This window comes from Bordetella tumulicola (genome assembly GCF_054779135.1).
This window is the reverse complement of the sequence record NZ_BAAGYU010000006.1, coordinates 226,674-282,637: the sequence shown is the minus strand read 5'-3', so window position 1 is coordinate 282,637 and position 55,964 is coordinate 226,674. Positions and strand designations below refer to the sequence as shown.

The window sequence follows — 55,964 nt, the reverse complement described above, 5'->3', positions numbered from 1 at the left end:
GGCGGCTTCTGGGCGCCGGTGGAAATCTGGCACCGCGACGCCGAGCACTGGAAGGACCTGTACCAGAAAGGCATGCGCGTGCTGGTCGTCGGCCGCATGGAGCGCGAACCCTGGACGGATAACGAGGATCAGCCGCGCGAGACCTGGCAGATCAACGCGCGCAGCGTCGGCATCCTGCCGTACCGCATCGAATCCGTGACCCTCAGCCCGAAGCCGCAAGAGGCAGAGCCCAAGCCCCAGGCCGCGCAGGAACCGGCTGCGCCGAAAGAATCCAAGCGCAGGAAGTGAACCGGCATGGAGGGCGGTCGCACGTCTTCGCCGCCCTCCATGCGCTCGCGAGCTATCCCCAGGGGATAGCTCCACCAACGTCCACCGACTTTCACGCGCTCCCTCATATCGCGGCTCCCGGTCCGCACACCTGCGGCCACGCGCCACCCCCGCACAAGCCATTCCATCCCGTGAAAGCGGTCACCGCCGCATGCGGCTTGTTTGCTGCTGCCCCAGGTGGCGCTCGGCATCCTCGATTCCAGCAACTCCATGAACAACGGGAATCGGGATGGACGGACATGCGGCTGTTCTTGTGCGAGAAGCCCTCCCAGGGCAAAGACATTGGCCGGATTCTCGGTGCCACGCAGCGCGCTGAAGGCTGCCTCAACGGTTCCGGCGTCACCGTCACCTGGTGCATCGGCCATCTCGTAGAAGCCGCAGCGCCCGAAGCCTACGACGAGCAGTTGAAGCGCTGGTCCATCGAGCAGTTGCCCATCATTCCTCAGCACTGGCGGGTCGAGGTCAAACCGAAGACCGCCACGCAGTTCAAGGTCGTCAAGGCGCTTCTGGCTAAGGCGACCCAGCTTGTCATCGCCACAGATGCCGACCGCGAGGGCGAGTTGATCGCCCGCGAGATCATCGACCTGTGCGGCTACCGCGGCCCCATCGAACGGCTGTGGTTGTCGGCGCTCAACGATGCTTCCATCCGCGCGGCACTCGGCAAGCTCCGGCCATCGGCCGAGACGTTGCCGATGTACTACTCGGCGCTGGCACGCTCTCGGGCGGACTGGCTCGTCGGCATGAACCTCAGCCGCTTGTTCACGGTGCTGGGACGACAGGCTGGCTACGACGGCGTGCTGTCGGTCGGCCGCGTCCAGACCCCCACGCTCAAACTGGTCGTGGACCGCGACCGCGAGATCGCCGCCTTCGTGTCCGTGCCGTACTGGGCCATCGACGTGTCCCTGTCCGCTGGTGGCCAGGCTTTCACCGCGCAGTGGGTTCCCCCGAACACATGCACCGACGACGCCGGCCGCTGCCTGCAGCAGCCCATCGCGCAGCACGCCGCGCAGCAGATCCGCGCCGCGGACAGCGCCCAGGTGGTGGCGGTCGAAACCGAGCGCGTGCGGGAAGGCCCGCCGCTGCCGTTCGACCTGGGGACCTTGCAGGAGGTGTGTTCCAGGCAGCTTGGGCTCGATGTGCAGGAGACCTTAGACATTGCTCAGGCCCTATACGAGACGCACAAGGCCACGACGTACCCGCGCTCCGATTCGGGCTACCTGCCCGAAAGCATGTTCGCCGAGGTGCCAACGGTCCTCGACAGCCTGGTCAAGACCGATCCCTTGCTGCGACCGATCATGGACCAGCTCGACCGCACTCAACGCTCACGCGCCTGGAACGACGCGAAGGTGTCTGCTCACCACGGCATCATCCCGACGCTCGAACCGGCGAACCTCTCGACCATGAGTGAGAAAGAACTGGCAGTGTATCGGCTGATCCGGGCGCATTACCTGGCGCAATTCCTTCCTCACCACGAGTTCGACCGCACTGTGGCGAACCTCTCCTGCGGCCAGCAGACGCTGGCGGCCACCGGCAAGCAGGTCGTCGTCAAGGGTTGGCACCTGGTGCTGGCCGAACCGCAATCCGAGGAGGATGGCGACCCTGCGGCGCGCAGCCAGGTACTGCCCGCGCTGCGCGAGGGCCTGGCATGTCAGGTGGCCGACGTCGATCTGAAGGCGCTCAAGACGCTGCCCCCTCGACCCTATACGCAGGGCGAGTTGGTCAAGTCCATGAAGGGCGTCGCCAAACTGGTCTCGGACCCGCGCCTGAAACAGAAGCTCAAGGATACGGTCGGCATCGGCACCGAAGCGACGCGGGCCAACATCATCAGTGGCCTGCTGACGCGGGGCTACCTCGTGAAGAAGGGCCGCGCCATCCGTGCCTCGGATGCGGCCTTCACCCTGATCGACGCGGTGCCCACAGCGATTGCCGACCCAGGGACAACCGCCGTCTGGGAACAGGCGCTGGACATGATCGAAGCTGGACAGCTCACGCTGGACGTATTCATCGGCAAGCAGGCTGCATGGATCTCACAGTTGATCGCGCAGTACGGCAGCACGTCCCTGTCCATCAAGGTTCCCCACGGACCGCCTTGCCCACAGTGCGGCGCACCGACGCGCCAGCGCACCGGCAAGAGCGGCCCATTCTGGTCGTGCAGTCGCTACCCCGACTGCAAAGGCACGCTGCCGGTCGAATCCGGCACGTCCAGGCGTGGTGCCTCGCGCCCGCGCCGCAGCGGCCGCAAAGGCTCCTGACCGACCCCGTTCCCCGTGAGCCGTGCCCGCCATCGGCGGCGCGGCCTGTGTTCCGCACGCCCTGCGGGACGCCCAGCGCGCAACGCCTTCTTGTCCGTGTGCGCGTCCCGCCTGGCCGTCCCCGGCCGCGGGACCTGAAGGTAGCTTCTCCGCGAACCGCCTCCTGCGCGTTCTGCTGATCTGCATTTCTCCCGCCTCTGCGAAGGGTCCCCCGGTGGCTTGCCAAGCTGCGCGAGCCACCCGGAGACCCTTCGTGGTCAGCGGTATTCGGTGCCGGTGCCCGCCGGCGCAAAAACGGGCTCCCTTTGTGCGCGGATGTGCGCCAGACGATGCCGGCGCGAACCACGACATGCGCCGGGTGTGATTGCTGATGAGCAGACGGTTCTAGCGACGACCGGGCCTGCACCAGCCCACGGGTGGTTCTGTCCTCCCGAGCCGAAGGCCGCAGGGCCTTCGGCGCCTTTCTCCTGCCTATCAACGTCCCGGCCCGCCCCGGGCCACACGAACAGGAGACCCGACATGAACCCGCAACCTTGCACCCTTCGCGGTGCGCCCCAGGCCGCGCCACTGCTGTACGGCAGCGTGTGCAGCGGCATCGAGGCCGTGAGCCTCGCATGGCAACCCCTCGGCCTCAAAGCCGCGTGGTTCGCCGAGATCGAGCCGTTCCCGAGCGCCGTGCTCGCCCACCGTTACCCCCATGTGCCCAACCTGGGCGACATGACCGCGATCGCCCGTCAGGTGCGCGCCGGCATCGTGCCGGCGCCCGACATCCTGGTCGGCGGCACGCCGTGCCAGTCGTTCAGCGTTGCCGGCGCGCGCCAGGGGCTGAACGACCCGCGCGGCGCCTTGACCCTTGCCTATGTGGAGCTTGCAAATGCCATCGACCAAACCCGCCACCAAGACCGCCGCCCGCCGGCAACGCTCGTCTGGGAAAACGTCCCCGGCGTCCTCAACGACCGCAGCAATGCCTTCGGGCATTTCCTGGGAGCACTGGCCGGAGAAAGCCGTGCGCTCCAGCCGCCAGGGGAAAAATGGGCGCACGCTGGTTGTGTGTCTGGACCCCGCCGCCGCATCGCCTGGCGCGTGCTCGACGCTCAATATTTCGGTGTCGCCCAACGCCGCAAGCGCGTGTTTCTTGTGGCATGTGGTGGTGATGACCTCGATCCCTCCGAAGTACTTTTTGAGCGCACAGGCCTGCGCGGGGATTCTTCTGCGGGCCGCGCGCCGTGGCAAGAAGCTGCCCGCGCTGCTGGATCGGGTGCTGCTGCAGCAGGCGGATACGCAGGATTCGCTGGACTGAACCAGCCCTACGGCAAGGTCACGACGACGTTCGGATTCAGCGGCGGCATCGGCCCCGTCGATGTTGCGGCATGCCTGATGGCCGCGGGTCCCAAGCACGACATCCGCACCGAGACGTTCATGGTGCAGTCCATCGCCGGCAGCATCGCCCACACCCTCGACACCGCCAACAACGGCAAGGGCAGCAGCGAGGACGGTACGGGAAAGGGCGTGCCGATCATCGCCTTCACCGCCCAGGGCAGCGGCGCGGACGCCACGATCGACCTGACGCCGACGCTGCGTGCCGGCGGGCATCGCAACAGCCATGCGAACGCAGGCGTCGTACCCGCCATCGCCTTCGCGCAGAACAACCGCGGCGAAGTGCGCTTCGAGTCGGGGCATGGACAGGTGTCTTGCACCGTCCTGTCCAACGGCAAGCCGGGCTACGGTGTGCCGATGGTGGCCTGCGTTGCCCTGCGGGGACGGACGCAGGGTCTTGCCGCCGAACTGGGCGGAAGCGTTGCAGCGGCGTTGCGTACCAGCGGCGGCGGCGCAGACAAGCCCCATGTCCTGGCCCCCGACTTCGAGGCACATTTCCGCTACGACTGGAATGAATCCGGTGCAGCGGACTGGTCGCAATGGCGGGTGCGGCGGCTGATGCCCATGGAGTGCGAGCGGCTGCAGGGCATGCCCGACGACTACACGCTGATCCCGTATCGCGGCAAGCCTGCCGCAGACGCTCCGCGCTACAAGGCGATTGGCAACTCCATGGCCGTCCCGTGCATGGCTTGGCTGGGCAACCGGCTGGTGCAGTGCCTGCACAAGACGGACTTGACCGATTCGGATTGATCGACGACGCAGCCTGCCGGCCGCGCCATTCTCTCCCTGCATTGCCGATGTATCGGCAGCAGCCCGCAGCCAGGGTGTCAAGGCTGCCGTGGGTTCCGCCCACGCCACCCACCAGTTCGCTTCGGCATCTCACCGGCGAACGCTGCCCACCGGGGCATCGATGCCTCCTTTCTCCAACCCACGGGATGGTCGCCACGTCCCGTTAGGGGCATGTCGCCACCCGGTCGATTTCAGGATCTCCCATGGAAACCATCACCAAGCAAGACCGCATCACGCTGAAGAACCTCAAGGTGGCCGACTTCGCCAGCGAGGAAACGCTGTGCTTCACCGCGACCATCGTGTTCGACGGCATTCCCATCGCCGAGGCCCGCAACGACGGCCACGGCGGCTCGACGTTCCTCCACGCACTCAACGGCAAGGCGGCGCTGCTGGCGCAGGCCGAAGCCTTCGCCAAGGGCCTGCCGCCTGCGCCGCTCGACCTGGGCCACGAGGGTGAAGACCCTCATTACATCGCCATGACGCTCGACTTCCTGGTCGATGAGCTGGCCGATGCCATGCACGCGGAACGCAAGGTGCGAGCCGCGTTCAACCGCGACATCGGCAACAAGGTGCTGTTCATCAAGGACCGCAAACTGCTGTTCATCAAGGGCATCAAGCTCAAGGCCATCGCCGACCGCAAGTCGTACTTCGCTTCGCTGCGCGCCCGGCAGGCCCAGCCCATCGTCATCCTCGCCGAGCTGCCGCCCGAGCAGGCATTCGACCTGTGGAAGCAGCATGTCCTGGGCGACAAGCCCGACTGACCCAGCACCACCGCACCCTCCTGACAGCCCCGCACTCGACGCGGGGCTTTTCTTTTCTCTGAGCCCATCAATCGGGGCTGTGCCGGATGCGGTTTTCCAACTGACGCAGCACGGCCCTCGCAAGAAGCTGCCCGCATGTTCGCTGATTCGTCAGCACATGCCAGCAGCCAGGGTTCCAGGCTGCCGCGGGTCTCTCCCGCGTCACCCACCAGTCCGCATCGCATCAATTCTGCGGATGAGCGTCCCCGTGACGCTGATGCTTTTTATCAACCGCGTGCGGGAGCTGCCATCCCGTGAGGGACAAGGCCCCGCTTTTCCAAGGAGCCCGTCCATGTCCCAGCAAGCCTCTTTCGGCCAGTTGGCCCTGACCTACTGCGGCAAGTTCCTGCCGCTCGAAGTCTTGCAAAGCGCCGCCGGCCACTACATCGGCACGCGCGATACCGAAGGTCCCGTTTCGCGGGAATCCCGCGAGTACTTCCGCAGCTATGCCGCGGCTCAACGCGCCCTCGAAAGAGGCGGCTGGTCCCAGCTCGCCATTCCCTGATCCAACTGGAGAAATCACATCATGAACCAGCTACTGCCGCGGGAAGTCGTCGATCAGATCATGCGGGAAGAGCAGCATTTCGCTGCCGCGCCCCAAGCCTTCTTCGAGGCCTGGAAGCGCGGTGTCGAGATTGCTGGTCCCGAGTGGTTCGGCGACGGCACCCGTGAAGGCCTGAACCGGGCCAACACCAAGTGGGATTTGCGTCCCGACATGCTGCGGCTCAACGATGCCCTCGGCGTCCTGAGCAGCGGCGAACGCATGTTCCTGTCCGCCATGGTCAGCTTCTACAACGCGCGCGAGGGCGGTGCCATGCTCAAGCGCTGCCACTTCCACGGGCTGTCGGACTTCGACGGTCTCGATCTGGAACGCCGCAAGGTCATCGCCGACCTGCTGGTGAACTACAGCGGTTGGTGAGTCGGTCTCCGGCACGCCACTGTCTTCTCGATCCTCCCGTGAGGGACATGCGCTCATAAGGCCATGTCCCTCAATTTTTCTTCCCCATCGCCCGGCGCCAACGGCCCTGGGCTATTCCCTGCGGATGCCATCGTCCGCAGGGGCTGGCTCCGCTCTTCTCGAAAGGAGCCAGCATGGCAAACAACTACTACGAAGGCACGGGCGTTCTCGTGCTCGACCGCGTTACTCCCGTCATCAAGGCACTGTTCGATGCCTTCGCGCTCGACGAAAACCATCCCGGCAATGGGCAGGCCTACATCGCCCAGATCGCCGAGACCAATGATCCACGCTGGACAGATGTGCTGGACGGTCTGGAAAACCTGGCCACACAACTCGGAATCCCCATGCCCGACGACGAAGAGTTGTCGATTCCGCCTCTGCTTGAACGGCTGGCCGCGCACTTCGGTGCTGACCAGGACGGGGAGCTGGAGAACCTGATAGAGCACCACCACTTCGAGGACAGCGCGGACCTGGAAGCCCTGCTTCTGATCGCTACCCGCTTCGATGATGGCCATAACCTGACCGCCATACAGTTTGAGGGCTGCTGGTATTGCAGCAAGCCAAGGCTATTCGAGTTCGGCGGCAACGGCTGCTACCTGAGCCGCGAGGTCCAGGTCTTCAGAACGTCCTCGCAGGCGCTTCAACTCGGCGATCAACTGCGCAACACCATCCTGGCCGCCGACATCGAAGAGGCCTCAGCGTTGATCGCGCTGGAGGCCGCCAACCTGCTTGCCGGCATCACCGATGAGCAATTTCGCCTAAATGTGCGCCATCGCATCGCCGAACGGCTGGCTCAGACGTCAACGATCAGCGCCGACTGACGCATTTTCCACTTTCAACCCACCGGGTCCAATTCCCGGTGGCGGGGATTGGCTCCATTATTCAAATCTGGAGAGTTCCCATGTCCCTGAAACCCAATCCCTTTCTCCGCGGATACTGGAATCTGAAAATCGTCCGCACGCTGTGCATCAGCTACGAGGATGGAAGCCCGCATGTCTGGCGAATCATCCACCCGAGCCAAAAGCACCTTTCCGACGAGGAAATGATTTCATCCTCGTGCATCGTCACCAGCGATTTCGCCGTAGTCAGGAATGGTCCCGAACCCGTGAGTGCCGAGGTACTGGCCGAATGCGATGCCGGAGAAGGTGTCAGCGGCGAAGGCGTAATCGGCGCCGTGGTCTATGCCATCCATGGCGATGACTTCGACGGCCGCCCCATCCACGTCGGCGACGCCTATTCGGCAGAGGCAGCGCGGGAGGTCGTACAGCGCCTGAGTTTCGAGACCGGCTATTACAGCCGGTGCTGGGAAATCAGCAGCGCGCACATAAGCGAGGAAACCAGCCAATACCTCGCCAACCTGGCAGACCTCGCCACGCCGGAGGCCTTCCTGTTCATCGCGTTCCGGGTTCCGTACAGCCCGGCGATCGGCATCAAGCTGATCTCCACCCCCTGGACGGACAAGAACCTGGACCACGCCGAGGGCATCAGTGCGGAGCAGCTTCGCCAGGAGCACCGAAGCAAGGGTATGCCGGATGACCTGGCGAACGTCATTGAACTGGCTGGCCAGGCCGATGTGCGCATCCTGATTCTCGACGCCGACGCACCCGTGCTGTTGGGCCTGCCGTTGGCCGAATCCTAGCAGCCGCTCGACGCAACATCCTTCCTCTTTGTTCTCCCCCATACCGGCCCGTCTCCCTCCCGGAACCGGGCTGATCCATTTTCATAGGAGCAACCTCATGTTCCCCGACCTCATCTCGCGCACGCCAGACTTCGAGCACCAGCTCGGCGCCTGCGTCAATGCCATGGGCCAGGACGACGCCATCGGCCAGATCCTGGTATTCGAGCGCATGAGCGGCACGCTGCACATGCGCCATATCGCCAGCGCCGACCTGGTGGACACCGACATTGACGACTACGAAATGGTCGTCTTCGACGGTGGCAACACCAGCGGCGATACATGGAAGCATGTCTTCTTCCCACGTCAGCGCGAGCACTACTTCGTGTACGAAGCCTGACCCAACCAAGCCCCTTTCGAGGGGCTTTTTCTTGTCCGCAGCGCAGGAAAGCGGGTGCGACGCTGTGCGATTTCTTGCGGGCAGGCCGCCCATTCCAGAGCCATCCTTGCTCCATGTTCGTCGGCGTTGCCGACACATGCCCTGGCAGCCGAGACCTTCAAGGCTGCAAGTGCGGGAAACCGTGCTGGTCGTTTCTTCCTATGGACGTACCCCGTCCGTTCACGCCACCCACAAGGGACCTCTCCCTTGCGGGCGGGGAATCCCTTGTTCTTCCTCAAGGAGATTCCCATGGACCGTTCCCTCATCAAATCCATGATGCCTTCGCTTGTCGCGGGCCATATGCCTCGCAACGTGCGTTCGTTCAAATACCGCGTATTCGATGATCAGCCGCAGTCCTCGACGTTGGGCTTCGCCATCGACCCTCAGCCCTTCAACGGCAAGGTGGTCTCCGCGACCGACGATGCCATCGTCGTCAAGCTCAAGCCTTCCGAGTTCGCCGTGCTCGATCCCAACCTGGTGACCACCGTTCCCAGCGAGGGCGCCAAGGTCCATGTCCAACCCTACGCCCGGCGACGTTTCGACGGGCTGCGCGCGGACACCCCGGAAGTCGTCACCGAGAAGACTTCGGATGGCACGCCTTACACCATCACGAGGCATATCCTTGGCAAAGCACCCGCCAAGCTGCCAATTCCCGAGCCGCAGTGCATGGAGCTGGGCCAACTCATCGAGCAGTTGGAGGAGATGCCCGCGCCCGACGGGTTCCGGTGCATCACCCACATGCTGGTCGATGCAGGTGCCCGCGACTTCGCCTGGGTCGATCCCAAGCCCTCCAAGATCATCGAGACCCCGCCGGCGATCAGCTTCACGGTCTCAACCACCAAGTTCGAGGGTCAGGTGACGATCCTCTACGACCGTGGCGGCGACACCTACGTGGTGGAGCTGCACCGCGACGGTGAGTTGATCGATAGGCACGACGAGGTGTATTTCGACATGCTCGGTGAAGTGCTGGAGCGGCTCATCGACGACGGGCGCTGGCGCCTGATCGGCGTGAGCGTGATCGACGCCAAAGCCTCTCGTCAACGTCAGGCGGTTCCAGCCTGACGCGCCAGACAGGAAGCCTAGCGGCACGACTGATCAGTCCACAGCCTACCGGCGACTGCCCCACAAGCCTTCCATCCGTTTCGGTGGAGGGCTTTTTTCTTCATCCATACAGGAGATTTCAACCATGTCACTGCGATTCAGAGGCTCCGACCTGCGCCCCGTGCTTGCCGAGGCCATCGCCAACCAATGCCGCGTCGCCCTGGCCAAGGACCAGGGCGTGTACTTCCTCGCCGAGCGCGGAGAGCGCCGCCCCGATGGCCGCGTGAAGCTGCTGGCCTATGCCGTCGGCTGCAACCCGGATACCGACCCGTTCGATGACTGGTGGGAACTGGCACGCGCCGAGCTTGGCGGCGACGATTTCGGCGAGTTCTTCGACCCGAAAGACAGCGTTTTCACTCGCATTCTGCAAAGCTCAGATGATCTGGAGCTGTCCGCCACCGCTACGTATCTGTCACTGGCGGCGGTGGAATCGGCGTAGTCCAAAAATGTCCGCATACCCCTTGAAGCCCCCATTTCGGGGGCTTTCTTTTGGGCGGAACTGGGCAGCCTGGAAAAAATGGGAAGCGCCCGGATGCCGATTGATTGCTGTCGCGCGCGCGAGGCCCGGCCATGCTGACCCCATGCCTGCTGACGTTGTCAGCGACATGCCAGGCAACCATCGGTCTTCGAGGTTGCGTCGCAGTTCCCACTGCGTGACCGAGCCAGCTCGCACCGCATCCATCCGCGAGCGGCCACCAGTCTCTGGTGGCGGATGCTTTCGCCTTATCGACCCACCGCGGGGTTACGCACCTTTCCCCGCATGCGTGGGGCTGGTGTGTCTCCGCTTCTTCCCTATGGAGATTCACCATGAACACCACGTCCAACGAGAAATCGTATTTCGACCTCCACACCTCGGGCATCGGCTACATCCAGCGTGTCCGTGAAGTGCCTGTCCGGGGCGGCCGCCGTGCGCAGCCTTTCCTGGCATGCACCGTTGCCGCGCTGGTCGGCCCCGCCAGGGACCCCAGCTACCGCTACTTCGACGTCAAGGTCTCGGGTGCCGAGGCCAAGAACCTCGTCCAGCGCTACATCGGCGTTGACGATCCCAAGCAGCGCCCGCTGGTGCGCTTCCGCCTCGGCGACCTGTGGGGCGATGCGTACATCCGCGACAAGGGCGAGCGCAAGGGTGAAGCCGCCGCGTCCCTCAAGGCGCGACTGCTCAAGGCCGAGCCGCTTGACCGGGCCGAACTGGCTTCCATCAAGCAGCACGAGCTGATCACCCGCGGCATCGGCTACCTCAGCCGTCCGAAGGACGTCACCCCCAAGGATGGCGATCCGTTCCTGTCGTGCTGCGTCGCGGCTCTGGCCGGGCCTGTCGGTGAACCGGACTATCGGTACTTCGACACCATCGTCGCCACCCCTGAAGCCGAGCACCTGGTTCGCCGGTGCGTGCAGGCCATCGAAGGGGACCGCAAGGTGCTGATCGCCTTCAAGTTGAACGACATGAAGATCGATCCGTACATCCGCACCAAGGGTGAGCGCGCCGGGGAGCCGGGAGCGAGCCTGGAATCGACGCTGATCCACATCGGTCTGATCAAGATCGACGGCACCCAGGTCTATCCGACGAGCCAGGCGCAAGCCGAGGCGCCGCAGGCCGAGGACGCACCCGCGCCCGAAGCCGAGGATGCCGCCGACACCGCTGCCGACCAGCCTATCGAGTCCGCCGAGCGCGAGCCCGCAGGTGAAGTCGAAGAGCAGGAGCCGGCATTGGCTGCTTCGTTCTGATCCGGCATGGCCCCTCACGGGGCCTTGCCTTTTTCCTATTCCTCAAGGAGAAGCATCATGGCAGTCACATCGGCACCCGAGAAATCGGCCACGCCCATCATCGTCCCGGGCCAGCTCGCGCTGCGCACCATTCACGGCCGCAACGGAAAGTTCAACGTTGGCAAGCTCGAATGCCAACTCGGCAAGTTCACGATTAAAGACGCGGAGTTGGAGCAATACCCCGAGGGCAAGTACCAAGGGGAATTCGTTCTTCGCTACATCTTCCTCAAAGGCTATCCGATCAGCGACGGCAGCATGCGTTTCGAGATGCGCGCCAACCTGGACGGTATGACACTTTTCGGCATCGACAAGCTGAGCAAGGCCGAAGCACATAGCTTTGCTCCGCAGGAAGTCGATCCGCTCGATGAAGAGCAAGGGACACAGCCTGCGACAACGCCGGCCAAGCCCGCCAAGGCATCCAGGTCCGCCAAACCTGCACCCGTGCAGACGTCCGCGGACCCGCTGGTCGATACCACGCCCTTCGGCGTGGACGCGCCGCCTGCTGCGGCTGCTGCCCCCGGCAGCACCGAGGATGGCGACGCCGCGCTGTTCGGCCTGTTGTGGCCGCTGGGCGAGTCTGTGAAGCTGGATTCGACCATCGACCGCCGCACCCTGCGCGCGCAGATCGCCCGCCTGGGCGAACTGGGCTACGCGCTGGACTTCAAGACGCAGGAGTGGAGCCGCCAGGCCGAACTGCAACCTGCGTGATTGCAGACACCGCATCCGCGGTGTTCTTCATCCACCCGCCGGGGTTCCTTCCCCATGCGGGGGTGGCCTCGGCTTTCTTCTGGAGGTCTCCATCATGTCCATCATCACTTGCGATACACCCCGTTCCGCGCTGGACGAAACCGCGTGGCGCGCCGTTTGCAAGACGGCCGCCGAGCATGCCCAACGTGGTTGCGGCCTGTCCTGGGATCACTGGGTCACGCTTTTCAGCTCGGAGATCGACGCGCAAGCCAGTCGATTGCCGGAAAGCCAGCGCGTTCATGCGCTGGAAATCGCGACCCAGGAATGGGACTACGCAACACCCGCCGAACGGCAGGAAACCCAGGACTGGCTCGCTGAAAACGGCTGCTGTTCGCATGGGATCACGCTGGGTTGCTGCCCGGCCGGTTGCGGTTCCTAGCCCGCACTGCATTCCATCGCCGCACACGCGGCATTCCATCACCCGCTGGGGGTTCTTCCCCACGGGGAGGCCTCTGGCTCTACATTCTTCAGGAGGCCTCTCATGGGCTGGTATTTCTCTCCCCAATCGCGGTCTGAACTGATCGCGGAACTGATCGCACCGCAGGAGACCGAGCGCGCCAGCGTGAAGGTCATCGCCCACACGCTGCGCGGCAACGTCCTCTGGTCCGTCGCGGAAGTGACGGCCAGGGCCGAAGGCGTGCATCGTGATCTCGCACCGGGCCAGTCCCTGCGCTACATCCGCTGCGATCTTCTGGAGCGCAGCGGCAGCCAATGGGGCTACAAGCCCTTGGACGAGTCCATGCACCCGTACTACTACTCGTGCCCGTTGAGCTACCTCGACATGACGCCGGAGCAGTCCGCCGACTGGCGTGCAGGCGTTCGCGCCTACCACGCGCGGCGGCGCACCCCCACGGCATCCACGGCACCCGCCGCGGCGCTGTTGGCCTGAGTCAGGAGGAACCGACATGGACCCGATCCTGGCTGCGCTCCCCGCCTCACTGTTGAAACTCGTTGAAGGCAGTTTGTCCAACGACGAAGTGTCTTCCGACGAGGAAATGCAGGAGTACTTCATCAGCAACGGCCTTACCGAGGAACAGGCGCGGCAGGCGCTGACCTACCGCGACCAGTACCTCAACAACATCTACCTGGACGGCTTCACGCCGATCACCGCGGTGGACGAGGCGCTTCACTTCAACCCGCACACCCGGCAGTTCGAGCCGGACTGAGCGATTTTCTTCCACCCCCTGGGGCAGTACTTGCCCCGGCGGGCGGTGCTGTTCCCGTTCATCCGAGGACACCACCATGCCCGCAAACACTTCTTCCACGCTGTACCGCATCGACGAATGCCCGGACGTGATGGCCGACGCCTGCGTCGGCGATGACCAGGGCAACCTGATCTTCCTGTCCATCTGGGCGCGCGACACCGCCGTCCAGCAGTTCCTCGCTCGCCTGACCCTCGGGCGCGACGAGCAAGGACTGGACCAGTTCCACGTCATCACCGACCAGGGCGGCAGCGTCCCGGTGTTCGTCGGCAACGTCGATCGCCTGGAAAAGCGCATGACCCGCGCCTACCGGCGAACGCTGTTCGGTTCGCTGTCCAACGTGTGGCTGTTCGACCGGCGTTGCGTGAAGCCCGACAAGGCCAACGCCAGCGCGCTGGCATTGCTGCCACGCGACAGCTCCCACCGGCTTGACCGCCTGTGGATGCTGGTGCGGGACACCTGCCCGTTGCCGCTGCTCGACCACTGGCGCGAGACCGTGCTGGAACTGCTGCAAACCCGCGAGATGCTGGCCCGCCTTCCGTTCGCCCTCGGGCCGTTGGAAGGCCATCGGCTCGCCATCGACGTGCCGGCGCTGACCCTGGCGCTGGGTTCCCTGATCCGAAGTGACGTACTCACCGCCTATCCGTATCCGGCCAAGATTTGGACGCCGGAAGCGGTAGCGGCTTGACCCACCTGCGGAGGCACGCCTTGGCGTGCTTCCGCCATTCCTCCCCGCCAACCAGGAGACTTCCATGGCCCTCATGTTCCCGCGGCTTGCCCGCAATTTCGCCAAGAACGGTTACTACCCGACCGACGAACCCACGCTCGAAAGAGCCCTCAACGCACTGATGCCCAGCGACGGGCCGATGTGCATCCTCGATCCCTGCGCCGGCGAAGGCGTGGCGATCGCCGAAGCCGCCCATGCCCTCGGGCGCGAGCAGGCCAAGGCGTTCGCCGTCGAGTTCGACCCGGAGCGGGCACGTCATGCCCGCGGCCTGGTCGATCACTGCCTGCACGCGGACCTGATGGACACGATGGTCTCCAAGCAATCCTTCGGGTTGCTCTGGCTCAACCCGCCGTATGGCGACCTGTCCAAGGACGTCAACGGCAACATCGGCTACCAAGGCCAGGGCCGTGCCCGCCTCGAAAAGCTGTTCTATCAGCGTTCGCTGTCGCTGTTGCAGTACGGCGGCGTGCTGGTCTTCATCGTCCCCGGCTACGTGCTCGACGCGGAGTTGGTCGGTTGGCTGACACGCCACTACACGGACCTGCGCATCTACCGAGCGGTGGAAACGCAATTCAAGCAGGTGGTGATCTTCGGCCGAAGGGTGCGACAGCGTGAACAGGCTCCCGATGGCGTCAAGGCCGTGCGCAATCTGCTGCTGCAGGTTGGGCTTGGCGAAGTCGAAGCCGAGGAGCTGCCGAGCGATTGGCCGTTCCTGCCGTACATCGTCCCCGCCAGTCCGGCCGAGCCGGAGCATTTCTTCCGCGTGACGATGGAGCCCGAGCAGTTCGCCGACGAGGTTGGCAGGCTGCAAGGCCTCTGGCCGTCGCTGGACACGCACCTGGGGGCCGCGCAGCAGTCGCTGCGTCCACCGGCGCGGGCTTTGTCCCACTGGCATCTCGCCCTGGCTCTGGCCGCGGGCGCGATCTCGGGGGTTGTGCGCTCCAAGACCGGGCGCGTGCTCGTCGTCAAAGGTGACACCCACAAGGACAAGACGCTCCAGCGTGAATTCACCGAACGCGAAGACGGCTCGATCGCCGAGACCCGCATCCTCACCGACAAGTTTGTGCCCGTCATCCGCGCGTGGGACATGACGCCTGGCTCCGCGACACGGGGCGAGGTGTTGACCATCCGCTGACTCACCGGACGCGCTGCCGTCCTGCTATTCCCACATCGAAGGAGAAACACCATGTTCGCAAACCCGTTCAAGCGGCCCGCGCCGCAGAAGCAACCGTTGTTCGCACCGGGTACGCTGAAGTTGAGCGAGAAGGTGCATTGGTTGGCACGCAAAGGCCTGATCGACCCCTTGGCCTATGTCCAGCGCCACGTGCGCGGTGACTGGGGCGAGATCGACGAGGCCACCCGCCAAGCCAACAACGTCGCAATCCAACAGGACAACCTAATGATCTCGCAGTTCAGGATCACGCCGGACCTGGCACTGATCGTCAAGACCAGCGAGGACCATGAAACCACGGTGGTCCAGCTATCCGAGGAGCAAGATCTGATTTGACGGCCCCACATCGTCATTCTCATCCACCTGACGGAGCCACTTCACTCCGCCAGGGGTGTCGTGGCTCAATAACCTTTCAAGGAGGAGCCCATGGCATCACATCGCATCGAAACCTACTGCCAGAGGCTGGCGTTCCCCATCGGGGCGCTTATCTTCAGCAAAGGCATTGACCGCCTGGTCCGCTCGGGTCGCCTCGACCCGATCCCGTACTTCAGGCGCCACACCCGTGGTGACTGGGGCGACGTCAACGTCCAGCAATGGCAGGCCAACAGCACCGCGCTTCAATCAGGTGCTTCGCTGGCATCGCACTACGTGATCCACCCGGGGCTGGCCATTCGCATCGTTACCGACGCGGAGCGCCGCGCCACCGTCATCGTTCTGCCGTCCGAGGACTGAGCACGGTTCACCCGCTGGCCATCCAGGCCAGCACCTTCAACCACCTTCGGCCACGCGCCGATTTACTTCCCACCACGGGGCATGCCACTGCCCCACTGGGGGTGGTGCATGCCCCATTTTCTTTGGAGCATCACCATGTCCCTCGATCTCGAAACCAATGCCGCTGAAGCCGCGCCCGTACAGGGCGAACTGCTCGATGCGGAATCTTCCCCTCTGACCCTGAGCCTTCAGGATTTCGTCGGCGAGTTCGGCGACGAACTGCTCGACGCCCTCAACAGCGCTAATCCGCCGGTCTATACCGGCCAACCGCAGGCACATCGCCAGCTCATCGTCGCCAGCCTCAAGCGCAAGCTGTTCCAGGCCCAGGCCGAAGTCGTCCATGCCGCCGCCGAGCTGCTGATTGACCGTGGCGAACATGCCGCGATCGTCAATGGCGAAATGGGCTGCGGCAAGACGACCGTCGGCATCGCCACGGCCGCCGTGCTCAACGCCGAAGGCTACCGCCGCACCTTGGTTCTTTCGCCGCCGCACCTTGTTTACAAGTGGCGGCGCGAGATCCAGGAGACGGTAGCAGGCGCCAAGGTGTGGGTGCTCAACGGCCCCGATACCTTGGTCAAGCTCATCAAGCTACGCGAGCAGTTGGGCGTGCAGCCCACGGGCCAGGAGTTCTTTGTCCTGGGGCGCGTCAGGATGCGGATGGGGTTCCACTGGAAGCCTGTCTTCACTCAGCGGCGTACCCGCCACGGCAACGTGGCAGCGTGCCCGGACTGCGGCACGGTCATCACCGATCTCGACGGCGAGCCGGTCAACCCGGTCGAACTCGAAGCCGAGGAATCCCGCAGGAAGTGCAGCCACTGCGCCGCCCCCCTGTGGACGCTGATCCGCCCGAGAAGCCTGTCCGGCAGCGATCAGTCCTCGGCCGTCCTCAAAGCCTTGAAGCGCATCCCGACCATCGGGGAAGTCACCGCGCAGAAGCTGATGCAGAAGTTCGGCGACGGCTTCCTGGCCTCGATGCTCGGCGACAACATCCATGAGTTCATCAACCTCATGGACGGCAACGGCGAACTGGTGTTCTCCGACCGTCAGGCCACGCGCATGGAACGCGCGATGGCCAACATGGAGTTCGGGTTTGGCGAGGGCGGCTATCAGCCGTCCGAGTTCATCAAGAGATACCTGCCGCAAGGCACGTTCGACCTGCTCATCGCCGACGAGGCACACGAGTACAAGAACGGCGGCAGTGCCCAGGGCCAAGCCATGGGCGTGCTGGCGGCGAAGGCTCGCAAAACCTTGCTGCTGACCGGCACGTTGATGGGCGGCTACGGGGACGACCTGTTCTACCTGCTGTTCCGAGCCCTTCCCGGGCGGATGATCGAAGACGGCTACCGCCCGACCACGAGCGGCAGCATGACCTCGGCCGCGATGGCGTTCATGCGCGATCACGGGGTCTTGAAGGACATCTACTCCGAGAGCGCCGGCACGGCGCACAAGACGGCCAAGGGCACCAAGGTATCGGTGCGCACGGTCAAAGCCCCGGGCTTCGGCCCCAAGGGCGTCTTGCGCTGCATCCTGCCGTTCACGATCTTCCTCAAGCTCAAGGACATCGGCGGCAACGTCCTGCCGCCGTATGACGAAGAGTTCCGCGAAGTCGCGATGGACACGGCGCAAGCCGCGGCCTACCGCGATCTGGCGGGCCGGCTGACCGCGGAGCTGAAACAGGCTCTGGCGCGACGCGATACGACTCTGCTGGGTGTGGTCCTCAACGTGCTGCTGGCCTGGCCGGATTGCTGCTTCCGGTCGGAAACCGTGGTGCATCCGCGCACGCGCAACACCTTGGCGTTCGTCCCGGCTCAGTTCAACGAGTTCGAGATCAGCCCCAAGGAGCGTGAGCTGATCGATATCTGCAAACAGGAGAAGGCGCAGGGCCGCAAGGTCCTCGCCTACACGGTCTATACCGGCACGCGCGACACCACGTCGCGCCTGAAGGTACTGCTGGAGCAGGAAGGTTTCAAGGTGGCGGTGCTGCGCGCGAGCGTGGATGCAAGCCGCCGCGAGGACTGGATTGCCGAGCAACTGGATCGTGGCATCGACGTGCTCATCACCAACCCCGAGTTGGTCAAGACGGGATTGGACCTGTTGGATTTCCCGACAATCGTGTTCATGCAGTCGGGCTACAACGTGTACTCGCTCCAGCAGGCGGCCCGCCGCTCCTGGCGCATCGGGCAGAAGCACCCCGTGCGCGTGATCTATCTCGGCTACGCCGGTTCCTCGCAGATGACATGCCTCGAACTGATGGCCAAGAAGATCATGGTCTCGCAGTCCACCTCGGGCGATGTACCCGAATCGGGGCTGGATGTCCTGAACCAGGATGGTGATTCCGTCGAGGTCGCACTGGCCCGGCAACTGGTCGCCGCCTGATTCCCACGCCACAAGCCGGCCTAGCGCCGCCGGCATTTCTGTTGTTCCCACCTTGCAGCCACGCCCACGTTCTCCGTGGACGTGGCTGCGCTTTTTTCATCCCAAGGAGATTTCCATGAATACCAACACCCAACCGTCCGAAGCCATCGACACCCAACGGAAGCTGGAAGCCGAGATTGCGGATTTCCTGCGGCAGCGCATCGAAGATGGGAACCTCGATGCGGAGGACATCCCTGTGCGCCTGGCACGCTATGGTCTGATGGCCCCCGAGGCGTTCCTCGCCGAAATGCGTGAGCGCATGGGCATCGACGACGAGAAATAAGAGACCCATTTTCACAGGCCCCAACTTGGGGCCTTTCTTTGGTGAAGGCGCTGCCGGCAAATCGGGCGCTGTCTGGTTCGCATTGTTTGCTGCCGCTCGTAGCCCGAGCGGCGATGGTGAGGGCTCGATGTTTCAGGACGCCGAGCTATGTGCCCCTCTCCACCCTGGTTTCACCATCCCGAACGCCGCCTGCTGGCGGGATTTTTCGGCCTGCTTTGGTCGGTGCTGGCCGGTGGCTGCGCGACGACGACTGCGCCGGTCGCGCCCGACACCATCGAGGAAGTCTCGGCCGCGCCCGAACCCGAAGCGCCCGAGTACATCCCGGTCGTGCGCTACGCCCGCTACACGCTGGTCGAACTGGCCCCTACAGCGGCGCAGCGCGACCTGCTGTTGCAGACCATCGACGTGTCGATGCCCGAGGATGCCCGCGCCACGGTCGGCGATGGGCTGCGGCATGTGCTCAAGCGCAGCGGCTACAGCCTGTGCCAAACGGCGCATGCCGTGATCGAGCTGTATGAGCTGCCGCTCCCGGCGGCGCACCTGCATCTCGGTCCCATGACCTTGCGCGATGCGCTGCTCACCCTGGCTGGTCCGGCCTGGGAACTGCACGCGGATGACCGCGCACGACAGATTTGCTTCGAGCGGCCCGGCGACAGCGTGGCCGCCGAACCCATGCCCGAACCGACCGCCGCCGATGCGGTGCAGACCTTCCCGCTGATGCCTTCCACTCCAGGAGGCCAGCCGTGAACGCTCCGCAATCTTCGCGTCGCCCGACCGCCGCCGTGGTGGTGCAAAGCATGCTCTGGCTCTGGCTGCTCGGTCTAAGCGTCATCGTGGCCCTCGGCTACCAGGCGATGAGCGACCAGGCCGACCAGGAACGGCTCGATTCCCGTCTGCAACGCCTCGAAGCGCAGGCGGTGGCCCTGGCCGAGGCCATCGAGACCATCCAGCAGCGTCCGGCCGTCGCAACGGCGGCGGACCTCAAAGACACCCGCCAAATCCTGGAAGCACGCGCTTCCCAGGTTGAGAAAACACTGAGCGGCTACGCAGCCGCCGACGACCTTCAGGCGCTGCGCGCGGAGATCGAGCAGATCAAGACGCGCCAGACCGCCGCGCGTGCAGCAGCCCCCGTCCAGCCGCGCACATCGAGCAAGCCCGCCGCCAAGTCTGAACCGCCGCCATTGCCGTTCCGCATCGTCGGCGCCGAACTGCGCGCCGGCCAGCGCAGCGTGTCCGTCGCGCCGAGCAGTGGGGACTTCACGCCCGACCAGCTTCAGGTGCTGCTGCCCGGTGATGCGGTCGGCCCATGGCGCTTGCAGGCAATCGATGGCAGCGCCGCGGTGTTCCAAGCCGGCGACCAGACCCGTCGCGTGGCGATTCCCTGATCGGAGCACACCACATGAAGCCGTCGATCATCCTTTCCGCACTCCTACTGGCTTCAGTCCAGTGGCCCGCGTGGGCGCAGCAGTCAGCCACGGCTCCCGCTCGCAATGCGCAGAGCCAGGAGCGCCCGCTGGCCGCCCGCGTCCTGGACGACCGAGTAGCAAGCAACTGGGGCCTCCAACCCCAGGAATGGGTGCGTTACCGCGAGCTGATGGATGGGCCGCTGGGAATCTACTCGCCCAACCTGGACCCGCTGTCTGCCCTAGGCATCGAGGCACGGACCGACGAAGAACGGCGGCGCTATGCAGAGCTGCAGGTGCAAATCGAAGCACGCCGCGTCGAGAAGTTGCTCGCCTACCAACGCGCCTACGACGAAGCCTGGCAGCGCCTGAACCCCGGCATGCAGCGCGTGAACCTGCCCGACGACGGGCCGGGCGCCGGCACCGCGCGCGGCAGCGGCCGAATGGCGGTGTTCGTCAAGGACGGCTGCGCGGCCTGTGGGCAGCTCGTGCAGCGCCTGCAATCCTCGGGTGCCGAGTTCGACCTGTATATGGTGGGCAGCCGCCAGGACGATGCACGCATCCGCGACTGGGCCAAGCGCGCGCAGATCGACCCGGCGCGCGTGCGCAGCGGCAGCATTACCCTCAACCACGACGGCGGCCGCTGGCTGTCGCTGGGCCTGCCCGGTGACTTGCCCGCGGCTGTGCGCGAGGTGAACGGCCAATGGCAGCGTCAGCCGTAGCGGCCACCTCCGTCTCGCAGCTCCTGCGCGCACTGGTGCTTGCTACCGGCCTGTGCGCCTGCGCCGTCCATGCCCAGGAGGTTCCACCACCGGCCTACCAACTCGCCGCACAGCGGGCGGGCATCCCCTCGACCGTGCTCTTCGCCGTGGCCTTGCAGGAGAGCGGTGTTCGGCGCAACGGGCGCATCGTCCCGTGGCCGTGGTCCCTCAATGTCGCCGGCCAGTCGCGCCGCTTCGCCACGCGCGCCGACGCCTGCTCGGGCTTGCAACAGGCAATGCGCGCCACGCCCCACACGCGCATCGATGCAGGCCTGGGCCAGATCAACCTCGGTTACCACAAGCACCGCTTCACCAGCGCGTGCGACCTGCTGGACCCCTATCGCAACCTCGCCATCGCCGCTGAGATCCTGAAGGAGCAGCACACGTCCGGCGAAGACTGGCTGTTGGCGATCGGCCGCTACCACCGTCCTGCGGGCGGCGAGCCCGCCGCCCGCTACCGGCGCAGCGTGTCGCGCCATCTCGCGCGTGTGCAGGGCGCACGCCCAAACGCCGCGGTGCTCGCCACGCGCCAGGAGACTTCCCCATGACGAAATCCCATCTGGCCCTGCGGGGCCTGCTTGTGCTGCTGGCGGGTCTGCCGCTGGCATCGCGTGCCGGCGATCCGCTGATCGTGGTCGAAGATCGCGGTGGCACGTCGGCGCTGCCGTACTACGAGGCCCTCAACCTCCAGCCGCGCGCCGATGTCCCGGCCCGGCCGCCCATTCCGACGCCACAGGTTCCCGCCACACCCGCGGACGAGGCAGCGATGCTGCCGGTGCGCAGCACCAAACTCACGCCTGGCACCGTCGCTCGGCGCGTGATCGAAGCGCCCGGCCTGCGGCCGTTCGTGGTCATCGGCGACGACGACGCCTCCCGGGCCTGGTTGCAGCGCCGCGGCGTTGCTTTGCGCGAACGCGGCGCGGTCGGCCTAGTGGTCAATGTCGAGACCGCGCAGGGCCTGGCAGGGCTGCGTGCCCTGGTGCCGGGCGTGCCGCTCGCGCCCGTAGCCGGAGACGACCTGGCCGATCGCCTAGGCCTGCGGCATTACCCGGCGCTGATCACGGCCACCGGCATCGAGCAATGAAGCCATGTCGGGGAAACAGCCGGTCGAGGTTCTGCTACGCCCAGCGGTGGAGCTATACACCGTCGCAGCGTGTGCAGGCGCCGCGTTTCTGTCCCTGGTGGCCCCGTGGTCGCTCGCGCTGAGTCCGGCCATGGGCGTCGGCAGCGCCCTGGCGTTCGGCGCCTACGGCGCGATCCGCTACCGCGACGCTCGCGTCATCCTGCGTTATAGGCGCAACATCCGCCGCCTGCCGCGTTACGTGATGACGAGCAAGGATGTGCCCGTCAGCCAGCAGCGGCTTTTCATCGGGCGCGGATTCCTGTGGGAGCAGAAGCACACCCATAGGCTCATGCAGACATACCGGCCGGAGTTTCGCCGCTACGCGGAGCCGACACCGGCCTATCGCCTGGCGCGTCGGCTGGAGGAACGGCTGGAGTTTGCGCCGTTCCCGCTGTCCCGGCTCTCCGCTCTCACGGGCTGGGACGTTCCGTTCAACCCTGTGCGCCCGCTGCCACCTGTAGGTGGCCTGCCGCGGCTGCATGGCATCGAACCCGACGAGGTGGACGTCAGCCTGCCGCTGGGTGAGCGCGTCGGACATTCGCTGGTGCTGGGCACGACGCGCGTGGGCAAGACGCGGCTGGCCGAGCTGTTTGTGACTCAGGACATCCGTCGCAAGAACGCTGCCGGCGAGCACGAGGTCGTGATCGTTATCGATCCCAAGGGCGACGCGGATCTCCTGAAGCGGATGTACGTCGAAGCCCAGCGCGCAGGCCGTGAAGGCGAGTTCTACATCTTCCACCTCGGTTGGCCGGAAATCAGCGCCCGCTACAACGCGGTAGGACGCTTCGGTCGCATCTCGGAAGTCGCCACCCGTATCGCAGGGCAACTCTCCGGTGAAGGCAACAGCGCGGCCTTCCGGGAGTTCGCGTGGCGCTTCGTCAACATCATTGCCCGCGCTTTGGTGGAACTGGGGCAGCGCCCGGACTACATGCTGATCCAGCGGCACGTCATCAACATCGACGCACTGTTTATCGAGTACGCCCAGCACTACTTCGCCAAGACCGAGCCCAAGGCCTGGGAGGTGATCGTCCAGATCGAGGCCAAGCTCAACGAGAAGAACATCCCGCGCAACATGATCGGGCGCGAGAAGCGCGTGGTCGCGCTGGAGCAGTACCTTTCCCAGGCGCGCAACTACGACCCGGTGCTCGACGGCTTGCGCTCGGCAGTTCGGTACGACAAGACCTACTTCGACAAGATCGTCGCATCGTTGCTGCCGCTGCTGGAAAAGCTCACCAGCGGCAAGATCGCCCAGCTCCTGGCCCCGAATTACTCCGACCTGACCGACCCGCGCCCGATCTTCGATTGGATGCAAGTCATCAGGAAGCGCGCCATCGTCTATGTGGGACTGGACGCGCTGTCCGACGCCGAGGTTGCCGCAGCGGTCGGCAACTCCATGTTCTCCGACCTGGTTTCGGTCGCGGGCCATATCTACAAGCACGGGATCGACGATGGCCTGCCGGGCGCATCCGCTGGCACGCGCGTGCCGATCAATGTCCATGCGGACGAATTCAATGAACTCATGGGTGACGAATTCGTGCCCCTGATCAACAAGGGCGGCGGTGCCGGGCTACAGGTCACGGCGTACACACAGACCCTCTCGGATATCGAGGCCCGCATCGGCAACCGCGCGAAAGCTGGCCAGGTGATCGGCAACTTCAACAACCTGTTCATGCTGCGCGTGCGCGAGACGGCCACCGCCGAACTGCTGACGCGGCAGTTGCCGAAGGTCGAGGTCTATACCACCACCATCGTCTCCGGGGCGACCGATAGCTCGGACATCCGTGGCGCGACGGATTTCACGTCGAACACCCAGGACCGCATCAGCATGTCCAGCGTGCCGATGATCGAGCCATCGCACGTAGTCGGCCTGCCAAAAGGCCAGTGCTTCGCGCTGCTGCAAGGCGGCCAGCTTTGGAAGGTTCGCATGCCGCTGCCGACACCAGACCCGGATGAAGTGATGCCGGCGGATCTGCAGCAACTGGCCGGATACATGCGCCAGAGCTACAGCGAGGCCACGCAGTGGTGGGATTTCACCAGCTCCCCTGCCTTGCAGGATGCGGCCTTGCCCGATGACCTGCTGGACGATGCTGCTCCAGCCGAGCCTGCTGCGGTGGCCACCGACACCGACCACAGTACCGACGAGGCCGCGCCATGAAGGACGCCGCCTCGACCGCGCAGCGGGAGCAGAACCAGCGCCAGGGTCTGATCGTCGGCACCATCACCTTGCCATTTCGCCTGCTCGGGGTATTGATTGGCTCGCTGCTGTTCTCGATCGTGGTGGAGTGCGTCGGCATGCACCTGTTCTGGAAGGATCAGGGCTGGCGCCATTCCCAGCAGATGTTGCAGTACGAGCTTGGGCACCTGTCCAGCCACTTCACGCGCAGCGTGGTCGTGCAGGAGCCAGGGCGCACGGCGCACGAGTTGGTGGATACAGGCTACGAATGGGTGTTCGTTCGCTCGGGGCTGCTGGCGCGCATGAGCCAGACCGCCGAGCGCGTCCGCGCGCCCAGCCACGAGCAGGCGCGCAACTTCCGCTACTACATCAGCCAAGTCTATGTCTGGGCCGAGAGCTACCTCATCGCCGCAGCCTTCACGACGCTGACCTTCCTAGTGCGCCTGCTGGTCCTGGTGCTCACGCTGCCACTGATCTTCACGGCCGCCTTCGTCGGTCTGATTGACGGTCTGGTGCGACGCGACGTGCGCAGGTTCGGCGCGGGCCGCGAATCCGGGTTCATCTACCACCGTGCAAAAGCCAGCCTCATGCCGCTGGCCGTGCTGCCGTGGATCACGTACCTGGCGCTGCCGATCTCGGTGCATCCATTGCTGATCCTGTTGCCGAGCGCCGCCTTGCTGGGACTGGCCGTGAGCCTGACTGCGGGCAGCTTCAAGAAGTACCTCTAGCAGATCAATCCGGTCATCTGCAGGTTCCTATTGTTTGCGGCCTGAAACAGCCCCGATCTCCACGATCTAGCCATTGCTGATCACACAGGAATGGCGCGATGTTGGCTCCGATCTGGCTGCGCGCCGCGCATCGCGGCGTGCCCACTTTTCTCGTGACGGCCCTTGTACTGGGTCAGTCCTCGATGGCGTTGGCCGAGTCCCCGGCGCAGCGTCAGGAGTTGGTCGCAGCGCTGCGCCAGCTCGACGCGCTGGAGCGCACCGTCGCCGACAGCGCTACGCATGCCCCCATCCAGCCGGGCGAGCGCTACCACTTCGATTACCCGAGGCTGCTGGCTGACCTGGCGCGCGTGCGCGCCGGCATCCAGGCCCATCTCACACCGTCGCGCGCCCAGCCGCGCGACGCCTCCGAACTGATCGGCGACTACCGCACGGAGCGGGTCGTCCCGCCATCACCGCCGACGACCACGGAGGGCAAGCCATGAACGGCGCCCAGGTCTCGGCATTTCAAGCCAACAGCGGCATCGCGCCTTCAGCGATGGCGACCGTCCTGGTCGGCGTCGTGTTCGCGGTCCTGCTCGTCTGGGGCGTCTGGGCCATGCGAACGGCCTACGTGGGGTGGTCCGAAAGCCGCCTCAACCAGCGCCAGTTCCTCGGCGTCTGCATCCGATTCGTCGCGATGTACCTCGTCCTGACTTTCTTCCTCCTCTCCTGACCTGAAAGGCATGACCATGCAAAACTGCATCCTCACTTCCCGTCTTGCCCAGCGCGCCACCGTGGCCCTGGGCACCGCAGCGCTGCCCGCCCTGTCGTTCGCGCAGGGTCTGCCGCAGTTGGAGAACCCGACCCGCGGCACAGGCAACGGCATCATGGAAACGATCCGCAACTACGGCTACGACATCATCATGCTCGTGGCTCTGCTGGTGGTGGCGTCCATGTTCATCGGCGTGTGCTACCACGCCTACGGGACCTACGCGGAAATCCACACAGGCCGCAAGACGTGGGGCCAGTTCGGCCTCACGGTCGCCATCGGCGCCGTCTTGCTCGTGATCGGCATCTGGCTGCTCACCGAAGCCACCGGCATCCTGTAAGCGAGGCCGGTATGTCCGAGCAGCAGCACGTCCGTGCGGACGGGACGGTCACGTTCCTTCCGCACCGGCTCAATCGACATCCCGTTGTGGTGCGCGGTCTCACCGCCGACGAGTTGTGGATCTGCTGCGGCCTGTCCGGCGCCGCCGGTCTGCTGGTCGGCGCACCGCTGTCGTGGGTGTTCCGCACGATCGCGCTAGCACCCACGTTCGTCGTCCTGGGCGTGGCCTTCGGCGTGTTCATCGGCGGCGGCATTCTTCGCCGCCTCAAGCGCGGGCGTCCCGACACCTGGCTGTATCGGCAACTGCAATGGCGCATTGCCACACGCCATCCGCTGATGGCGGGCTGGGTAGGCGGCCATGTGCTGATCTCGCGCTCCGGCTTCTGGACCACCCGAAGGAGCGCACGATGAGCCGCTTCAAGAACGAGATCACCCACCTGCAGGCGCACATCAAGACGCTTCGCCTGGGTGCTGGCGCCCTGATCATCGTCGCCCTGGTCATGGGTGGCGGCTGGTGGAGCGCTCCCCGCGATCTGACCATCCACGTTCCGCCTGACCTGCGCTCCGGCAGTACCAGGAAGTGGTGGGAAGTGCCGCCCGAATCGGTCTATGCGTTCACGTTCTACGTGTTCCAGACGCTCAACCGCTGGCCGACGAATGGCGAAGAGGACTACGCGCGCAACCTCCACACGCTCTCGCCGTACCTCACCCCATCCTGCCAGGCCTTCCTGCGCGCGGACTACGACTACCGCCGCAGCACGGGCGAGTTGCGCCAGCGCGTGCGCGGCATCTACGAAATCCCCGGCCGCGGCTACGGCGACGACCCCACGGCCCGCGTGCGCGTGGTTTCCGACCGCGACTGGGTAGTGACGCTGGACATCACCGCCGACGAGTACTACGGCGCCGAGCAAGTCAAGCGCGCTCTGGTGCGCTATCCCGTGAAGGTCACGCGGGTGGACGTCGATCCTGCCCGCAACCCGTTCGGCCTGGCGCTCGACTGCTATGAGGGCGCGCCCCAGCGCATCAGCACGCCGGAGCCGACGCGCCCGGCGTCTGGTGGCCTGTCTCCGCAAGCGCCCCAAGGAGAAACCCCATGAAGCATCCTGTACTCACGCTGCTGGGGCTGTTGGCCGTGGCCGCGGCTCCTGCTGTCCAGGCGGTGGAGATCCTGCGCTGGGAACGTATGCCGTTGGCGGTGCCGCTGAAGGTCGGCCAGGAGCGTATCGTGTTCATCGACCGCAACGTCCGCGTGGGCGTACCCTCGGGCGTCGGCGAGCGCCTACGGGTGCAGAGCGCGGGCGGCGCGGTGTACCTGCGCGCCAGCGAGCCGATCGAGCCCACGCGGCTGCAATTGCAGGACGCCGACACGGGCGCGCTGATCCTGCTGGACATTGCGGCGGAGCCAGCCAAGGACGGCGAAGCCGAGCTGGAACCAGTGCGCATCGTCGAGGGCAACAGCACCCCGGCGCGCTATGGCGATCAGCCCGGCGATGACAACGAAGCTCCGGCGCGCGCCCAGGACCAGGCAGGTGCGCGGGCGGCGCGACGCGAGACCCCGGTGCCGGTTGTCCTGACGCGCTTCGCCGCGCAGAACCTCTACGCTCCGCTGCGCACTGTGGAGCCGTTGCCCGGCGTCATGCGGGTGAACCTGCGTCGTGACCTCGACCTCGGCACGCTGATGCCGACGCTGCCCGTGCGCGCGGTCGCGCTCGCGTCGTGGCGTCTGGAAGACCAGTGGGTCACTGCCGTGCGACTGACCAACAACAGCAGCGGCTGGATCACTCTCGATCCGCGCATCCTGCAAGGCGATTTCCTCACCGCCACCTTCCAACACGAGGCACTTGGCCCGCGTGGCACGCCCGAGGACACGACCGTCCTGTACCTGGTGACGCGCGGGCGCGGCCTGGCGCAATCGCTGCTACCGGCGATCAACCGCTTCGACCCGGCCGTGCATCTCCCGCAACCGGAAGACCGCAAGGAGGCCCGCCATGCGCAGTAATGGACTCCTGAAGTGGCTGATGGTCCCGGTTGCCTTGCTGGTGCTGTTCGTTGCCATCCGGCTGTTCTCGGGTGGCAGCAGTTCGGCGCCACCGGCCGCGGATGCCGGTGCCAAGCTCACGCCAGCGGAAATGAAGGCGTTGGGCATCGAGGGCGATACCCCGCGCGACACCGTGGCGACGCTCGTTGCCCAAGTGAAGCAGTTGCGCACCGAGCTTCAGACCGCGCTCTCGGACAACAAATCCCAGCGCGAAGAAAACCAGCGACTGCGCCAGCGCGAGAACTCCATTGATCAGCGCATCAATTCGGCCCTCGACTCCGAGCGTACCAACCTGCGTCGCGACCAAGAGCAGGCAGCCAGCGCGCGCCAGCAGACCGAAGGGTTGCTTGCCGACCTGCAGCGGCGTCTGGACAGTATCGGCGGACGTGGCGGCGGCCATGCCGACCTGCCGGTGGGTCTGGGGCTGCGCGACGGCGACGAGGCCGGCATGGAAGGCGGCGTGCGATGGGTCGAACCCGACGATGCGAGGAAGGCCGAGGGGCGGAACAGCAGTCGTGGCACGGGTAGCGGCATGAGCTTCCCGACGAGCTTCGGCCCCGCGCAGAGCACGTTGGAAACCACGGCGGAAACCGTGGCGAACGCGGGCGCACGCGCAGCAGGCGTCAAGAGCGCCAAGGCGGTCTATACCGTACCGACCAATTCGACGCTGATGGGGTCGGTGGCGATGACGGCGCTGATCGGCCGCGTGCCGATCGACGGAACCGTTAACGATCCATACCCCTTCAAGGTGTTGGTCGGACCGGACAACCTGACCGCCAATGGCATCGACATTCCCGACGTGGCCGGTGCCGTGTTCAGCGGCACCGCATCGGGAGATTGGACGCTCTCGTGCGTGCGCGGCCAGGTGCGCAGCATCACCTTCGTCTTCCACGACGGCACGATCCGCACCATCCCCGAAGACCGCGACGGCAACCAGCAGAACAACCAGCAGCGAGACGGCCTGGGCTGGATCAGCGACCCATACGGCATTCCCTGCGTCAGCGGGGAGCGGCGCAGCAACGCCCAGCAGTACCTCGGCTCGCAAGCCCTGATTACCGCCGCCGGTGCCGGCGTCGCTTCGCTGATCGACAGCGACAGCGGCCAGATGTCCTACGTCGGCGCCGACGGCTCCATCGGGAGCGTCGGCATCTCGGGCAATGAAGCCGTGGGCCGCATCCTGGCCGGTGGCGTGCGCGACATGGCCGACTGGGTGAACAAGCTATACGGCCAGGCCTTCGCCGCCGTCTATGTCCAGCCCGGCGCGAAGGTCGCCGTCCACCTCGAAAAGCCGCTTGCCATCGACTTCGATCCCGAAGGCCGCAAGGTCGATCACCGCGCAGGAGAAAGCCATGCTCTCGAACTTGAATAAGGGCCTGGCGCTGGCCCTCGCCGTCGCGGTGCTCGGCGGCTGTGCCACCAGCAAGGAAAAGCTGCTCCCGCACGGCGACAGCACGATGATGGACATCTGGCAGCAGAACGCCGGCGACGGCAGCGGTGGCGCCGGCCAGGTGGCGCGCAGGCAATTGCTCGATGCACGCCAGAGCCTGCGCCGGCCGCTGACCGAGGCCGACGTGGAGGCCGCGCCCGCCGAACAGATGCGCTACACGCGCACGGCGCGAAACGAGGTCTATCGCCAGTTCCACCGCCTCCCGAACCCCGATCTTGTCATGTATGTGTACCCGCACCTGGCGGGTACCGACCCCGTGCCTGTTCCGGGCTACACGACAGTCTTCCCCCTGTACCAGCGCGTGCAGTACGCCATGCCGGGCGAGCGCGTGGAGGACTACTGATGCGCTGGAAACTCCCTTGGCCGAAGCTGGCTGCATCCGATGGTGGCAATGACGAGCAGCCGGACGGCTGGCAGCGCCACGTCGAGGCGTTGCGCCAAGCCGGCATCGCCGAACCCGGAGCGACGATCCAGGGCCGCAAGCCGGCGACCGTGGCGGACGAGCAGGCGCTGTACGACGTCGCGCAGTCGTTCGCGGAGCTGCTGCCGTGGGTGGAGTTCCTGCCGCCGTCGAAGTCCATGCTGCTGGAGGACGGGCAATCGGTCGCAGCCTTCTACGAGCTGGTCCCGCTGGGCACCGAAGGTCGGGAGCCTGGCTGGCTCGCGCATGCCCGCGATGCGCTCGAAAACGCGCTCCAGGATTCGTTCGATGAGCTGGACGAGAACCCCTGGGTGCTCCAGCTCTACGCCCAGGACGAACCCAGCTTCGACCAGTACATGCAGACCCTGCGCAACTACGTGCAGCCGCGCGCTCGCGGCACAGCCTTCACCGAGTTCTATCTTCGCTTCTTCGGCCACCACCTGCGCGCGGTGGCCAAGCCCGGCGGCCTGTTCGAGGACACGGTGGTCACGCGGTTGCGCTGGCGCGGCCAGACGCGGCGCGTGCGCATGGTGGTCTATCGCCGGGCCACCGGCCAGGCGAACCGCCGTGGCCAGACACCCGAGCAAATGCTGAACATCGTCTGCGATCGCCTTTGCGGCGGCCTGGCGAACGCCGGCATCCAGGCCCGGCGCATGGTCGCGGCCGATGTTCACGACTGGTTGCTGCGGTGGTTCAACCCACGCCCAACGATGCTCGGGCCAAGCGCTGAGAATCGAGAGCGCTTCTATGCGCTGGCCCGCTATCCCGACGAGGTGGAGGAAGGCGAGATCGAGCTGGCGAGTGGTCGGGATTTCAGCCAACGGCTGTTCTTCGGTCAGCCTCGCTCCGATGCCGGGCACGGTACCTGGTACTTCGACGGCATGCCGCACCGTGTGCTGGTCACCGACCGACTACGCATGCCGCCCGGTACGGGACACCTGACTGGCGAAACCCGCAAGGGCGATGCGATCAACACGCTTTTCGATCAGATGCCCGAAGACACCACGATGTGTCTGACCATGGTGGCGACGCCCCAGGACATCCTCGAATCGCACCTGAATCACCTGGCGAAGAAGGCTGTCGGCGAAACACTGGCATCGGAGCAGACGCTCAAGGATGTGCAGGAGGCGCGCTCGCTCATCGGCAGCGCGCACAAGCTCTACCGCGGCACGCTGGCCTTCTATCTGCGCGGGCGCGACGAAGCCGAGCTTGACAGGCGCGGCCTGGACCTCGCCAACGTGATGCTCAACGCGGGGTTGCAGCCCGTGCGCGAGGACGATGAAGTTGCGCCGCTCAACAGCTACCTGCGCTGGCTACCGTGCTGCTACAACCCTGCGCAGGATCGGCGGAACTGGTTCACCCAACTGATGTTCGCCCAGCATGTGGCGAATCTCTCGCCGGCGTGGGGACGCAGCCAGGGTACGGGCCATCCGGGCAACACGTTCTTCAACCGCGGTGGCGGGCCGATCACGTTTGATCCGCTGAACCGCTTGGACAGGCAGATGAACGCCCATCTGTTCCTATTCGGCCCCACCGGCTCGGGCAAGAGCGCAACGCTCAACAACCTCTTGAATCAGGTCACGGCCATCTACCGGCCGCGGCTGTTCATCGTGGAAGCCGGCAACAGCTTCGGCTTGTTCAGCGACTTCGCCAAGCGCCTGGGTCTGACCGTAAACCGGGTCAAGCTGGCTCCTGGCTCAGGCATCAGCCTGGCGCCGTTCGCCGACGCTCGCCGGCTGATCGAAACGCCCAGCAACGTGCAGACGCTTGATGCCGATGCACTGGATGAAGAATTGCCAGCCGATTCCTCGGTCATGGAGGAGGACGAGCAGCGCGACGTGCTGGGTGAACTGGAGATCACGGCACGGCTGATGATCACAGGCGGCGAGGACAAGGAAGAAGCCCGGATGACGCGGGCCGATCGCTCGCTGATCCGCCAGTGCATCCTCGATGCCGCCGAACACTGCGTGGCCGAGAAACGCACGGTGCTCACGCGCGACGTGCGCAACGCGCTGCGCACGCGCGGCCAGGACCCGACGCTGCCCGAGATGCGGCGCGTGCGGCTGCTGGAGATGGCGGACGCGATGGACATGTTCTGCCAAGGCACGGACGGCGAGATGTTCGATCGCGATGGCACGCCGTGGCCCGAGGCCGACATCACGCTGGTGGATCTCGCGACCTATGCCCGGGAGGGCTACAACGCGCAGCTCTCCATCGCCTACATCAGCCTGATCAGCACGGTGAACAACATCGCCGAGCGCGACCAGTACCTGGGCCGTCCGATCATCAATGTGACCGACGAAGGCCACATCATCACGAAGAACCCGCTGCTCGCGCCCTACGTTGTAAAAATTACAAAAATGTGGCGCAAGCTAGGGGCCTGGTTCTGGCTGGCTACACAAAATATCGACGATCTGCCGCGTGCCGCGGAGCCCATGCTCAACATGATTGAGTGGTGGATCTGCCTGTCGATGCCGCCCGATGAGGTCGAGAAGATTGCACGCTTCCGCGAACTCTCGCCCGCGCAGAAAGCGCTGATGCTCTCGGCGCGCAAAGAAGCGGGCAAGTTCACCGAGGGCGTCATCCTTTCCAAGAGCATGGAAGTGCTGTTCCGTGCCGTGCCGCCCAGCCTGTACTTGGCGTTGGCGCAGACCGAACCCGAAGAGAAGGCCGAGCGCTACCAGCTCATGCAGCACTACGGCTGCACCGAACTGGAAGCGGCCTTCAAGGTGGCCGAGAAGATCGACCAGGCGCGCGGCATCGAGTCGCCGGCCTTGGAACTGTCGTAAGACGGAGAACGCCATGGAACAGAAACGTCCTTCCATTCCGATGCAGGTCCAGGCGTTCCGCCGCCGCAACGGGCGGCCCCGCTGGCCCTGGGCATTGGTTGCTGTGCTGGTCGCGCTGCTGCTGATCTGGCTTGTGCCGAGGTCGCCCGGCGAATCCCCGCCGCAGCCGCCCACGCCGGTCAGCATGGCACCGGTGGCCGGGCCGCCCTGGCTAATGGGCAACCCCAAAGGCCGTTTCACGCTGACGCTCTATGCCGACCTGGAGTGCCCGTTCTGCCGGGAATATTTTCCGCAGCTCAAACGGTGGGTGGGCACCAACGCCGACGTGGCGCTGCAATGGCACCACCAGCCGCTAGCCGCGCACGAGCCGGCCGCGTCGGCCGAGGCACGTCTGGCCGAATGCGCAGCCGAAGCTGGCGGGCATGCCGCGTTCTGGCAGGCGGTCGAATGGGTCTATGCCCACACGCGCAGCGACGGCCTGGGCTTGCCGGATGGCTTGCGCTACCCCGAATCGACGCCAGCCATCGAGCAGTGCATGTCAAGCGAAAGGTCCAGTGCCGCTATCCGCGCCCAGGCCGCGGAAGCCACCAAGAGCGGCGTTACCGCCACACCGTCACTGCGTCTGCTTGATCGCGAGACGGGCCAGGCCATCCTGCTGCAGGGACCAATCGAGGGCGACGCCTTGTTGTCTGCCATGGACATGCTGACGGCTGACGGTCCGACCGGCACACCCACATCCGAAATGCCTGCCGACGTCGTCGGCGACATGCCCAGGTAGCCCCGGTCTTCAAGGCTACGGCGCAGTCCGCTGCGCTGACCGCAACCCGTTCGCCTCGCATCCTGGTCGCGAACGATCGCCGCTGCCGCGGTGATGGATGCACCTTGTTCGTTCCCTAGGAGGGCTGGCCCTCCTAGGGCGCGCGCCCTCCGATCTCACCGTCTGGAGGTTCGCCATGTCTTTTGTCGTCAACGACTCCTGCCCGGAGTCGCTTTCCGTCACCGCTGCCCAACACGAGGACTGGATCATCCAGCAAGCCATCGTGCTGCTGGAGAGGCGGGTTTTCAAAGCTGGACCGTGCCTCAGCCGACCGGCCGCTGTGCGGGACTATCTGCGCGTGAAACTGGTCGCTGAACCCAACGAGATATTCGCCGCTGTGTTCCTGGACAGCATGCACCAGGTGCTGGCCTACGAGCCATTGTTCAGGGGCACGATCAACTCGACTTCTGTTTATCCACGTGTCGTCGTACAGCGTGTGCTGGAGTTGAACGCCGCCGCGGTGGTCTTCGCGCACCAGCACCCCTCGGGCATCTCCGAGCCGTCGAGCGCGGATCGTGTGCTGACCCAGCAACTGCAGGCCGCGCTGGCGCTCATCGATGTACGGGTACTGGATCACATCATCGTAGGCCAAGGTTCCCCGTTCTCCTTTGCGGAGTCAGGCCTGCTGTAACGGTCGCATTGCTTCATTGATCCCCGCGGAGGCTTCGGCCTCCGTTTTTTTATGGCGCGGGACAAGCAGGTATGCGGGCAGCCCGCGATGCGCATTGTTTGTTGGGGTGGCATCGGGTTCGCGTTTGACTATGGCCCTGATCAACTTTCGGGGCACGCGACATGCCGGCATCCTTTTCCACGTTCGCGTCGGGCTGGCGAACCCTTGGTCTCGTCGTGGCGCTGCCGGCGTCCCTGGCCGTGTTCAGCCCCGTCGCCTTCGCAGCCGACGTACTGGTCGTCACCGACAGCCACCACCCGGTCAAGACCATGGGCGGCGAGCGGCTGATCGAGCTGGACGAAGCCCGCCGGATTGAAGCGGAGCTTTCTGCGGAACTGCCCGCCGCCCCCGAACAGGCGGCGGCCACCGTCAAGCGTCGGCTGAGCCAAGGCGGCGCCGACCTACAGCGCCGCATCGCTTCCGCATACCAGGGCGTCACCGACGCATGGAGCCTGGGCATCACCAGCATCCCGGCTGTCGTGGTGGATCAGCGCTACGTGGTCTATGGCGAGCCGGATGTGGCCCGCGCTGTCGCGCGCATCGAGCAGCGTCGGAGGACCCAGCCATGACGCGACCATTCGACCTGATGCGCCGCATGCGGGCCGGCGTGGCTTCCTTGCTGCTGCTCAGCGCCACGGGTAGCTACGCCTTGAACACCACCGCCATCGTTGCCTCGGTGGCCTCGCCCGATTGCTTGGAGTACCGGGTGGTAGGTATCTGCTACTGGCTCTACTGCACCTGGGGAGGATGCACGGTGCGCACCTCTGTCAAGGTGCGCCACTACATCCCCGATGCGGTCGTCTCCAGCTACAGCAACACGGGCGAGAACCCGTGGGTCGAAGTCCGGGCGATGAGTACGGCCAATCCGTCCGCCCAAGCGGGGGGCGATGGAACGACGAACGAGGATCACGAAAACAATCTTGCGAAATTCAAGAACGCCGACGTGATCGGCCATCCCGGCGTCGAGGTGTTCAACCAGTTTGTTTCGTCCTCGGGCTACTTCTGCGAGGGCGCAGGAACGGCATTCATGCCGTATCTGCTCAGCACCTTGGACACGCTTGCCTGGCGCTACAACGTGCCCGAGATGGCCTACCCGGAGGCATTGATTCCCGGCATGCGCGAGGTCGGCGCACGCACCACGATGAACCTTTGGGGCAACGTGTATCCCCGCGGCGGCTTCCTGCACCAGACCGACGACCACAAATCGGGGGCCGTGGTGGCCCAGCGTGCGGGAGATATCGTCACTCGCCGGGGGCAGTTGCACGTGTACCAGCCGCTGCTTGCCAACGCCCGCGATGGCTACTGGCCCGCCGGCGCGCTGATGGAGGGTGATGCCTCGACTGGCAAGTGGCAGGAACTCACGCCCGTCCTGTCCTCGTCTTGCACGGTTTTCCCACGCACCGGCTTCCTGACCCAGGCCCAGCAAGGCGACTACGCCTGGGCACTGTGGCGGCCGTATGCCTGCTGCGAACGCCGTGGACAGGTGTTCCTTGGAAGCGTTGATTTCCTTTGAGGTGCCGCGATGAAGCGTTTCGACTCTATGCAGTTCTCCCCTCCGGCTCGTGGCAAGAGGATCTGTTTGGCGCTCACCGGCGCGTTGGTTCTGGCAAGCGGCGTGGCCTGGGGCCAACTGGGCTACCAGACCAGCGGCAACGTCATCGGCGATGACGTCATGTACTCCATCGGCGGCGGCAGCGCCGTTTCGATGGGTCGCGCAGCCGGCATGCGCTCGCTCGGCGTGGGTGTCGGCTGGAACAGCAATCTGATCTGCGGTGACATGAGCATCCAGACCACGTTGAAAAATCAGCTCAACGGCGTGACCAATGGCTTTCAGCAGATCATGTCCTCGGTGATCCAGAGTGCTACGAGTGCTGTGGCCTCCCTGCCGGCGTTGATCATCCAACGGGCTGATCCGGGCCTCTACAACCTGCTCACCAACGGCGTTCTGCAAGCGCGGCTGGATTTCGACCGCTCGAAGCTGACGTGCCGCGCCATGGCCGAAAAGATGGCCGAAACGGCCGGCGGCCAGCTCGGCTGGAGCCAGATGGCAGAGGGGTTGGCACTGCGCGATGCTGTTTCGAGCACGGATGCCGTCTCGGCCGTCGAGCAAGCCGAGACGCGCCGTGGCAACGACGGCGTGCCTTGGGTCGGGGGAAGCAATGCCGGCGGCTCCGGTCAGCCCGCGATCAAGGTGGTCGGCGACGTCACCCGCGCGGGCTACAACCTGGTCAATGGCCGCGGTGTGACCGACACATCGGCAATCGCACCGGCAAGTTGCGCGAGCCTGTCGTGCCAGACCTGGACCACGCCGCAAGCGGCCGTCGAGTGGGCGACGCGGGTGCTCGGCGAGAAGGAGCAGCGCACCTGCGACGCCTGCACCAAGACGGAGACGGTGCCCGGCGTCGGGCTGACGCCGCTGATCCAGGATGAGTACGATGCCAAGCTGCAGGCGCTCCAGGACCTGGTCTCCAAGGCGAAGAACACGACGCCCGAAAACCTGCGCGAGGCCGGCAGCGCGTCGCTGCCCATCACACGCGGAGTGATCGAGGCACTGCGCGACGAGCCGGACCAGCACCTGCTGTCGCAGCGCCTGGCGTCCGAGGTTGCGCTGGCGTCGGTGCTGGAGAAAGCGCTACTGCTGCAACGCACGCTGCTGACCGGCAAGAAAGAGCCCAACGTGGCGGCCAACCAGCTCGCCGTGGAAGCTGTGAACCACGAGAGCGACACGCTCGATCGCGAGATCCGCAACCTCAAGACCGAGCTGGAGCTGCGCCGGGAGCTGGCAAACAATTCGCCCATGGCGATCATCCAGCGCCACGGCACGCGCGCGGCGGGCTCGCGTGGGATCTACGAAGGCGATCCGGTGCCTGACCGCCTCGATCAGTTGCAGAAGGGCAATCCGGGAGGCCGGCCATGAGCCCGATGCGTGCGGCCTGGCTGCGCCCGCGCTGGCTGTTCAGCCGGCGCGCAGCAAAGGCGCTGCTGTGGACGGTGGTACTCGCGGCCGTCGCCGTGTGCGCCAACATCGTTGGCATCTACCTCGTCGGAAGCGTCGCAGGCTGGGAGCGTTGGCTGGCGGCAGCAGCGGGCTACTTCCTGGTCTGGCGGCTGTGCCTGTACGGCGCGACGGCCTACGGCTGGGTCTGGATGCGTCGCCGACTGCTGGCGCGCGAGGACGACGCGCAAGCGCGGCGCCGCCTGGTGCGCAGCGAGATCGCCGGCGTCGTTGCCATCGTGGCGCTTGAAGCCAGCCTGTTGATGCAGGGCTGAGGGGAGATCCGAGCCATGACGCTTTTCGCGACCGACTACCTGGAGTACTACCTGACCCTGGTTTCCTGGATCGTCAACAACGGCATCTGGGCGGTACTGGTATCCAGCGGGGTATTCGCACTGCCCTTCGTGGCGATCATCGTGCAGGAATGGCTCAAGGCCCGTGGGGAGGGTGCAGACGAAGGCAATAAGGGCGTGCTCTCGGCCGCACGCATTGAGAACCGGGTGTTCGTCGCCATCGTGGTCGTGATGTTCGCCGGCATCCCCTTCATCGACGTGGACCTCAACACCATTCAGTACGACAGCTCGCGCTCGGCTCAATGCCAGGTCAGCGTGCCGCAGCCCACGGATACCGGCTGGTCCCAGTCCTTCAGCACCATCAACAACCAGAGTGCCAAGGTGCCGGTCTGGTGGGCATTCATGCACGCGCTCTCGCGCGCCGTCACCAGTGCCTCGGTGGCAGCGATCCCGTGCGGAACAGACCTGCGACAGATGCGCATGGAGATCGACGCTACCCGCATCAACGACCCGGTGCTGGCTCAGGAAGTGGCCGATTTCACACACGACTGCTACGGGCCAGCACGCGCTAAATTGTTCATGGCGCGACCGGAGCTGGACGAAGCTCAAATGAACGACGTGACATGGATCGGTTCGAGGTTTTTCACGGACACCGGCGGCTACTACGACAGCTACCGCTCCAGCACGGCGCGCGAGTCATGGCCCTATGACGACACTCGCGACGCAGGGCTTGCGCAGGTGGCCAGTGGCGGCGGCTACCCGACTTGCAGGCAGTGGTGGGCCGATGGCAGCAACGGCCTGCGAGCACGGCTGCTGAGCCAGGTGGACCCCAGCCTGTTGAATCGCTTGGCGGGCTGGGCCGGGTTCCTCAGCCGTACCGAGGTGGACGATTCGGTGGTCCGTACCATCGCGTCACCGCGACAGCAGAAGCTCAACCAGGGTTCGGTCTATACCGACTACGGCGGCCAGATCGACAAGACCCTGCCGAACATCGTGACGCGGGCCACGGGGGACGTAGGAATGGCGGTCGGGGCACTTGCCGCATTCCCTGCCATGGACGTGGTGCGCCAGGCGCTGCCCATGGTGCTTGCCTTGCTCAAGATGGCGCTGGTCATCTGCATCCCGCTCGTGCTGGTCGTCGGCACCTATGACCTGAAGACGGTCGTCACCGTCAGCGTCGTGCAGTTCGCGCTGTTCTTCACCGATTTCTGGTTCCAACTCGCTCGCTGGATCGACAGCACCATCCTCGATGCGCTCTATGGGTGGGGCTTCGGCTGGAACCGGCCGCACACTAACTTCGATCCGCTGGTGGGGTTGAACAATGCCTTTGGCGACCTGCTCCTGATGTTCGTCATGGGCACGATGTTCCTGGTCTTGCCGGGTTTTTGGCTTGCGAGCCTTACTTGGGTTGGGATTCGGGCTGGACACGTCATCCAAGGGCTTTCGGATGGCAGCAAGAGTGCCGGCCAAGCAGGCGGTAAGGGCGCTGGGGCCCTTACCGGAGGTAAGCTGAAGTAGCGCGGCGCCGGTCAGTCGTCGGTGTACAACTCGTGCGACGTATCGTTGTACAGGTTGGGATCGTAGCCCGGCGTCTTGCGCAGTTCGGTGAGGTCGGTGAAAGGCCACTCGTCTTCATCCGAGGTATTGGCAGCAGCAGCCCATCCCGCCACCACGACTCCCAACAACACGAGTGCGAACCAGAAGGCGACGTAGAGCAGCGCGCCCAGCACAGCCAGCTTGACCGCCCACAGCAGCACTGTGGCACCAACCGAAGGCACCCCTTTGACCATCAACCAATTCGATACCCGCCGTTCGCCACGCGCATAGGCACGCCATACACGGCCAAATGCGCGGCCGATACGTTCTGCGGTGCTGGTACGAGTTGTGGTGTTCATGGTCGTCTCCTGCTACTGAGGGATGTCTATTCCAGGGTGCTCCACTTCATTCCGTTTCAGGCTTCAATGTGTTTTCTCGCTGCTTCAGGACGCTTCGTCATCCGGTTCCACCGGGCCCGGGTCGGGTTCCACGCCGATGCGGTAGGTGGCAACGAAACGCGGCCAATCCACATGGTCAACCAGATCGATGTCCTCGATGACGCTGACCTTCGCTCCCGCACGCTCGAACAGGGCGATGCTCTTGGCGGGATAGTTGTTGCGCGACGGATAGAGCACTCCGTCGAACAGAGGTTGGCCGTCGTCGCCGACCATCGCATGCACCTGAGCGGACACCTGCTGCGTGTGCGTGTAGTCGCGGCTGGCCAACTGCTCCAGGTTCAGGCCAAAGTAGCCCGCCATGACGCTCGGTGCCGTGAGATCGGCCAGAAGCACGTCGGCCACCACCCCTACAGCGCGCACCATCCTGCCCTGGACTTCTTTCAATGCGATCGAGCGCTTCGCGTCATCAAGCCACTGATGCTTGTGAAACACCGACTCCATCAACGCCGTGGGCAGGTCGCGCCCCAGGTAGAGCACGCCGTAGGCTCGGGCCGGGTCGTCGTAGCGATTGGTGCTGCTGCGACCATAGTACAGCGGGCTGCCCCGATAGACGACGCGGCTCACATGCTGGAGCAGTTCACCGGCATCGATCAGAAAAGAAGGCAGCTCGTGGTTCATGGCAGTCTCGCTTCAATGCACCTGAACGCCCAGCACGTTAAACACGGCCTCGGCCACGGCGTCGATCGTGCCATGCGTCACCGCATCCACCGGCGAGCGACCGCCCAAGCCTTCGAGCGGTTCGGACAGTGCGCGGTAGATCGTCCAGTGATCGATACCCTCGACCTCCTGAAGCACGGTTTGGGTCAACTGCTGCTTTACCGGGTCGAGCTGCCAGTCGGGCAGCTTCTGACCGCGCGGCCCCACGTTCAGCGCCAGCAGCCGACGCGCGAGGATGTCCTTGTAGATCTGCTGGCGCGACTTGTCCGCCAGCTTGGCGAACTCCGCGGGCGGCAGGTTGTGCGGCTGGTTGAAGGTTTCCAGTAGCACCGCACGGCCTCGCTGGACGTCGGTTTCATTCGGTGCCCAGCGCGTGTCGGCGCGCAGCGCGGCCGCCTTGCGTGCAAGGGCCTGCCCAACGGTCTCCCCCTGCAAGTTGGCGGGCAGTGTTACCGCTTCCACGCGCTCGTGGACGAACGCCTGCAACTCGGCCGCGAAAGCCGTGGCATCCCGGATTTCGACGGTATCCGCGAAGCGGCGTACATCTTCCACCGTGACGCGCGGCAGACGGTCGGCAATGAATTCAATGGCAGTGGGCATGGTCATCTCCCAAGTAGGTTTGAGACAGGTTTCACTCTAGTCGCCTTTGTCGCGTTTGTCAACTTTGACGCCTAGAAAGCAACCTACCCGGCGGAAGCAGCGCCTTCGCAGCATAGACCGAGGCCAGCGCCTGGTCGCCGTCCAATGCATTCGAGCGGGTTCCACATTGACGGTGGAGCCGCGATCCAGGCCCCGCTATACCGAAACGGTTAAAGGCCAAAGGGTCGAAATGGCAAGGGAATGGGGTGCAAGGGGAAAGGCCCTACCTCGAAAAGGCCAAAAGGCCTCCCGGTCGGCCCGTCATTAGGACACCTCACATGCTCTCCCTGTTCCAGCGAAAACGGCCCCCGGTCGCTGCCGCACCGACGCCATCACCCGTCACCGACCTCCCGAAAGGGCTGCTGCGTCCTGAGTCGGCCGCATCGCTGCTGGCCACCCCACGCCGGCAGAAGCTGCTGGAGCACATCTGGCAGCGCACGTCGCTCTCACACCGGCAATTCGTCACCCTGTACCGCACGCCCCTGGAACGCTACGCCGAACTGGTCCAAGCCTTTCCGGCCTCCGAAGCGCATCACCATGCCTATCCGGGCGGCATGCTCGACCACGGCCTGGAGATCGTGGCCTACAGCCTGAAACTGCGGCAGTCCCATCTGCTGCCCATCGGTGCCAGTCCCGAAGACCAGGCGGCGCAGTCCGAAGCCTGGACCGCCGCCGTCGCCTATGCTGCGCTGCTCCACGATATTGGCAAGATCGCCGTCGATCTACACGTCGAACTGGCCGACGGCAGTACTTGGCATCCGTGGCATGGCCCGCTGCACCAGGCGTACCGATTTCGCTACCGTGACGACCGCGAATACCGCCTGCACAGCGCCGCAACAGGCTTGCTCTATCGCCAACTGCTCGACCGCCACGTCCTGGACTGGCTCAGCGACTATCCGGCTCTCTGGGCACCGCTGCTCTATGTGCTGGCCGGTCAGTACGAACATGCCGGTGTACTGGGGGAACTCGTCGTGCAAGCAGACCGGGCGTCGGTGGCCCAGGAGCTGGGCGGCGATCCGGCGCGCGCCATGGCCGCGCCTAAGCACGCACTGCAACGCAAGCTGCTGGACGGGTTGCGCTACCTGCTCAAGGAACAGTTGAAGCTGAACCAGCCGGAAGCCTCCGATGGCTGGCTCACCGAGGATGGTTTGTGGCTGGTGAGCAAGACGGTCTCGGACAAACTGCGCGCACACCTCCTGTCTCAGGGGATCGATGGCATTCCTGCGAACAACACCGCCGTGTTCAACGTGCTGCAGGACCACGGCATGCTCCAGCCCACCTCGGACGGCAAAGCGGTCTGGCGCGCGACCGTCACCAGCACGACCGGCTGGTCCCATTCGTTCACCCTGTTGCGTCTCGCTCCCGCGCTGATCTGGGAGTCTGGCGAGCGACCAGCACCTTTCGCAGGCACGGTAGAGATCGACGCGACGCCCGCAGAAAACGACGCCAGCATGTCGGCTCCCGTGCCAACCGTCTCGGTGAACCCAGCGCAGGGAGGTCAAGAGCCTCCAATTTGGGAGGACGACAGCACCACCATCGTTTCACCGCCCGCGGCCCAGCCCGTGCCCGACGTCATGGAGGACTTGCTCGCGATGGTGGGCTTAGGTGAGTCGGCCGGCGTTGGACAGGATGCCGAAGAGTTCCTCCACCCTCCCGCGCCAGCAACAGCCGCGACGTCCATTCCATCACCTGTACCCGCGCCTACGCCTGGGTCATCGGCAACGAAGCCATCCACGGAACAGTTCATGGTTTGGCTGAAGCAGGGAATCACCTCACGACGGCTCATCATCAACGACGCGAAGGCGCTCGTGCATACGGTGAATGACACGGCCTACCTGGTCAGCCCGGGTGTGTTCCAACGCTATGCGCAGGAGCATCCCGAAGTGGCCGCGCTCGCCAAGCAGGAGAATCAACAGGATTGGCAGTGGGTGCAGAAGCGCTTCGAGAAGCTGCAGCTACATCGCAAGCACCCCAATGGCCTGAACATTTGGACCTGTGAAGTCACGGGCCCGAGGAAGTCCCGCCGACTGCATGGCTACCTCCTTGAAGATGGGTCCTTGGCATTCCCCGAAATACCGCCCAACAATCCCTATCTTGCTCTGACTCAGGAAGGATGACGCGATTCGGGCATTGATCGCCACCGTCGTTTGGCGACGATCAATACCCCGCGAAAGCTGGCAACATTTGGCGAACTGAGCTACTCGGCCCGCGCCAACTCCTGCGCAAGGAACGGAGCGGTTCGGCTGCCAGACGTTCGGGCCACCTGCTGAGGGGAGCCCGCCACCACGATGCTGCCGCCGGCAGCGCCTGCACCAGGCCCCACGTCGATCACCCAATCGGCCTGAGCCACCGCGCGCATATCGTGCTCGATCATCACCACGGTGTTGCCGGCATCGACCAGGCGCTGCAACTGCACCAGCAGCCGGTCGGCATCGGACGCATGCAGCCCGGTGGTTGGCTCGTCGAGCACGTACAGGCTTCGGCCGCGCTGGCTGCGCTGAAGCTCGGTCGCCAGCTTGATGCGCTGCGCCTCGCCACCGGAAAGTTCCGTGGCCGGTTGCCCCAGGCGCAGATAGCCCAATCCGATATCGCGCAGCAATTGCAGGGGCCGGGCCACGGCGTCTTCACCCGCAAAGAATTCGCTGGCTTCGTCCACGGTCATCTGCAGCACCTCGGCGATGTTGCGCCCGTTCCATTGCACCTTCAGCGTGGCCTCGTTGTAGCGTGCGCCATGGCACGTCGGACACGGGGCGTACACGCTGGGCATGAACAGCAACTCCACACTGACGAAGCCCTCGCCCTCGCAGGTCTCGCAACGCCCCTTAGCCACGTTGAACGAGAAGCGCCCGGCGTCATAGCGGCGGCGTCGCGCATCGGGCGTGGCGGCGAACAGCTTGCGCACGTGGTCGAACAGGCCGGTGTAGGTGGCCAGGTTGGACCGGGGCGTGCGCCCGATCGGCTTCTGGTCCACCTGCACCAGGCGCTGTATGGCGTCCACGTCGCCCGCCAGATGACCGCCAGTCGCTTCGATCACTGCCGGCCCTTCGCTGGTGGCGCTTTCGGCCGCGTCGTCCTCGGGCTCGTGGCCCAGGTGCAGTAGCACCAGCTCCGGCAGCGCCTGCGCGACGAGGCTGGACTTGCCCGAGCCGGAGATGCCGGTGACGGCCGTCAGCACGCCCAGCGGAATGCGTGCGTCCACGCCATGCAGGTTGTGACGATGGATGCCCTGCAGCTCCAGCCAGCCGGTCGCTTCGCGTGCCCGGCTTCCCGGCGCGGCGATTTCGTCGAACAGATAGCGGGCGGTGCGCGATTCGGCAATCTTGCGCAGGCCGTCCGGCTCGCCGCTGTAGAGCACGCGGCCGCCACGCTCCCCGGCATCCGGCCCCACATCCACCAGCCATTGCGCGCGGCGCATCAGGTCCAGGTCGTGCTCGACCACGAACACCGAGTTGCCCGCGTCACGCAGCCGGTCGAGCGCGTCGTACAGCGCCTGGCTGTCGGAGGGGTGCAACCCCGCCGAGGGCTCGTCGAGCACGTACACAACACCGAACAGCAGGGAACTCAATTGCGTGGCCAGCCGCAGGCGCTGCAACTCGCCGGCCGAAAGCGTCGGCGTGGCCCGGTCCAGCGTCAGGTAACCCAGGCCCAGCCCACGCAGTTGACGCAGGCGCGCCATCACACCGCCGGCCAGGCGCTGCGCGGCGAGGCGCTTTTCTTCCGACAGCGCGGAGGTGCGGCGCACGTCGGGCGATACCGCATGGACGGCACGGCCGGAGGCCGCGCGTTCGGCACGGTCGCGTCGGGTCGCTTCCTTGTCCGTAGCCGCCCCCGCTGCATGGGCGCGGAAATCGCCCTGGGCAATGGGTTCGAGCAAGGCCGCCAACTGGTCCAGCGGCATCTGCATGAACGCGCCGATGTCCACGCCGGCGAAGGTGACCGACAGCGCCTCGGGCTTGAGCCGCTTGCCGTGGCAGGTGGGGCACGGCTTGCCCTCCATGAACCGGGACACGCGCTTTCTCATCAGTGCGCTTTGGGTATTGGCAAAGGTGTGCAGCACATACCGCCGGGCGCCGGTGAAGGTGCCCATGTAGCTCGGCTCCATCTTGCGCTTGAGCGCCGTGCGGGTCTCGGCGGGCGTGAAGCCGGCGTACACCGGCACTGTCGGTGTTTCCTCGGTGAACAGAATCCAGTCGCGGTCCTTCTTCGGCAGGTCCTTCCACGGTCGGTCAACGTCGTAGCCCATGCTGACCAGGATGTCGCGCAGGTTCTGGCCTTGCCAGGCGGGGGGCCAGGAGGCGATCGCCCGCTCGCGGATGCTCAGGGAGGGATCGGGCACCATGATGGCCTCGGTCACCTCGTACACATGGCCCAGGCCGTGGCAGGTCGGGCACGCTCCCTGCGGCGTGTTGGGCGAAAAATCCTCGGCGTACAGCATCGGCTGGTTGGCTGGGTAGGCGCCGGCGCGCGAATACATCATCCGCACCAGGCTGGACAGGGTGGTCACACTGCCCACGGAGGAACGCGCGTTGCTGGAGCCCCGCTGCTGTTGCAACGCCACCGCCGGCGGCAGGCCGTCGATCGCATCGACGTCCGGCACGCCGGCCTGGTCGATCAGGCGCCGCGCATAGGGGGCCACCGACTCGAAGTAGCGCCGCTGCGCCTCGGCGTAGATGGTGCCGAAGGCCAGCGAGGACTTGCCGGAGCCGGAAACGCCGGAGAACACCACCAGCGCGTTACGCGGGATGGAAACGTCCACCTCTTTGAGGTTGTTCTCGCGCGCGCCGCGCACTTCCACCATGCCGCTGGCCGCAGCGGTACAAGAGGATTCACCGAAAGAATTGTTTGGCATGTTCTTATCCTGTAGTTCGTCCCGCTCAGGACGGGACTTCCTGAGTTCGGGGGCCGCGGCGACTGGCTTCGAGCGCCGCGGTGACAGTGCGGGCGTCGTAGCTGCCGCGCAGACGACGACCCTCGACGAAGAACGTCGGCGTGGCGTGCGCACCGCTGGCGACGGCACTGGCGAGGTCGCGCTCGACACGCTCGATCACCGCGGTGCTGTCGAGATCCGCGATGAACCGTTCGACGTCGAGCCCAAGCTCGGCGGCGTAGCCGATCAGATGCTCGCGCTCCAGCGCATGCTGACGGGTGAACACGAAGTCCAGCCACGGCCAGAACATCCCCTGGTTCGCCGCTGCCTCGGACGCCCGCGCGGCAATCGGCCCGTGCGGGTGGTGCGGCAGATGGCGCACCACATACCGCAGGTCGTCCCCGAAGTGGGCGCGCAGATCGTCCCACGAACCGGTGGCGTGCGCACAGTACGCGCACTCGAAGTCCACGTACTCGACGAGTGTGAGCTGGGCGTCCTCCGGCCCGCGGATGTGATCGATCTCCGGATCGACCGGTGGCTCAAGCACCATCGGCAGGTCAGCGGTCTTCTCACCCCACCGCTGGGCGGCGACCTTGAAGATCAGCCACCCGAGCAACGTGGCGAACACCATCGACACGAGCACGCCGACCGTCGCCTGGCGGCCCAAGTCGGAGGTCGTGCCGAACGCGAGCCCGATGATCAGCAGCGACACGGTGAACCCGATCCCGGACAGTGCCGCACCACCGAACACGCTGCCCACCCCGACGCCCTCGGGCAGCCGGCCCAGGCCGAGACGGACGGCGATGAGAGTGATGAGCCCGATGCCCAGGAGCTTGCCGAGCACGAGCCCTGCGATGACGCCCCACGTGACTGGCGAGCCGAAGGCCTCGGCGAGCAGCCCGCCACGCACGTCCACTCCGGCGTTCGCCAAGGCGAACACCGGCACGATCAGCAGCGCCGTCGGCAGCCGCAGGAACTCGTGCAATCGCTCGTTCACCGAGATACCCCGGGACAGCCCGCAGTCCACCGCGCGGGCCGATGCGGCACTCGGAGACTGCCAGAAGTCGCGGAACAGTTGTTTTGCCGCGACGACCTTGTGACGTTGCGTCGCGTAGGCGGGGATCAGCAGCCCCGCGGCCATCCCGGCGAGAGAGGCATGGATGCCGGAGTACACGGTTGCGAGCCACAGCACGATCACGATCAGCACATACGGCATTGCCCGCCACTGGCGGGTGCGCCCTAGCCGCCACAACGCAACGAGACTGGCGAGGGCGATCAACAACGGGACGATCCGAATCTCATCGCTATAGACGATGCCGATGATGGACACGGCGAGGAAGTCATCGACCACGGTCAGGGTGAGCAGGAACACGCGCAACTGACCGGATAGCCGCGGGCCGACGATCGCCAGGGTGCCCAGCATGAATGCCGTATCGGTGCCGACCACCGCCCCCCACCCGTGCAGGCCCTCACTTCCGGCCAGCCCCACGATCAGGACATACACCAGCGCGGGAAGCACGACACCCGCGACCCCCGCGATCAGAGCGAGACGGGCACGGCTGCGATCCCGGAGCGATCCGTGGGCGAACTCCTGACGCACCTCCAGGCCGATCAGGAAGAAGAAGACCACCATCAGGCCGTCGTTGACCCAGTGATGCAGGTCCATGTGCAGGCCCAGCGGCCCGAAGTCAAACCCGACGTCCAGGTGCCACAACTCGAAATAGGCATCGGATAGCGGCGAGTTCGCCCACGCCAGCGCCACGACCGTGACGATCACCAGCAGCACCGCAGCACCAGACTCCGTGCGCAGATAGCGGGCAACGCGTCCCCGGCTGATCTTCGCCGAGGATGCACCGAAAGAAGTGGCTGACATGTTCTTATCCTGTTCCTGTAGTTCGTGAAGTCGCGATGAGCCGGTTTCGGAGACGACCAGTCAGGCGTCCGCCTCTGGCAGCGTCCCATCATCCAGCGAGCGCAGCCAAGTAAGCCTTTCTCCCAGCCTGCGCTCAACACCTCTGTCCGTTGGCTGATACCAGCCCGGCCGCGCCACGCCCTCGGGAAAGTAGCTTTGCCCAGCGGCATAGCCGTTGGGCTCGTCATGGGCGTAGCGGTAGCCTTCGTGATACCCCATCTGCTGCATCAGCTTCGTCGGCGCATTGCGAAGATGGAGAGGCACAGGCAGGGAGCCGTTGTTCTTGACGAAGGCCTTCGCCTTGTTCCAGGCGGCATAGGCAGCGTTCGACTTGGGGGCGGCAGCAAGGTAGGTCGCCGCGTGGGCAATCGGTATTTCGCCTTCGGGGGAACCCAGCCTCTCATAAGCCAGCGCGGCATTGAGCGCCAGTTGCAGCGCCTGCGGGTCGGCATTGCCGATGTCTTCGCTGGCCACCACGATCATGCGGCGCGTCACCTGGCTGACGTCGCCGCTGCCGTCGAGGATGCGGGCCAGCCAGTACAGGGCCGCGTCGGGGTCGGAGCCCCGCAGCGACTTGTGGAAGGCGGAGAGCTGCCAGTAGAACTCGTCGCCGCCCTTGTCGAACCTGCGCAGTGATGGGCTGGTGGACAGTTTGGCAAACTCGCCATCGACCACGGCCTTGCCCGCGCCCGACGCAGCATTCGTCACCTGCTCAAGCAGATTGAGGAAGCGCCTGCCATCGCCATCGGCAAAGCCCTTGAGCAGATCCAGCGCGTCCGCGTCCAACGTGACGCCCTGGAGATGCGGCAGTGCGCGTTCGTAGAGCTGGTTCAGTTCGTCGCCGGACAGCGGTTCGAGGGTATAGACCTGCGCGCGCGAGAGCAGCGCGGAATTGACCGCCAGCCCCGGATGCTCGGTCGTCCCCCCCACCAGGGTCAGGAGCCCCGACTCGACATGGGGCAGTAGGGCATCCTGCTGCGCCTTGTTGAAGCGATGGATCTCATCGACGAAAAGCACCGTCGATCGACCATGGTTGTCCAGTTCTGCCTGGGCCTCGTCGATGGCTTGCCGGATGTCCTTCACCCCGGCAAGCACGGCCGAGATGGCGATGAATCGGCTGTCGGTCGCACTGGCGGCCAGGCGCCCCAGGGTGGTCTTGCCCACGCCTGGCGGCCCCCAGAGGATGAACGAGTGCAACTTGCCCGCCTCGAACGCGAGACGAAGCGGCTTGCCGGGGCCGAGCAAGTGCCGTTGCCCGACGAATTCATCCAGCGTCTTGGGCCGCAGGAGTTCGGCCAAGGGAGGCTTGGGCTTTGTCGTGAATAGATCGGTCAAGTTCCTCTCCCTGGCATTTCTGATAGTTGACGTTCCGATAACGTTGGCACCTCAATCCAGGGAGCCGGATTTGTCCAACGCCGCGGGCTCTTTGTCGCTAATCGCATGCATGATGATGCGAGAGCCGCGGTAGCCGATGCTGTGGTTCCATACCCAGCTCAAAGCGACGCTGAGACGATTTCGCGTACCGATCAGAAAGTAGATGTGCGCCAGCTTCCAGATCCACCACGCAAAGGCACCACGCAGCTTCACCCGCCCCATGTCAATCACCGCCAGGCTGCGGCCGATGGTGGCCAGGTTCCCCTGATGCCGGTATTTGAAAGGTCCGTCAGCGGGCTTGCCCTTCAAACGCCGTCCAATGAGGTTGGCGACGTACTTCCCTTGCTGTTTGGCGGCCGGGGCGATGCCCGGCACGGGCTTCCCATCGGCCATGGTGCACGAGGCTGTATCGCCGATGGCGAAGACCTCCGGCCGACCGGCCACCGTCAGGTCAGGGCCAACGACCACCCGACCCGCACGATCAGACGCAGCGCCCAGCCAGCGAGCCGCGGGAGACGCCTGGACTCCGGCGGCCCAGACGATGGTCTTGGCCGAAAGGGGCTTGCCACCGTACACCACGCCATCGGCCGAGCATTCGGTGACCGGCGTACCCAGCACGACCTCGACGCCGAGCTTTTCGAGCGCCTGGCGCGTATAGGCCGAAAGATCCTCTGGAAAGACGGACAACAGACGCGGGCCAGCCTCGATCAGTACAACCCGCGACGTGCTCGGGTCGATCGAGCGAAAGTCACGCGCCAGCGTGTCTCGTGCAAGCTCGGCGATGGTTCCGGCCAATTCAACCCCGGTGGGACCACCACCGATGATGACGAACGTCTGCAGCGCGGCACGCTGCTGAGGATCGCTCGTGCGCTCAGCCTCCTCGAAAGCCGCGAGGATTCGGCCCCGAATGGTCGTGGCATCTTCCAGCGTCTTCAACCCCGGCGCGAAAGCCCCCCATTCGTCGTGTCCGAAGTAGGCATGGGTAGCGCCTGTCGCGAGCACGAGCGTGTCGTAGGTTTGCCGCAATCCATTGTTGAGAATGACCTGACGCGCGTCCTGGTCGATACCTTCCACTTCCGCCATCAAGGTGTTCACTTCCGGGCGATTTCGGAAGAGATAGCGAATAGGCCAGGCGATCTCGGATGTCGAAAGTGACGCCCCTGCAACCTGGTAAAGCAAGGGTTGGAACAGGTGATGATTGCGCCGATCGATGATCGTCACATCGACCTCGGCACCAGCAAGCTGGTTGGCAACCTCGATCCCGCCGAAGCCCGCTCCGATAATGACGACGTGATGTCGGTTTTTGGAGGTCTTTGTCATGACCTGATCTCCTCTCTCTCAGCGTTTCAGCGCCGATGCGTGGTGTGCCATATGCTCGCCAATGAAACTGGCAATGAAGTAGTAGCTGTGGTCGTAGCCTGGGCGCAGATTCAACGTGAGCGGGTGCCCCGTCTCGTCGCAGGCCTTGCGCAGCAGGTCGGGCTGAAGCTGGCTCTCCAGGAACTCGTCGCCCAAGCCCTGGTCCACCAGCAACGGCAAACGCTCCTGCACGGTGCGAATCAGCTCCACGGTGTCGTACTGTTTCCACACCTCCCGATCGCTGCCCAGGTACGCCTCGAAGGCCTTGTGCCCCCAGGGAACCTGGGTGGGGGCGACGATGGGCGAGAAGGCCGAGACGCTTCGATAACGGCCCGGGTTGCGCAGGGCGATGACCAGAGCACCGTGTCCTCCCATGGAATGGCCGCTGATGCTCCGCTCCGCTGTCACGGGAAAGTGGGCCTCGATCAGCGCCGGCAGTTCCTGCACGACGTAGTCGTACATCCGATGATTCGCAGCCCAGGGTTCCTGTGTGGCATTGACGTAGAACCCCGCGCCCTGTCCGAGGTCATAGGCAGGATCGTCGGCAACGCCTTCGCCGCGAGCGCTGCTATCGGGCGCGACGACGGCAATGCCATGTTCGGCCGCGTAGCGCTGGACGGCGGACTTGGTGATGAAGTTCTGCTCGGTGCAGGTCAGGCCCGAAAGCCAGTACAGCACCGGCACTTTGCCGTGCTGCGCCTGCGGAGGCAGATAGACGCCGACCTTCATCGTGCAACCGAGCGTCGTCGATTCATGCTGATAAACGTCCTGCCAACCATCAAAGCTGGCGTGATGTTCGATGCGTTCCATGTAGTTCTCCTATGTTCAAAGGAACGGCGCAGCTCTCGCGCGCCAAGACGGCAGCTCGTCAGGAAGATTTCTCTTCCGCCACCGTGTCGCCGTGGGCATGCCTGATCCTGCGCACGATCCACCAGATCGTCAGCATCACCGCAGGCACCAGAACCGCCATCACCGGCGCCACGCTGTCGTGAACCATCGGAATGCCCTTGAGCAAGTAGCCGAGAAGACTCACGACGTAATAAGAAATTGCCGCGACCGACAGGCCTTCGACGGTCTGCTGAAGGCGCAATTGCATCTTGGCCCGGTTGTTCATCGACGCCAGCAGATCGCGGTTCTGGCGTTCAAGCTCAACGTCGATCCAGGAACGCAGCAACGCGATGGCCCGGGTCAGCTTGTCTGAGAGCTTGGCCTGGCGCTCCTTTACGGATTGGCATGTCCGCATGGCTGGAGCGATGCGGCGCTGCAGGAAATCCGCCCAGGTGCAGTACCCGGATACGGCCTCTTCCGAAAGCGCTGCCAGCCTTTCCTCGACGATCTCGTAGTAGGCACGGCTGGCACCGAAGCGATAGAGATTCGCCGCAACTCCAGCTTCCAGCTCGGCAGCCAGGCCGGTCAATTCGGACAGCAGCACGTCGCTGTCGCGCCGTTCCACCAAGCTCGTACACATCTCGTCGGTGATCGCCGCAAGGCGCGACTCCATGCGTCGCAGCTCCGACGTCATCGATCGTGTCAACGGCAGGGACAGCAACGCCAAGGTACGGTAGGTCTCGATCTCCAGCAGACGTTGAGCCAGCGCACCCGCCCGCGCCGGGGTCAAATCGCGGGCCAGGACGAGGATCTGCGTCAGGCCATCCTCATCCTGTCGGAAGTCGGTCAGAATGGCGGCAGAGCCGTTCTCCACCAGCGAGTAGCACAGGCTGGCAGGATCGAAGCGATCGGCCTCCTTCTCCGTTTCCGGCGTCCACGGAAGAAGTCTCAAACGGATGCCGGATACGACCGGGCCGGGAGGCACAAATCCATGCCTGAACGGGTTTTCGCCGCACGGCTCTCCCGTCTCGGAATCCAGCGAAGCGCACCAGAGATACGTCGAGAACTCGGTGTGCTTTTCACAGTGCAGGTCTCCTTCGTCCCATGTCACGCCGTGAAGCGGCGTAGCATGGTCGGGTTCGGCAACGCCGAAGCGATGAGACAACTCGCTCATCGCCATCTGATCCTTGGCCTGGTCGCCTTCGGTCATGAAAGCGAGCTGCAATATGCCGCGCGGGGCCTGAATCAACAGATGCGGGCGCGCATGCACTTCACCCACGGCGGCAGCACGATCGGTGTAGGCCGGCATGCCGTACACGGTGGCGGTCGGGGTGGGTTGTACGGTCGTCGTATTTATGTTGGCCGGCTCTTTCATAACGACCTCATTTCTTCTTGGTTGAAAAACACGCTTCAAAGCAAATGCCCGCAGCCATGCGTTTCGCACATGGCTGCGGGCCGATCTTCATGAGCAGACACCGCTCTACACGGTCCGTCTAATAGGCTCGCCGTGTAGAGGCTTGTGCTGGCCCTTTCAGAACGCCCTCAGCTTCCTAGCTTTCAGACGAAGGTGTACGAGCAGACCTTGTTGCCCGCCGGATCACGCAGGTAGGCCGCATAGGCACCCGGCAGGTGGCCACGCGGGCCAGGCTGGCCCTCGTCGGTGCCGCCTGCGGCAAGGCCGGCGGCGTGGAAGGCATCCACTTCGGCGGGAGTGGCGGCCGCAAAGCCGACCGTCACGCCGTTGCTCGAAGGCGCTTCACCATTGCCCGGACGGGCGATGATGAAAGCCGGCTTTTCGCGACCGAAAAGCACCCATCCGTTGCCGAAAGGACCGAGGTTCTTGATGCCGAGAGCACCCAGGGCGGCGTCGTAGAACGCGGCCGACTTCTGGACGTCGGCGGCGCCGATGAAGACGTGCGAGAAGATGCCGTCGCCGGAAATGACAGGAGTGGACATGGTTAGTTTCCTTGATGGTTGGTGTTGAATGGATAGTGGGTGATCAGTAGTGGATCACCGTGCGAATCGACTTGCCTTCATGCATCAGGTCGAAGGCGTGGTTGATCTCGTCGAGACCCATGGTGTGGGTGACGAACGGGGCGAGATCGATCTCGCCTTTCATTGCGTCTTCCACCATGCCCGGAAGTTGGGTACGCCCCTTGACCCCGCCGAAAGCAGAGCCCTTCCAAGTCCGGCCGGTGACCAACTGGAACGGACGGGTCGAGATTTCCTTGCCGGCACCGGCGACACCGATGACGATCGACTGGCCCCAGCCACGATGGGCAGCTTCCAGAGCCGAACGCATCACGTTGACGTTGCCGATGCACTCGAAGGTGTGATCGACACCCCAGCCGGTCATCTCGATGAGAACCTCGTGAATCGGCTTGTCGAAGTCCTTCGGATTGAGGCATTCGGTCGCGCCGAAGGTACGAGCCAGCTCGAACTTCGCCGGATTGGTATCGATGGCGATGATGCGGCCCGCTTTGGCCTGGCGTGCACCCTGAATCGCGGCGAGACCGATGCCGCCGAGGCCGAAGATGGCCACCGAGTCGCCCGGCTGCACTTTGGCCGTGTTGTGCACGGCGCCGATGCCGGTGGTCACGCCGCAGCCCAGCAGGCAGACGTGCTCGGGATTGGCGTCCGGGTTGATCTTGGCCAGCGAGACTTCGGCGACGACCGTGTATTCGCTGAAGGTCGAGCAGCCCATGTAGTGGTAAAGCGGCTGACCGTTGTACGAGAAGCGAGTCGTACCATCGGGCATCAGCCCCTTACCCTGGGTTGCACGAACCGCGACACACAGGTTGGTCTTGCCGGACTTGCAGAACAGGCACTCGCCGCACTCGGCGGTATAGAGGGGAATGACGTGATCGCCAGGCTTCACGCTGGTCACACCTTCACCCACCTCCACGACGATACCCGCACCTTCATGACCCAGCACGACCGGGAAGAGACCTTCGGGGTCGTCGCCCGACAGGGTGAAGGCGTCGGTATGGCAAACGCCGGTGTTCGTGATCTTGATGAGCACCTCGCCCTTGCGCGGCGGCTCGACGTCGATCTCGACGATTTCCAGCGGCTTTCCTGGCCCGAAGGCAACTGCTGCACGTGATTTCATGATGTCGCTTCCTTTACTAGCTAACTAAATTTGCCCTCACCGAGGGCACCCTGGTGCCTCTACCGCAGATAGGAGCGGACGATAGAGATGGTCTCGTCAATGGACTTGTTCTGCGAATCGCTCCTGATTTCGCTACTGGGAAACTCTTCCCGCAGATAGCTCTCCAGAACCGTTGCCATCAATCCGTTGACTGCCCCACGAACGGCCGCAAGCTGCTGAAGAATTGCAGGACATTCCGCACCTGCATCAAGCGCTTGCTCAAGAGTCGCTACCTGACCTTTGATGCGCCTGATGCGCGTCAGTGCTTGCTTCTTTTCTTCCGGGCTGTGTGGCATCGAACACCTCTCTACTTGGGTACACCGCCGCATTATACAATACTCCCCCATAGTATATGCGGCCGAACTTCGCCACAAAATCTGTGCTCTTCGAGCACGCTTACAGGCTAGTACAGATTTGTTCCCAAGAAGCGCAAAACATTCAAATTAATGAATATTTCTTGCATGTATCGACAGCATCGGGGCAAGTTCAAAACTGGTCAAACTGGAAAAATCTATGCGCAGATAGACGTGGCCTATCTAAGCCGACTCATCGAACTGAAGCTAACAAGATGAGACCGGCTAGGCGACCTGACGACCCGAATACCGAGCCTTCCGCAGTGCAGGCAACATCTGGCCGTCCCAGTCACGATCGACCGCAACCTGGGCCTGTTCCTGGTTTCGTTCGAGTGCTTCAACGTCAAGATCACCGATCGCCCATGTCTGCGTGCCGCAAGTCGTCGCGAGAATGCCATCATCCGGGAATCCACGATCCATTGGTGCATAGATCGTGGCCTCGCCAGTGTTCGTGTCCAACGCCGGACTCCAGTCAGCAGCTCCGGTCGTCACGGCCTGCGCGATGAACATTCGGTTCTCCAGCGCCCGCGCCATGCAGCCCACACGGACCCGGGTTGCACCTGCTTGGGTGTCGGTACAGCTCGGGACCAGCAGCAGGCGCACTCCCGCCTCTCTCTGGGCTCGCACGGGCAATGGAAACTCACTGTCATAGCAAACAGCGATGCCGGCACGCACACCGTTCAGGTCGAACACCTTGAGTTCGTCGCCACCTTCGATGACGCCGGTGTCCTTCTCGAACCCCGTCAACTGCAGTTTGTCCTGGTAGTCGCGTGTACCGTCAGGCGCAAACCACCAAGCTCGGTTGCGGTAGCGGTCCAAACCAACCTGGGTCAAAAACGTACCGGCCTGAATGGTCATGCACAACTCGCGCGACAGGTCGGCATACAGTGCCAGCCAAGCAGGCTGCAAGGCCTGCAGCGCGGCCAGAGAGGCGTTGAAATCACGGCGGATGCTAGGCTTGAACGTTGCAGCCAGTTCGAGGGATAGATACTCGGGCAACACGGCCAGTTCCGCTCCGCCACGGCGCGCCTCCTCCAGAACCAGTCGCTGCCGCGCAGCAAATGCCTCGAAGTCCGTCGGCTTACCCACTGCATATTTCGCAACTGCTACTTTCACTTCGCGTTCTCCAGAGAGTGCAGCCACATCGTGAGCGTCTGCTCGGTTTCGGTCGGCTCACCCACCTCCTTCCAGGGCAGCGTAACCTTCATGTCCGACTGTCGCACGTAGCCACGACGGGTCCAGAAGGCATCATTACTGCGGTAGTTGGAAGGACGCCGGGGATCGTCGTCTGCTCGATCCACCGACGCGAACGATGTCCACTGCATGCCGCCCAACGAACGGGCATGCGCT

Annotated in this window: 60 protein-coding genes (2 of these 60 cut by a window edge); 46 read left to right on the top strand and 14 right to left on the bottom strand. The window is 64.7% G+C overall.

Translation table 11 applies throughout. The annotated features are described in order from the left end of the window. The 45 genes from ACYVDM_RS05300 to ACYVDM_RS05080 all read left to right on the top strand — a co-directional run. On the top strand, positions 1-288 hold the 3' portion of the coding sequence (locus tag ACYVDM_RS05300; RefSeq protein ID WP_019726334.1) for a single-stranded DNA-binding protein. It extends 153 nt beyond the left edge of the window; the window shows 288 of its 441 coding nt (coding positions 154-441); its start codon lies off the left edge, out of view; the stop codon is at positions 286-288. A 278-nt stretch (positions 289-566) separates the two neighbouring features. Further along, positions 567-2,579: a DNA topoisomerase III gene (locus tag ACYVDM_RS05295; RefSeq protein ID WP_009459717.1), complete on the top strand. Its 2,013-nt coding sequence runs from the start codon at positions 567-569 to the stop codon at positions 2,577-2,579. A gap of 519 nt (positions 2,580-3,098) precedes the next feature. Then, positions 3,099-4,706 carry a DNA cytosine methyltransferase gene (locus ACYVDM_RS05290; protein ID WP_009459716.1) on the top strand — a complete coding sequence of 536 codons (1,608 nt, stop codon included), beginning with the start codon at positions 3,099-3,101 and terminating at the stop codon, positions 4,704-4,706. 242 nt (positions 4,707-4,948) lie between these two features. Beyond that, complete coding sequence (locus tag ACYVDM_RS05285) at positions 4,949-5,506, top strand: hypothetical protein (RefSeq protein ID WP_009459715.1); 558 nt, start codon at positions 4,949-4,951, stop codon at positions 5,504-5,506. 331 nt (positions 5,507-5,837) lie between these two features. Further along, positions 5,838-6,050: a hypothetical protein gene (locus ACYVDM_RS05280; RefSeq protein ID WP_003290186.1), complete on the top strand. Its 213-nt coding sequence runs from the start codon at positions 5,838-5,840 to the stop codon at positions 6,048-6,050. A 21-nt stretch (positions 6,051-6,071) separates the two neighbouring features. Next, the gene (locus ACYVDM_RS05275; protein ID WP_009459709.1) at positions 6,072-6,464 is read left to right on the top strand and encodes a hypothetical protein; all 393 of its coding nucleotides are present in this window, start codon (positions 6,072-6,074) and stop codon (positions 6,462-6,464) included. Between the two features lie 173 nt (positions 6,465-6,637). Then, on the top strand, positions 6,638-7,324 hold the full coding sequence (locus ACYVDM_RS05270; RefSeq protein ID WP_009459708.1) for a hypothetical protein: 687 nt from the start codon (positions 6,638-6,640) through the stop codon (positions 7,322-7,324). An 80-nt stretch (positions 7,325-7,404) separates the two neighbouring features. Next, complete coding sequence (locus tag ACYVDM_RS05265) at positions 7,405-8,142, top strand: DUF5983 family protein (RefSeq protein ID WP_009459707.1); 738 nt, start codon at positions 7,405-7,407, stop codon at positions 8,140-8,142. A 97-nt stretch (positions 8,143-8,239) separates the two neighbouring features. After that, positions 8,240-8,518 carry a hypothetical protein gene (locus ACYVDM_RS05260; RefSeq protein ID WP_009459701.1) on the top strand — a complete coding sequence of 93 codons (279 nt, stop codon included), beginning with the start codon at positions 8,240-8,242 and terminating at the stop codon, positions 8,516-8,518. A 288-nt stretch (positions 8,519-8,806) separates the two neighbouring features. After that, on the top strand, positions 8,807-9,619 hold the full coding sequence (locus ACYVDM_RS05255) for a hypothetical protein (RefSeq protein ID WP_019726335.1): 813 nt from the start codon (positions 8,807-8,809) through the stop codon (positions 9,617-9,619). A gap of 124 nt (positions 9,620-9,743) precedes the next feature. Next, positions 9,744-10,097: a DUF3085 domain-containing protein gene (locus tag ACYVDM_RS05250; RefSeq protein ID WP_009459699.1), complete on the top strand. Its 354-nt coding sequence runs from the start codon at positions 9,744-9,746 to the stop codon at positions 10,095-10,097. Between the two features lie 368 nt (positions 10,098-10,465). After that, on the top strand, positions 10,466-11,383 hold the full coding sequence (locus ACYVDM_RS05245; protein ID WP_009459698.1) for a DUF3577 domain-containing protein: 918 nt from the start codon (positions 10,466-10,468) through the stop codon (positions 11,381-11,383). Between the two features lie 57 nt (positions 11,384-11,440). Beyond that, on the top strand, positions 11,441-12,130 hold the full coding sequence (locus ACYVDM_RS05240; RefSeq protein ID WP_009459697.1) for a DUF3275 family protein: 690 nt from the start codon (positions 11,441-11,443) through the stop codon (positions 12,128-12,130). A 94-nt stretch (positions 12,131-12,224) separates the two neighbouring features. Continuing rightward, complete coding sequence (locus ACYVDM_RS05235) at positions 12,225-12,548, top strand: hypothetical protein (RefSeq protein ID WP_009459695.1); 324 nt, start codon at positions 12,225-12,227, stop codon at positions 12,546-12,548. A 102-nt stretch (positions 12,549-12,650) separates the two neighbouring features. Then, positions 12,651-13,058, top strand: a complete 408-nt coding sequence (locus tag ACYVDM_RS05230) for a hypothetical protein (RefSeq protein WP_009459693.1) — start codon at positions 12,651-12,653, stop codon at positions 13,056-13,058. Positions 13,059-13,074: 16 nt separating this feature from the next. Continuing rightward, positions 13,075-13,335: a hypothetical protein gene (locus ACYVDM_RS05225; protein ID WP_009459691.1), complete on the top strand. Its 261-nt coding sequence runs from the start codon at positions 13,075-13,077 to the stop codon at positions 13,333-13,335. Positions 13,336-13,411: 76 nt separating this feature from the next. Then, entirely contained in the window at positions 13,412-14,059 is a 648-nt protein-coding gene (locus ACYVDM_RS05220) for a hypothetical protein (RefSeq protein ID WP_019726336.1), read from the top strand. Between the two features lie 25 nt (positions 14,060-14,084). Beyond that, entirely contained in the window at positions 14,085-15,233 is a 1,149-nt protein-coding gene (locus tag ACYVDM_RS05215; RefSeq protein WP_219805742.1) for a DUF6094 domain-containing protein, read from the top strand. A gap of 51 nt (positions 15,234-15,284) precedes the next feature. Beyond that, the gene (locus ACYVDM_RS05210) at positions 15,285-15,605 is read left to right on the top strand and encodes a hypothetical protein (protein WP_009459687.1); all 321 of its coding nucleotides are present in this window, start codon (positions 15,285-15,287) and stop codon (positions 15,603-15,605) included. A 90-nt stretch (positions 15,606-15,695) separates the two neighbouring features. Continuing rightward, positions 15,696-16,001: a hypothetical protein gene (locus ACYVDM_RS05205; RefSeq protein ID WP_009459685.1), complete on the top strand. Its 306-nt coding sequence runs from the start codon at positions 15,696-15,698 to the stop codon at positions 15,999-16,001. 135 nt (positions 16,002-16,136) lie between these two features. Beyond that, complete coding sequence (locus ACYVDM_RS05200; protein ID WP_019726337.1) at positions 16,137-18,416, top strand: helicase-related protein; 2,280 nt, start codon at positions 16,137-16,139, stop codon at positions 18,414-18,416. 115 nt (positions 18,417-18,531) lie between these two features. After that, positions 18,532-18,738, top strand: a complete 207-nt coding sequence (locus ACYVDM_RS05195) for a hypothetical protein (RefSeq protein WP_009459683.1) — start codon at positions 18,532-18,534, stop codon at positions 18,736-18,738. Positions 18,739-18,885: 147 nt separating this feature from the next. Beyond that, positions 18,886-19,485, top strand: coding sequence for a PFGI-1 class ICE element type IV pilus protein PilL2 (pilL2, locus tag ACYVDM_RS05190; RefSeq protein ID WP_009459682.1), 600 nt, complete (start codon positions 18,886-18,888; stop codon positions 19,483-19,485). Further along, positions 19,482-20,123, top strand: a complete 642-nt coding sequence (locus tag ACYVDM_RS05185; RefSeq protein ID WP_009459681.1) for a hypothetical protein — start codon at positions 19,482-19,484, stop codon at positions 20,121-20,123. The genes pilL2 and ACYVDM_RS05185 overlap by 4 nt, the downstream gene beginning before the upstream one ends. Before the next feature lie 14 nt (positions 20,124-20,137). Further along, entirely contained in the window at positions 20,138-20,863 is a 726-nt protein-coding gene (locus ACYVDM_RS05180) for a TIGR03759 family integrating conjugative element protein (RefSeq protein ID WP_009459680.1), read from the top strand. Continuing rightward, positions 20,845-21,450: a transglycosylase SLT domain-containing protein gene (locus tag ACYVDM_RS05175; RefSeq protein WP_009459679.1), complete on the top strand. Its 606-nt coding sequence runs from the start codon at positions 20,845-20,847 to the stop codon at positions 21,448-21,450. The genes ACYVDM_RS05180 and ACYVDM_RS05175 overlap by 19 nt, the downstream gene beginning before the upstream one ends. Beyond that, the gene (locus ACYVDM_RS05170) at positions 21,447-21,986 is read left to right on the top strand and encodes an integrating conjugative element protein (protein ID WP_009459678.1); all 540 of its coding nucleotides are present in this window, start codon (positions 21,447-21,449) and stop codon (positions 21,984-21,986) included. The genes ACYVDM_RS05175 and ACYVDM_RS05170 overlap by 4 nt, the downstream gene beginning before the upstream one ends. Before the next feature lie 4 nt (positions 21,987-21,990). Then, positions 21,991-24,180 carry a type IV conjugative transfer system coupling protein TraD gene (gene traD / locus ACYVDM_RS05165; protein WP_009459677.1) on the top strand — a complete coding sequence of 730 codons (2,190 nt, stop codon included), beginning with the start codon at positions 21,991-21,993 and terminating at the stop codon, positions 24,178-24,180. Continuing rightward, positions 24,177-24,926: a TIGR03747 family integrating conjugative element membrane protein gene (locus ACYVDM_RS05160; RefSeq protein ID WP_009459676.1), complete on the top strand. Its 750-nt coding sequence runs from the start codon at positions 24,177-24,179 to the stop codon at positions 24,924-24,926. The genes traD and ACYVDM_RS05160 overlap by 4 nt, the downstream gene beginning before the upstream one ends. A gap of 98 nt (positions 24,927-25,024) precedes the next feature. Beyond that, entirely contained in the window at positions 25,025-25,408 is a 384-nt protein-coding gene (locus ACYVDM_RS05155; RefSeq protein ID WP_009459674.1) for an integrative conjugative element protein, RAQPRD family, read from the top strand. Then, complete coding sequence (locus ACYVDM_RS05150) at positions 25,405-25,638, top strand: TIGR03758 family integrating conjugative element protein (protein ID WP_009459672.1); 234 nt, start codon at positions 25,405-25,407, stop codon at positions 25,636-25,638. Before ACYVDM_RS05155 ends, ACYVDM_RS05150 begins: the two co-directional genes overlap by 4 nt. A gap of 16 nt (positions 25,639-25,654) precedes the next feature. Beyond that, positions 25,655-26,014, top strand: a complete 360-nt coding sequence (locus ACYVDM_RS05145) for a TIGR03745 family integrating conjugative element membrane protein (protein ID WP_009459670.1) — start codon at positions 25,655-25,657, stop codon at positions 26,012-26,014. Between the two features lie 11 nt (positions 26,015-26,025). Next, positions 26,026-26,424: a TIGR03750 family conjugal transfer protein gene (locus ACYVDM_RS05140; RefSeq protein WP_009459668.1), complete on the top strand. Its 399-nt coding sequence runs from the start codon at positions 26,026-26,028 to the stop codon at positions 26,422-26,424. Next, positions 26,421-27,110: a PFL_4703 family integrating conjugative element protein gene (locus ACYVDM_RS05135; protein ID WP_009459666.1), complete on the top strand. Its 690-nt coding sequence runs from the start codon at positions 26,421-26,423 to the stop codon at positions 27,108-27,110. The genes ACYVDM_RS05140 and ACYVDM_RS05135 overlap by 4 nt, the downstream gene beginning before the upstream one ends. After that, the gene (locus tag ACYVDM_RS05130; protein ID WP_009459665.1) at positions 27,107-28,012 is read left to right on the top strand and encodes a TIGR03749 family integrating conjugative element protein; all 906 of its coding nucleotides are present in this window, start codon (positions 27,107-27,109) and stop codon (positions 28,010-28,012) included. Before ACYVDM_RS05135 ends, ACYVDM_RS05130 begins: the two co-directional genes overlap by 4 nt. After that, entirely contained in the window at positions 28,002-29,420 is a 1,419-nt protein-coding gene (locus ACYVDM_RS05125; RefSeq protein WP_009459664.1) for a TIGR03752 family integrating conjugative element protein, read from the top strand. Before ACYVDM_RS05130 ends, ACYVDM_RS05125 begins: the two co-directional genes overlap by 11 nt. Next, positions 29,401-29,841, top strand: coding sequence for a TIGR03751 family conjugal transfer lipoprotein (locus tag ACYVDM_RS05120; RefSeq protein WP_009459662.1), 441 nt, complete (start codon positions 29,401-29,403; stop codon positions 29,839-29,841). Before ACYVDM_RS05125 ends, ACYVDM_RS05120 begins: the two co-directional genes overlap by 20 nt. Continuing rightward, on the top strand, positions 29,841-32,708 hold the full coding sequence (locus ACYVDM_RS05115) for a conjugative transfer ATPase (protein ID WP_019726341.1): 2,868 nt from the start codon (positions 29,841-29,843) through the stop codon (positions 32,706-32,708). Before ACYVDM_RS05120 ends, ACYVDM_RS05115 begins: the two co-directional genes overlap by 1 nt. 13 nt (positions 32,709-32,721) lie before the next feature. Then, entirely contained in the window at positions 32,722-33,486 is a 765-nt protein-coding gene (locus tag ACYVDM_RS05110; RefSeq protein ID WP_009459652.1) for a DsbA family protein, read from the top strand. A 175-nt stretch (positions 33,487-33,661) separates the two neighbouring features. After that, entirely contained in the window at positions 33,662-34,156 is a 495-nt protein-coding gene (gene radC / locus ACYVDM_RS05105) for a RadC family protein (protein ID WP_009459650.1), read from the top strand. A 161-nt stretch (positions 34,157-34,317) separates the two neighbouring features. After that, positions 34,318-34,764, top strand: a complete 447-nt coding sequence (locus ACYVDM_RS05100; RefSeq protein WP_009459649.1) for a TIGR03757 family integrating conjugative element protein — start codon at positions 34,318-34,320, stop codon at positions 34,762-34,764. Continuing rightward, on the top strand, positions 34,761-35,708 hold the full coding sequence (locus ACYVDM_RS05095; RefSeq protein WP_019726343.1) for a TIGR03756 family integrating conjugative element protein: 948 nt from the start codon (positions 34,761-34,763) through the stop codon (positions 35,706-35,708). The genes ACYVDM_RS05100 and ACYVDM_RS05095 overlap by 4 nt, the downstream gene beginning before the upstream one ends. A 9-nt stretch (positions 35,709-35,717) precedes the next feature. Further along, a complete protein-coding gene (locus tag ACYVDM_RS05090; RefSeq protein WP_009459646.1) occupies positions 35,718-37,112 on the top strand; it encodes an integrating conjugative element protein in 1,395 nt (464 codons plus the stop codon). Then, on the top strand, positions 37,109-37,465 hold the full coding sequence (locus tag ACYVDM_RS05085; RefSeq protein ID WP_009459645.1) for a hypothetical protein: 357 nt from the start codon (positions 37,109-37,111) through the stop codon (positions 37,463-37,465). Before ACYVDM_RS05090 ends, ACYVDM_RS05085 begins: the two co-directional genes overlap by 4 nt. A gap of 15 nt (positions 37,466-37,480) precedes the next feature. After that, positions 37,481-39,001 (top strand): conjugal transfer protein TraG N-terminal domain-containing protein, encoded by a 1,521-nt coding sequence (locus tag ACYVDM_RS05080; protein ID WP_019726345.1) that lies wholly within the window; start codon positions 37,481-37,483, stop codon positions 38,999-39,001. Between the two features lie 11 nt (positions 39,002-39,012). Here the strand turns inward: ACYVDM_RS05080 and ACYVDM_RS05075 are convergent, their stop codons facing one another. From ACYVDM_RS05075 to ACYVDM_RS05065, 3 genes are all read right to left on the bottom strand, one after another. Continuing rightward, a complete protein-coding gene (locus ACYVDM_RS05075; RefSeq protein WP_009459638.1) occupies positions 39,013-39,378 on the bottom strand; it encodes a DUF3742 family protein in 366 nt (121 codons plus the stop codon). An 84-nt stretch (positions 39,379-39,462) separates the two neighbouring features. Then, positions 39,463-40,095: an RES family NAD+ phosphorylase gene (locus tag ACYVDM_RS05070; protein WP_009459636.1), complete on the bottom strand. Its 633-nt coding sequence runs from the start codon at positions 40,093-40,095 to the stop codon at positions 39,463-39,465. 12 nt (positions 40,096-40,107) lie between these two features. Next, positions 40,108-40,734 (bottom strand): hypothetical protein, encoded by a 627-nt coding sequence (locus ACYVDM_RS05065; RefSeq protein ID WP_009459635.1) that lies wholly within the window; start codon positions 40,732-40,734, stop codon positions 40,108-40,110. Positions 40,735-41,051: 317 nt separating this feature from the next. Here ACYVDM_RS05065 and mobH point away from each other — a divergent pair, with 317 nt between their 5' ends. Beyond that, positions 41,052-42,890: a MobH family relaxase gene (mobH, locus tag ACYVDM_RS05060; RefSeq protein WP_019726349.1), complete on the top strand. Its 1,839-nt coding sequence runs from the start codon at positions 41,052-41,054 to the stop codon at positions 42,888-42,890. Between the two features lie 80 nt (positions 42,891-42,970). Here the strand turns inward: mobH and ACYVDM_RS05055 are convergent, their stop codons facing one another. The 11 genes from ACYVDM_RS05055 to ACYVDM_RS05005 form a co-directional block, all read right to left on the bottom strand. After that, positions 42,971-45,622: an excinuclease ABC subunit UvrA gene (locus tag ACYVDM_RS05055; protein WP_019726350.1), complete on the bottom strand. Its 2,652-nt coding sequence runs from the start codon at positions 45,620-45,622 to the stop codon at positions 42,971-42,973. A 25-nt stretch (positions 45,623-45,647) separates the two neighbouring features. Next, positions 45,648-47,513, bottom strand: coding sequence for a Na+/H+ antiporter NhaA (gene nhaA / locus ACYVDM_RS05050; RefSeq protein WP_019726351.1), 1,866 nt, complete (start codon positions 47,511-47,513; stop codon positions 45,648-45,650). Between the two features lie 60 nt (positions 47,514-47,573). Beyond that, a complete protein-coding gene (locus ACYVDM_RS05045; protein WP_009459628.1) occupies positions 47,574-48,887 on the bottom strand; it encodes a replication-associated recombination protein A in 1,314 nt (437 codons plus the stop codon). A 51-nt stretch (positions 48,888-48,938) separates the two neighbouring features. Next, complete coding sequence (locus ACYVDM_RS05040) at positions 48,939-50,246, bottom strand: NAD(P)/FAD-dependent oxidoreductase (RefSeq protein WP_019726352.1); 1,308 nt, start codon at positions 50,244-50,246, stop codon at positions 48,939-48,941. A gap of 18 nt (positions 50,247-50,264) precedes the next feature. Further along, the gene (gene fghA, locus ACYVDM_RS05035; RefSeq protein WP_007182551.1) at positions 50,265-51,095 is read right to left on the bottom strand and encodes an S-formylglutathione hydrolase; all 831 of its coding nucleotides are present in this window, start codon (positions 51,093-51,095) and stop codon (positions 50,265-50,267) included. A 58-nt stretch (positions 51,096-51,153) separates the two neighbouring features. Continuing rightward, positions 51,154-52,488 (bottom strand): DUF3422 family protein, encoded by a 1,335-nt coding sequence (locus ACYVDM_RS05030; RefSeq protein WP_019726353.1) that lies wholly within the window; start codon positions 52,486-52,488, stop codon positions 51,154-51,156. A gap of 182 nt (positions 52,489-52,670) precedes the next feature. Continuing rightward, a complete protein-coding gene (locus ACYVDM_RS05025) occupies positions 52,671-53,069 on the bottom strand; it encodes a VOC family protein (RefSeq protein ID WP_009459624.1) in 399 nt (132 codons plus the stop codon). 43 nt (positions 53,070-53,112) lie between these two features. Beyond that, positions 53,113-54,222 carry an S-(hydroxymethyl)glutathione dehydrogenase/class III alcohol dehydrogenase gene (locus tag ACYVDM_RS05020; protein WP_011871467.1) on the bottom strand — a complete coding sequence of 370 codons (1,110 nt, stop codon included), beginning with the start codon at positions 54,220-54,222 and terminating at the stop codon, positions 53,113-53,115. 59 nt (positions 54,223-54,281) lie between these two features. Next, the gene (gene frmR / locus ACYVDM_RS05015) at positions 54,282-54,557 is read right to left on the bottom strand and encodes a formaldehyde-responsive transcriptional repressor FrmR (RefSeq protein ID WP_007182548.1); all 276 of its coding nucleotides are present in this window, start codon (positions 54,555-54,557) and stop codon (positions 54,282-54,284) included. Positions 54,558-54,839: 282 nt separating this feature from the next. Then, on the bottom strand, positions 54,840-55,730 hold the full coding sequence (locus ACYVDM_RS05010; RefSeq protein WP_009459621.1) for a carbon-nitrogen hydrolase family protein: 891 nt from the start codon (positions 55,728-55,730) through the stop codon (positions 54,840-54,842). Next, positions 55,727-55,964, bottom strand: the 3' end of a protein-coding gene (locus tag ACYVDM_RS05005; RefSeq protein WP_009459619.1) for a GNAT family acetyltransferase. The gene runs 371 nt beyond the window's last position; the window shows 238 of its 609 coding nt (coding positions 372-609); its start codon lies off the right edge, out of view; its stop codon occupies positions 55,727-55,729. The genes ACYVDM_RS05010 and ACYVDM_RS05005 overlap by 4 nt, the downstream gene beginning before the upstream one ends.

Bases quoted from the DNA above. Each gene is read 5' to 3' on its own strand.
- ACYVDM_RS05225 (WP_009459691.1), top strand. From the start codon at position 13,075: ATGGACCCGATCCTGGCTGCGCTCCCCGCCTCACTGTTGAAACTCGTT.
- nhaA (WP_019726351.1), bottom strand. From the start codon at position 47,513: ATGTCAGCCACTTCTTTCGGTGCATCCTCGGCGAAGATCAGCCGGGGA.
- ACYVDM_RS05140 (WP_009459668.1), top strand. From the start codon at position 26,026: ATGTCCGAGCAGCAGCACGTCCGTGCGGACGGGACGGTCACGTTCCTT.
- ACYVDM_RS05285 (WP_009459715.1), top strand. From the start codon at position 4,949: ATGGAAACCATCACCAAGCAAGACCGCATCACGCTGAAGAACCTCAAG.
- ACYVDM_RS05290 (WP_009459716.1), top strand. From the start codon at position 3,099: ATGAACCCGCAACCTTGCACCCTTCGCGGTGCGCCCCAGGCCGCGCCA.
- ACYVDM_RS05085 (WP_009459645.1), top strand. From the start codon at position 37,109: ATGAGCCCGATGCGTGCGGCCTGGCTGCGCCCGCGCTGGCTGTTCAGC.
- ACYVDM_RS05195 (WP_009459683.1), top strand. From the start codon at position 18,532: ATGAATACCAACACCCAACCGTCCGAAGCCATCGACACCCAACGGAAG.
- ACYVDM_RS05020 (WP_011871467.1), bottom strand. From the start codon at position 54,222: ATGAAATCACGTGCAGCAGTTGCCTTCGGGCCAGGAAAGCCGCTGGAA.
- ACYVDM_RS05150 (WP_009459672.1), top strand. From the start codon at position 25,405: ATGAACGGCGCCCAGGTCTCGGCATTTCAAGCCAACAGCGGCATCGCG.
- ACYVDM_RS05040 (WP_019726352.1), bottom strand. From the start codon at position 50,246: ATGACAAAGACCTCCAAAAACCGACATCACGTCGTCATTATCGGAGCG.
- pilL2 (WP_009459682.1), top strand. From the start codon at position 18,886: ATGTGCCCCTCTCCACCCTGGTTTCACCATCCCGAACGCCGCCTGCTG.
- ACYVDM_RS05295 (WP_009459717.1), top strand. From the start codon at position 567: ATGCGGCTGTTCTTGTGCGAGAAGCCCTCCCAGGGCAAAGACATTGGC.
- ACYVDM_RS05235 (WP_009459695.1), top strand. From the start codon at position 12,225: ATGTCCATCATCACTTGCGATACACCCCGTTCCGCGCTGGACGAAACC.
- ACYVDM_RS05025 (WP_009459624.1), bottom strand. From the start codon at position 53,069: ATGTCCACTCCTGTCATTTCCGGCGACGGCATCTTCTCGCACGTCTTC.
- ACYVDM_RS05145 (WP_009459670.1), top strand. From the start codon at position 25,655: ATGCAAAACTGCATCCTCACTTCCCGTCTTGCCCAGCGCGCCACCGTG.
- ACYVDM_RS05070 (WP_009459636.1), bottom strand. From the start codon at position 40,095: ATGAACCACGAGCTGCCTTCTTTTCTGATCGATGCCGGTGAACTGCTC.
- ACYVDM_RS05275 (WP_009459709.1), top strand. From the start codon at position 6,072: ATGAACCAGCTACTGCCGCGGGAAGTCGTCGATCAGATCATGCGGGAA.
- ACYVDM_RS05120 (WP_009459662.1), top strand. From the start codon at position 29,401: ATGCTCTCGAACTTGAATAAGGGCCTGGCGCTGGCCCTCGCCGTCGCG.
- ACYVDM_RS05155 (WP_009459674.1), top strand. From the start codon at position 25,025: ATGTTGGCTCCGATCTGGCTGCGCGCCGCGCATCGCGGCGTGCCCACT.
- ACYVDM_RS05260 (WP_009459701.1), top strand. From the start codon at position 8,240: ATGTTCCCCGACCTCATCTCGCGCACGCCAGACTTCGAGCACCAGCTC.
- ACYVDM_RS05205 (WP_009459685.1), top strand. From the start codon at position 15,696: ATGGCATCACATCGCATCGAAACCTACTGCCAGAGGCTGGCGTTCCCC.
- ACYVDM_RS05200 (WP_019726337.1), top strand. From the start codon at position 16,137: ATGTCCCTCGATCTCGAAACCAATGCCGCTGAAGCCGCGCCCGTACAG.
- fghA (WP_007182551.1), bottom strand. From the start codon at position 51,095: ATGGAACGCATCGAACATCACGCCAGCTTTGATGGTTGGCAGGACGTT.
- ACYVDM_RS05095 (WP_019726343.1), top strand. From the start codon at position 34,761: ATGACGCGACCATTCGACCTGATGCGCCGCATGCGGGCCGGCGTGGCT.
- ACYVDM_RS05220 (WP_019726336.1), top strand. From the start codon at position 13,412: ATGCCCGCAAACACTTCTTCCACGCTGTACCGCATCGACGAATGCCCG.
- ACYVDM_RS05065 (WP_009459635.1), bottom strand. From the start codon at position 40,734: ATGCCCACTGCCATTGAATTCATTGCCGACCGTCTGCCGCGCGTCACG.
- radC (WP_009459650.1), top strand. From the start codon at position 33,662: ATGTCTTTTGTCGTCAACGACTCCTGCCCGGAGTCGCTTTCCGTCACC.
- ACYVDM_RS05240 (WP_009459697.1), top strand. From the start codon at position 11,441: ATGGCAGTCACATCGGCACCCGAGAAATCGGCCACGCCCATCATCGTC.
- ACYVDM_RS05160 (WP_009459676.1), top strand. From the start codon at position 24,177: ATGAAGGACGCCGCCTCGACCGCGCAGCGGGAGCAGAACCAGCGCCAG.
- ACYVDM_RS05125 (WP_009459664.1), top strand. From the start codon at position 28,002: ATGCGCAGTAATGGACTCCTGAAGTGGCTGATGGTCCCGGTTGCCTTG.
- frmR (WP_007182548.1), bottom strand. From the start codon at position 54,557: ATGCCACACAGCCCGGAAGAAAAGAAGCAAGCACTGACGCGCATCAGG.
- ACYVDM_RS05170 (WP_009459678.1), top strand. From the start codon at position 21,447: ATGACGAAATCCCATCTGGCCCTGCGGGGCCTGCTTGTGCTGCTGGCG.
- ACYVDM_RS05115 (WP_019726341.1), top strand. From the start codon at position 29,841: ATGCGCTGGAAACTCCCTTGGCCGAAGCTGGCTGCATCCGATGGTGGC.
- ACYVDM_RS05280 (WP_003290186.1), top strand. From the start codon at position 5,838: ATGTCCCAGCAAGCCTCTTTCGGCCAGTTGGCCCTGACCTACTGCGGC.
- ACYVDM_RS05270 (WP_009459708.1), top strand. From the start codon at position 6,638: ATGGCAAACAACTACTACGAAGGCACGGGCGTTCTCGTGCTCGACCGC.
- ACYVDM_RS05100 (WP_009459649.1), top strand. From the start codon at position 34,318: ATGCCGGCATCCTTTTCCACGTTCGCGTCGGGCTGGCGAACCCTTGGT.
- ACYVDM_RS05210 (WP_009459687.1), top strand. From the start codon at position 15,285: ATGTTCGCAAACCCGTTCAAGCGGCCCGCGCCGCAGAAGCAACCGTTG.
- ACYVDM_RS05110 (WP_009459652.1), top strand. From the start codon at position 32,722: ATGGAACAGAAACGTCCTTCCATTCCGATGCAGGTCCAGGCGTTCCGC.
- ACYVDM_RS05055 (WP_019726350.1), bottom strand. From the start codon at position 45,622: ATGCCAAACAATTCTTTCGGTGAATCCTCTTGTACCGCTGCGGCCAGC.
- ACYVDM_RS05245 (WP_009459698.1), top strand. From the start codon at position 10,466: ATGAACACCACGTCCAACGAGAAATCGTATTTCGACCTCCACACCTCG.
- ACYVDM_RS05030 (WP_019726353.1), bottom strand. From the start codon at position 52,488: ATGAAAGAGCCGGCCAACATAAATACGACGACCGTACAACCCACCCCG.
- ACYVDM_RS05080 (WP_019726345.1), top strand. From the start codon at position 37,481: ATGACGCTTTTCGCGACCGACTACCTGGAGTACTACCTGACCCTGGTT.
- ACYVDM_RS05175 (WP_009459679.1), top strand. From the start codon at position 20,845: ATGGCAGCGTCAGCCGTAGCGGCCACCTCCGTCTCGCAGCTCCTGCGC.
- ACYVDM_RS05250 (WP_009459699.1), top strand. From the start codon at position 9,744: ATGTCACTGCGATTCAGAGGCTCCGACCTGCGCCCCGTGCTTGCCGAG.
- ACYVDM_RS05075 (WP_009459638.1), bottom strand. From the start codon at position 39,378: ATGAACACCACAACTCGTACCAGCACCGCAGAACGTATCGGCCGCGCA.
- ACYVDM_RS05230 (WP_009459693.1), top strand. From the start codon at position 12,651: ATGGGCTGGTATTTCTCTCCCCAATCGCGGTCTGAACTGATCGCGGAA.
- ACYVDM_RS05265 (WP_009459707.1), top strand. From the start codon at position 7,405: ATGTCCCTGAAACCCAATCCCTTTCTCCGCGGATACTGGAATCTGAAA.
- ACYVDM_RS05130 (WP_009459665.1), top strand. From the start codon at position 27,107: ATGAAGCATCCTGTACTCACGCTGCTGGGGCTGTTGGCCGTGGCCGCG.
- mobH (WP_019726349.1), top strand. From the start codon at position 41,052: ATGCTCTCCCTGTTCCAGCGAAAACGGCCCCCGGTCGCTGCCGCACCG.
- ACYVDM_RS05090 (WP_009459646.1), top strand. From the start codon at position 35,718: ATGAAGCGTTTCGACTCTATGCAGTTCTCCCCTCCGGCTCGTGGCAAG.
- ACYVDM_RS05255 (WP_019726335.1), top strand. From the start codon at position 8,807: ATGGACCGTTCCCTCATCAAATCCATGATGCCTTCGCTTGTCGCGGGC.
- ACYVDM_RS05180 (WP_009459680.1), top strand. From the start codon at position 20,138: ATGAAGCCGTCGATCATCCTTTCCGCACTCCTACTGGCTTCAGTCCAG.
- traD (WP_009459677.1), top strand. From the start codon at position 21,991: ATGTCGGGGAAACAGCCGGTCGAGGTTCTGCTACGCCCAGCGGTGGAG.
- ACYVDM_RS05135 (WP_009459666.1), top strand. From the start codon at position 26,421: ATGAGCCGCTTCAAGAACGAGATCACCCACCTGCAGGCGCACATCAAG.